At 59.7% G+C, this 56,613-nt stretch carries 55 protein-coding genes and 1 tRNA gene (2 of these 56 only partly in view); 31 read left to right on the top strand and 25 right to left on the bottom strand.

What is annotated here, in order from left to right; all coding sequences use genetic code 11:
• Positions 1–795, top strand: partial view of a 4-hydroxyphenylpyruvate dioxygenase gene (gene hppD, locus BLV09_RS23710; RefSeq protein WP_146689114.1) — the 3' portion only. It extends 324 nt beyond the left edge of the window; only the last 795 of its 1,119 coding nucleotides appear in the window; the start codon falls outside the window, past its left edge; the stop codon is at positions 793–795.
• Positions 796–929: 134 nt separating this feature from the next.
• Here the strand turns inward: hppD and BLV09_RS23705 are convergent, their stop codons facing one another.
• The 4 genes from BLV09_RS23705 to BLV09_RS23690 all read right to left on the bottom strand — a co-directional run bounded on the left by BLV09_RS23705 (position 930) and on the right by BLV09_RS23690 (position 5,997).
• Entirely contained in the window at positions 930–2,036 is a 1,107-nt protein-coding gene (locus tag BLV09_RS23705) for a CaiB/BaiF CoA transferase family protein (protein ID WP_146689113.1), read from the bottom strand.
• Positions 2,037–2,266: 230 nt separating this feature from the next.
• Positions 2,267–3,067 carry an FAD binding domain-containing protein gene (locus tag BLV09_RS23700; RefSeq protein WP_146689112.1) on the bottom strand — a complete coding sequence of 267 codons (801 nt, stop codon included), beginning with the start codon at positions 3,065–3,067 and terminating at the stop codon, positions 2,267–2,269.
• A gap of 15 nt (positions 3,068–3,082) precedes the next feature.
• Positions 3,083–5,428 carry a xanthine dehydrogenase family protein molybdopterin-binding subunit gene (locus tag BLV09_RS23695; RefSeq protein WP_146689111.1) on the bottom strand — a complete coding sequence of 782 codons (2,346 nt, stop codon included), beginning with the start codon at positions 5,426–5,428 and terminating at the stop codon, positions 3,083–3,085.
• An 83-nt stretch (positions 5,429–5,511) separates the two neighbouring features.
• Entirely contained in the window at positions 5,512–5,997 is a 486-nt protein-coding gene (locus tag BLV09_RS23690; RefSeq protein WP_146689110.1) for a (2Fe-2S)-binding protein, read from the bottom strand.
• A gap of 309 nt (positions 5,998–6,306) precedes the next feature.
• Here BLV09_RS23690 and BLV09_RS23685 point away from each other — a divergent pair, with 309 nt between their 5' ends.
• Positions 6,307–8,346: a methyl-accepting chemotaxis protein gene (locus BLV09_RS23685; protein ID WP_146689109.1), complete on the top strand. Its 2,040-nt coding sequence runs from the start codon at positions 6,307–6,309 to the stop codon at positions 8,344–8,346.
• Positions 8,347–8,399: 53 nt separating this feature from the next.
• Here the strand turns inward: BLV09_RS23685 and BLV09_RS23680 are convergent, their stop codons facing one another.
• On the bottom strand, positions 8,400–8,753 hold the full coding sequence (locus BLV09_RS23680; protein ID WP_146689108.1) for a DUF3175 domain-containing protein: 354 nt from the start codon (positions 8,751–8,753) through the stop codon (positions 8,400–8,402).
• A 183-nt stretch (positions 8,754–8,936) separates the two neighbouring features.
• Here BLV09_RS23680 and BLV09_RS23675 point away from each other — a divergent pair, with 183 nt between their 5' ends.
• From BLV09_RS23675 to BLV09_RS23665, 3 genes are all read left to right on the top strand, one after another.
• Positions 8,937–10,439 (top strand): MFS transporter, encoded by a 1,503-nt coding sequence (locus BLV09_RS23675; protein ID WP_146689107.1) that lies wholly within the window; start codon positions 8,937–8,939, stop codon positions 10,437–10,439.
• Between the two features lie 6 nt (positions 10,440–10,445).
• Entirely contained in the window at positions 10,446–11,270 is an 825-nt protein-coding gene (gene otsB, locus BLV09_RS23670) for a trehalose-phosphatase (protein WP_146689106.1), read from the top strand.
• Between the two features lie 151 nt (positions 11,271–11,421).
• Entirely contained in the window at positions 11,422–12,882 is a 1,461-nt protein-coding gene (locus tag BLV09_RS23665; RefSeq protein WP_167558864.1) for a trehalose-6-phosphate synthase, read from the top strand.
• A 101-nt stretch (positions 12,883–12,983) separates the two neighbouring features.
• Here BLV09_RS23665 and BLV09_RS23660 read toward each other — a convergent pair whose 3' ends face one another.
• Positions 12,984–13,319 (bottom strand): hypothetical protein, encoded by a 336-nt coding sequence (locus tag BLV09_RS23660; protein ID WP_146689105.1) that lies wholly within the window; start codon positions 13,317–13,319, stop codon positions 12,984–12,986.
• Between the two features lie 198 nt (positions 13,320–13,517).
• Here BLV09_RS23660 and BLV09_RS23655 point away from each other — a divergent pair.
• Positions 13,518–13,607, top strand: a tRNA-Ser gene (locus BLV09_RS23655).
• Between the two features lie 114 nt (positions 13,608–13,721).
• On the opposite strand, the gene BLV09_RS23650 is transcribed toward BLV09_RS23655, so the two are convergent.
• The 6 genes from BLV09_RS23650 to BLV09_RS37435 form a co-directional block, all read right to left on the bottom strand.
• On the bottom strand, positions 13,722–14,552 hold the full coding sequence (locus tag BLV09_RS23650; protein ID WP_146689104.1) for a hypothetical protein: 831 nt from the start codon (positions 14,550–14,552) through the stop codon (positions 13,722–13,724).
• Positions 14,553–14,596: 44 nt separating this feature from the next.
• The gene (locus BLV09_RS23645) at positions 14,597–15,361 is read right to left on the bottom strand and encodes a PP2C family protein-serine/threonine phosphatase (RefSeq protein ID WP_167558863.1); all 765 of its coding nucleotides are present in this window, start codon (positions 15,359–15,361) and stop codon (positions 14,597–14,599) included.
• An 85-nt stretch (positions 15,362–15,446) separates the two neighbouring features.
• Complete coding sequence (locus tag BLV09_RS23640; protein ID WP_146689102.1) at positions 15,447–16,034, bottom strand: hypothetical protein; 588 nt, start codon at positions 16,032–16,034, stop codon at positions 15,447–15,449.
• 9 nt (positions 16,035–16,043) lie between these two features.
• The gene (locus tag BLV09_RS23635; protein ID WP_146689101.1) at positions 16,044–16,478 is read right to left on the bottom strand and encodes a superinfection immunity protein; all 435 of its coding nucleotides are present in this window, start codon (positions 16,476–16,478) and stop codon (positions 16,044–16,046) included.
• 1 nt (position 16,479) lies between these two features.
• Positions 16,480–17,043 carry a DUF4339 domain-containing protein gene (locus BLV09_RS23630; RefSeq protein ID WP_146689100.1) on the bottom strand — a complete coding sequence of 188 codons (564 nt, stop codon included), beginning with the start codon at positions 17,041–17,043 and terminating at the stop codon, positions 16,480–16,482.
• 54 nt (positions 17,044–17,097) lie between these two features.
• Positions 17,098–17,274 (bottom strand): hypothetical protein, encoded by a 177-nt coding sequence (locus BLV09_RS37435; RefSeq protein ID WP_167558862.1) that lies wholly within the window; start codon positions 17,272–17,274, stop codon positions 17,098–17,100.
• Between the two features lie 67 nt (positions 17,275–17,341).
• On the opposite strand from BLV09_RS37435, the gene BLV09_RS23625 reads away from it, so the two are divergent.
• A complete protein-coding gene (locus BLV09_RS23625) occupies positions 17,342–17,569 on the top strand; it encodes a helix-turn-helix domain-containing protein (protein WP_244548809.1) in 228 nt (75 codons plus the stop codon).
• A 146-nt stretch (positions 17,570–17,715) separates the two neighbouring features.
• Here BLV09_RS23625 and BLV09_RS23620 read toward each other — a convergent pair whose 3' ends face one another.
• Both BLV09_RS23620 and BLV09_RS23615 read right to left on the bottom strand, forming a co-directional pair.
• Positions 17,716–18,057, bottom strand: a complete 342-nt coding sequence (locus BLV09_RS23620; protein WP_146689099.1) for a DUF2958 domain-containing protein — start codon at positions 18,055–18,057, stop codon at positions 17,716–17,718.
• On the bottom strand, positions 18,057–19,433 hold the full coding sequence (locus BLV09_RS23615; protein ID WP_167558861.1) for a PGN_0703 family putative restriction endonuclease: 1,377 nt from the start codon (positions 19,431–19,433) through the stop codon (positions 18,057–18,059). The genes BLV09_RS23620 and BLV09_RS23615 overlap by 1 nt, the downstream gene beginning before the upstream one ends.
• 518 nt (positions 19,434–19,951) lie before the next feature.
• On the opposite strand from BLV09_RS23615, the gene BLV09_RS23610 reads away from it, so the two are divergent.
• Positions 19,952–20,923: a hypothetical protein gene (locus tag BLV09_RS23610; protein ID WP_146689097.1), complete on the top strand. Its 972-nt coding sequence runs from the start codon at positions 19,952–19,954 to the stop codon at positions 20,921–20,923.
• Between the two features lie 480 nt (positions 20,924–21,403).
• On the opposite strand, the gene BLV09_RS23605 is transcribed toward BLV09_RS23610, so the two are convergent.
• From BLV09_RS23605 to BLV09_RS23585, 5 genes are all read right to left on the bottom strand, one after another.
• Positions 21,404–21,826: a hypothetical protein gene (locus tag BLV09_RS23605; RefSeq protein ID WP_146689096.1), complete on the bottom strand. Its 423-nt coding sequence runs from the start codon at positions 21,824–21,826 to the stop codon at positions 21,404–21,406.
• 26 nt (positions 21,827–21,852) lie between these two features.
• Positions 21,853–22,065, bottom strand: a complete 213-nt coding sequence (locus BLV09_RS23600; RefSeq protein WP_146689095.1) for a helix-turn-helix domain-containing protein — start codon at positions 22,063–22,065, stop codon at positions 21,853–21,855.
• Positions 22,066–22,186: 121 nt separating this feature from the next.
• On the bottom strand, positions 22,187–23,392 hold the full coding sequence (locus BLV09_RS23595; RefSeq protein ID WP_146689094.1) for a tyrosine-type recombinase/integrase: 1,206 nt from the start codon (positions 23,390–23,392) through the stop codon (positions 22,187–22,189).
• A 373-nt stretch (positions 23,393–23,765) separates the two neighbouring features.
• Positions 23,766–24,680 (bottom strand): ImmA/IrrE family metallo-endopeptidase, encoded by a 915-nt coding sequence (locus tag BLV09_RS23590; RefSeq protein WP_146689093.1) that lies wholly within the window; start codon positions 24,678–24,680, stop codon positions 23,766–23,768.
• Positions 24,680–25,063, bottom strand: coding sequence for a helix-turn-helix domain-containing protein (locus tag BLV09_RS23585; RefSeq protein ID WP_146689092.1), 384 nt, complete (start codon positions 25,061–25,063; stop codon positions 24,680–24,682). The genes BLV09_RS23590 and BLV09_RS23585 overlap by 1 nt, the downstream gene beginning before the upstream one ends.
• A gap of 155 nt (positions 25,064–25,218) precedes the next feature.
• Between BLV09_RS23585 and BLV09_RS23580 the strand changes: the two genes are divergently transcribed.
• Genes BLV09_RS23580 through BLV09_RS23555 form a run of 6 tightly spaced genes read left to right on the top strand, consistent with a single transcriptional unit; the run spans position 25,219 to position 31,204 of the window.
• Positions 25,219–25,935 (top strand): multiubiquitin domain-containing protein, encoded by a 717-nt coding sequence (locus BLV09_RS23580; protein ID WP_244548808.1) that lies wholly within the window; start codon positions 25,219–25,221, stop codon positions 25,933–25,935.
• Positions 25,932–26,267: a hypothetical protein gene (locus tag BLV09_RS23575; RefSeq protein WP_146689091.1), complete on the top strand. Its 336-nt coding sequence runs from the start codon at positions 25,932–25,934 to the stop codon at positions 26,265–26,267. Before BLV09_RS23580 ends, BLV09_RS23575 begins: the two co-directional genes overlap by 4 nt.
• Positions 26,264–26,767: a hypothetical protein gene (locus BLV09_RS23570; RefSeq protein WP_146689090.1), complete on the top strand. Its 504-nt coding sequence runs from the start codon at positions 26,264–26,266 to the stop codon at positions 26,765–26,767. The genes BLV09_RS23575 and BLV09_RS23570 overlap by 4 nt, the downstream gene beginning before the upstream one ends.
• Positions 26,764–27,660 (top strand): HesA/MoeB/ThiF family protein, encoded by an 897-nt coding sequence (locus BLV09_RS23565; RefSeq protein ID WP_146689089.1) that lies wholly within the window; start codon positions 26,764–26,766, stop codon positions 27,658–27,660. Before BLV09_RS23570 ends, BLV09_RS23565 begins: the two co-directional genes overlap by 4 nt.
• Positions 27,657–28,982: an AAA family ATPase gene (locus BLV09_RS23560; protein ID WP_244548807.1), complete on the top strand. Its 1,326-nt coding sequence runs from the start codon at positions 27,657–27,659 to the stop codon at positions 28,980–28,982. The genes BLV09_RS23565 and BLV09_RS23560 overlap by 4 nt, the downstream gene beginning before the upstream one ends.
• Entirely contained in the window at positions 28,979–31,204 is a 2,226-nt protein-coding gene (locus BLV09_RS23555) for a S8 family peptidase (protein ID WP_146689088.1), read from the top strand. The genes BLV09_RS23560 and BLV09_RS23555 overlap by 4 nt, the downstream gene beginning before the upstream one ends.
• A gap of 15 nt (positions 31,205–31,219) precedes the next feature.
• On the opposite strand, the gene BLV09_RS23550 is transcribed toward BLV09_RS23555, so the two are convergent.
• Together BLV09_RS23550 and BLV09_RS23545 are read right to left on the bottom strand one after the other, a co-directional pair.
• On the bottom strand, positions 31,220–35,347 hold the full coding sequence (locus tag BLV09_RS23550) for an Eco57I restriction-modification methylase domain-containing protein (RefSeq protein ID WP_146689087.1): 4,128 nt from the start codon (positions 35,345–35,347) through the stop codon (positions 31,220–31,222).
• 503 nt (positions 35,348–35,850) lie between these two features.
• Positions 35,851–36,681 (bottom strand): hypothetical protein, encoded by an 831-nt coding sequence (locus BLV09_RS23545; protein ID WP_146689086.1) that lies wholly within the window; start codon positions 36,679–36,681, stop codon positions 35,851–35,853.
• Between the two features lie 134 nt (positions 36,682–36,815).
• Between BLV09_RS23545 and BLV09_RS23540 the strand changes: the two genes are divergently transcribed.
• From BLV09_RS23540 to BLV09_RS23525, 4 genes are all read left to right on the top strand, one after another.
• Entirely contained in the window at positions 36,816–37,652 is an 837-nt protein-coding gene (locus tag BLV09_RS23540) for a hypothetical protein (protein WP_146689085.1), read from the top strand.
• 302 nt (positions 37,653–37,954) lie between these two features.
• Complete coding sequence (locus tag BLV09_RS23535; protein ID WP_244548806.1) at positions 37,955–39,082, top strand: hypothetical protein; 1,128 nt, start codon at positions 37,955–37,957, stop codon at positions 39,080–39,082.
• Positions 39,083–39,777: 695 nt separating this feature from the next.
• Complete coding sequence (locus tag BLV09_RS23530) at positions 39,778–40,881, top strand: IS5 family transposase (RefSeq protein ID WP_100385826.1); 1,104 nt, start codon at positions 39,778–39,780, stop codon at positions 40,879–40,881.
• Positions 40,878–41,192 (top strand): hypothetical protein, encoded by a 315-nt coding sequence (locus BLV09_RS23525; protein WP_100381136.1) that lies wholly within the window; start codon positions 40,878–40,880, stop codon positions 41,190–41,192. The genes BLV09_RS23530 and BLV09_RS23525 overlap by 4 nt, the downstream gene beginning before the upstream one ends.
• Before the next feature lie 50 nt (positions 41,193–41,242).
• Here BLV09_RS23525 and BLV09_RS23520 read toward each other — a convergent pair whose 3' ends face one another.
• Positions 41,243–41,470, bottom strand: coding sequence for a hypothetical protein (locus tag BLV09_RS23520; RefSeq protein WP_244548805.1), 228 nt, complete (start codon positions 41,468–41,470; stop codon positions 41,243–41,245).
• Between the two features lie 1,503 nt (positions 41,471–42,973).
• Here BLV09_RS23520 and BLV09_RS23510 point away from each other — a divergent pair.
• The gene (locus BLV09_RS23510) at positions 42,974–43,177 is read left to right on the top strand and encodes a cold-shock protein (RefSeq protein ID WP_100384677.1); all 204 of its coding nucleotides are present in this window, start codon (positions 42,974–42,976) and stop codon (positions 43,175–43,177) included.
• A 222-nt stretch (positions 43,178–43,399) separates the two neighbouring features.
• On the opposite strand, the gene BLV09_RS23505 is transcribed toward BLV09_RS23510, so the two are convergent.
• Both BLV09_RS23505 and gspD read right to left on the bottom strand, forming a co-directional pair.
• The gene (locus tag BLV09_RS23505) at positions 43,400–44,005 is read right to left on the bottom strand and encodes a tetratricopeptide repeat protein (RefSeq protein WP_349536624.1); all 606 of its coding nucleotides are present in this window, start codon (positions 44,003–44,005) and stop codon (positions 43,400–43,402) included.
• A 7-nt stretch (positions 44,006–44,012) separates the two neighbouring features.
• Complete coding sequence (gene gspD, locus BLV09_RS23500) at positions 44,013–46,367, bottom strand: type II secretion system secretin GspD (RefSeq protein ID WP_433994442.1); 2,355 nt, start codon at positions 46,365–46,367, stop codon at positions 44,013–44,015.
• A gap of 330 nt (positions 46,368–46,697) precedes the next feature.
• On the opposite strand from gspD, the gene BLV09_RS23495 reads away from it, so the two are divergent.
• The 10 genes from BLV09_RS23495 to BLV09_RS23450 are packed head-to-tail and all read left to right on the top strand — an operon-like array spanning position 46,698 to position 54,947.
• Complete coding sequence (locus tag BLV09_RS23495; protein WP_146689083.1) at positions 46,698–48,377, top strand: GspE/PulE family protein; 1,680 nt, start codon at positions 46,698–46,700, stop codon at positions 48,375–48,377.
• A 4-nt stretch (positions 48,378–48,381) separates the two neighbouring features.
• On the top strand, positions 48,382–49,593 hold the full coding sequence (locus tag BLV09_RS23490; RefSeq protein WP_146689082.1) for a type II secretion system F family protein: 1,212 nt from the start codon (positions 48,382–48,384) through the stop codon (positions 49,591–49,593).
• Positions 49,594–49,631: 38 nt separating this feature from the next.
• On the top strand, positions 49,632–50,138 hold the full coding sequence (gene gspG, locus BLV09_RS23485) for a type II secretion system major pseudopilin GspG (protein ID WP_433994441.1): 507 nt from the start codon (positions 49,632–49,634) through the stop codon (positions 50,136–50,138).
• A complete protein-coding gene (locus BLV09_RS23480) occupies positions 50,131–50,595 on the top strand; it encodes a type II secretion system protein (RefSeq protein ID WP_146689081.1) in 465 nt (154 codons plus the stop codon). The genes gspG and BLV09_RS23480 overlap by 8 nt, the downstream gene beginning before the upstream one ends.
• On the top strand, positions 50,567–50,980 hold the full coding sequence (locus BLV09_RS23475) for a prepilin-type N-terminal cleavage/methylation domain-containing protein (protein ID WP_244548802.1): 414 nt from the start codon (positions 50,567–50,569) through the stop codon (positions 50,978–50,980). Before BLV09_RS23480 ends, BLV09_RS23475 begins: the two co-directional genes overlap by 29 nt.
• Positions 50,977–51,720, top strand: a complete 744-nt coding sequence (locus BLV09_RS23470) for a PulJ/GspJ family protein (protein ID WP_244548801.1) — start codon at positions 50,977–50,979, stop codon at positions 51,718–51,720. Before BLV09_RS23475 ends, BLV09_RS23470 begins: the two co-directional genes overlap by 4 nt.
• Positions 51,717–52,643 carry a general secretion pathway protein GspK gene (locus tag BLV09_RS23465; RefSeq protein ID WP_146689080.1) on the top strand — a complete coding sequence of 309 codons (927 nt, stop codon included), beginning with the start codon at positions 51,717–51,719 and terminating at the stop codon, positions 52,641–52,643. The genes BLV09_RS23470 and BLV09_RS23465 overlap by 4 nt, the downstream gene beginning before the upstream one ends.
• The gene (locus BLV09_RS23460) at positions 52,643–53,752 is read left to right on the top strand and encodes a PilN domain-containing protein (RefSeq protein WP_146689079.1); all 1,110 of its coding nucleotides are present in this window, start codon (positions 52,643–52,645) and stop codon (positions 53,750–53,752) included. The genes BLV09_RS23465 and BLV09_RS23460 overlap by 1 nt, the downstream gene beginning before the upstream one ends.
• Positions 53,749–54,312, top strand: a complete 564-nt coding sequence (gene gspM, locus BLV09_RS23455) for a type II secretion system protein GspM (protein ID WP_244548800.1) — start codon at positions 53,749–53,751, stop codon at positions 54,310–54,312. Before BLV09_RS23460 ends, gspM begins: the two co-directional genes overlap by 4 nt.
• Positions 54,309–54,947: a hypothetical protein gene (locus BLV09_RS23450; protein WP_146689078.1), complete on the top strand. Its 639-nt coding sequence runs from the start codon at positions 54,309–54,311 to the stop codon at positions 54,945–54,947. The genes gspM and BLV09_RS23450 overlap by 4 nt, the downstream gene beginning before the upstream one ends.
• Before the next feature lie 28 nt (positions 54,948–54,975).
• Here the strand turns inward: BLV09_RS23450 and BLV09_RS23445 are convergent, their stop codons facing one another.
• Positions 54,976–55,467: a prepilin peptidase gene (locus tag BLV09_RS23445; RefSeq protein WP_146689077.1), complete on the bottom strand. Its 492-nt coding sequence runs from the start codon at positions 55,465–55,467 to the stop codon at positions 54,976–54,978.
• A 310-nt stretch (positions 55,468–55,777) separates the two neighbouring features.
• Between BLV09_RS23445 and BLV09_RS23440 the strand changes: the two genes are divergently transcribed.
• Both BLV09_RS23440 and BLV09_RS23435 read left to right on the top strand, forming a co-directional pair.
• Complete coding sequence (locus BLV09_RS23440; RefSeq protein ID WP_146689076.1) at positions 55,778–56,557, top strand: EfeM/EfeO family lipoprotein; 780 nt, start codon at positions 55,778–55,780, stop codon at positions 56,555–56,557.
• On the top strand, positions 56,554–56,613 hold the 5' end (the start) of the coding sequence (locus tag BLV09_RS23435; RefSeq protein ID WP_146689075.1) for a cytochrome c peroxidase. It continues 1,317 nt past the right edge of the window; 60 of the gene's 1,377 nt are visible here — the first part of the coding sequence; it begins with the start codon at positions 56,554–56,556; its stop codon lies off the right edge, out of view. Before BLV09_RS23440 ends, BLV09_RS23435 begins: the two co-directional genes overlap by 4 nt.

Raw genomic sequence — 56,613 nt, 5'->3', positions numbered from 1 at the left:
GGTGCGGAACCTGCCGATATCCCTTCAGCGCAAAAGACGCTCGATGTTCCCGCCATCAAGGGCATCGGCGGTAGTCTGCTTTATTTCGTCGATCGCTACGGCGCCAAGGGTTCGGCCTATGACCTCGAGTTCGAATGGCTCGGCGCGAAAAATCCGCAGCCCGCGGGCGCAGGGCTGTTCTATCTCGATCACCTCACCCACAACGTCCATCGCGGCCGCATGGACGTCTGGACCGGTTTCTACGAAAGACTGTTCAACTTCCGGCAGATTCGATTCTTCGATATCGAAGGCCGCGCATCCGGCCTGTTCTCGCGCGCGCTGACCAGCCCCGACGGCAAGATCCGGATTCCGATCAACGAGGATGCCGGCGATTCCGGCCAGATCGAGGAATATCTCAATGTTTATCGCGGCGAGGGCATCCAGCACATCGCCTGCGGCGCCAAGGATATCTATCGCACGGTGGAGACGCTACGCGCCGACGGCCTGCCGTTCATGCCGTCACCGCCGGTTACTTATTTCGAAAAGATCGATGCGCGGCTGCCCAAGCATGGCGAGGATGTTGCGCGGCTCCGGCGCGATGGCATCCTGATCGACGGTGAGGGTGTGGTCGATGGCGGCCACACCAAGGTGCTGCTGCAGATTTTTTCCGCCAACGCCATCGGGCCGATTTTCTTCGAATTCATCCAGCGCAAGGGTGACGATGGGTTCGGCGAAGGTAATTTCAAGGCGCTGTTCGAATCGATCGAGGAGGATCAGATTCGCCGTGGGGTGCTGACGTTGAAGGGCGCGGCGTAGCCGCAATCCCAAATACAATTGTAAGATTTCAACGTTATGCCCGGCCTTGTGCCGGGCATCCACGTTTTTGAGCGCTGAGCAAAGGAAGACGTAGATGGCCGGGACAGGCCCGGTCATGACAGCGAGGTGCTATCTCACCGCTTCCACTCGCTCGTCAGTTCGCCAATATCCGCCTTTGCCGCATCTCTTATCACCGATGGCGTGCGTGAAAAGCGTGGCGCCGGAGCGGGCTGTGTCACGCCGTGGCGGGTGACGAAAATCTCGCGTGCCGCCATGTGCGGATGGTTGGGCGCCTCGTTCATGGTCAGGACCGGCGCGAAGCAGATGTCGGTGCCTTCCATGATGGAGCACCACTCGTCGCGGCTCTTGGTCTTGAACACCTCGACCAGCTTTTGCTTCAGTGCCGGCCAGGCGTTGCGGTCCATCTGGGCATCGAAGTCGGCCTCCGAAAGGCCGGCACGCTCACGCAGCAGCGCGTAGAATTGCGGCTCGATCGAGCCGATCGAGACGAAGTGGCCGCACGAACATTCATAGACACCATAGAAATGCGCGCCACCGTCGAGGAAATTGCTTTCGCGCTCTTCGGTCCAGCGTCCCGCGGCCGCCATGTCGAAGAACATCGACATCAGCGATGCGGCGCCATCGCACATCGCGGCGTCGACCACCTGCCCCTTGCCGGATTTTTTCGCTTCCAGCAGCGCGGCGAGCACGCCGACCACGAGATAGAGCGCGCCGCCGCCGAAATCGCCGACCAGATTGAGCGGCGGCACCGGCTTGTCCTTGCCGCCAATCGCAGCGAGCGCGCCGGTCACCGAGATGTAGTTGATGTCGTGGCCGGCCGCCTGCGCCAAGGGACCTTCCTGGCCCCAGCCGGTCATGCGGCCATAGACCATGCGCGGATTGCGCGCCAGCACCGCGTCAGGCCCGAAACCGAGACGTTCCATCACCCCCGGACGAAAACCTTCGATCAGCGCGTCGGCGTTGGCCAGGAGATCAAGCACCTGTGCGACCGCGGCATCGTCTTTCAAATCGAGCTCGACGACCTTGCGCCCGCGCCCTGCGACGGATTTGAGGTTCTTTTTGGCGCCGACGCGATCGAGCGTGACCACTTCCGCGCCCATGTCGGCCAGCATCATGCAGGCGAAGGGACCGGGCCCGATGCCGGCGAATTCGACGATGCGATATCCGGCGAGCGGGCCGGAGGTGCGGGTGGCGGATTGAGACGCTGGTTTATCGAGCACGTTGTTTTTCCATGGCGCGTTCCTCGAGTCCGATCCGCTGAATCAGACTCATTGCTTATTTATTTGGGCATGATCTTTGCCAAAACCGGTTGCGCTTTTGGGATCATGCGCTCGGAGAAATTGTCTCGCCTTGCGCCAGCCGTGGCAAGCGTCTTTTGACGAGAATATGACCAAAAGCAAAGCGGCGCGCATCACTGCGCGCCGCTCGCATGGATTGGAGAAGATAAAGATCAGCCGGCAGCGGTCACCGCACGCTGCGCCATCACCTTGATAAGATTGGCGCGATAGTCCGAAGAGCCATGGATATCGCTCAGCATTCCGTCCGCGGCAATCTTGACGCTATCGAGTGCGCCTGCCGACCAATTCGCCTTCAGCGCCGTCTCGATCGCCGGTACCCGGATGACGCCGCTTTGCGAAGCACCGGTCGCGGCGACGCGAACGTCACCCGCTTTGGTCTTGGCGACGAATACGCCGGTCAGCGCGAAGCGCGAGGCAGGATGGCGCATCTTGGCGTAGGCCGCCTTGGCCGGGATCGGGAAGGCGATCTGCGTGATGATTTCACCATCCTCAAGCGCGGTTGAGAACAGGCCCTTGAAGAAGTCGTCAGCCGCAATGCTGCGCTTGTTGGTCTTCACGGTTGCGCCGAGCGCGAGCAGGGCGGCGGGATAATCGGCTGCCGGATCATTGTTGGCGATCGAGCCACCAATGGTACCGCGATGACGCACCGCGGGATCGCCGAGCACCGAGGTCAGGTACACGATCGCGGGGATCGCTTTCTTGGCATCCGCACTTTGCAGGATGTCGTAATAGGTCGTCGCGGCCTTGATCGTCAGCGTGTCGCCGGACACTTCAATGCCCACCAGTTCCCTGATCCGCGCGAGATCGATCACGTCGGACGGCCCGGCCAGCCGCTGCTTCATGACTGGAATCAGCGTGTGGCCGCCGGCGAGGTATTTCGACTCCGCACCCTCAGCGAAAAGCGCGGCGGCTTCGTCGATGGAAGAGGGGCGATGATAGGTTGTCTCGTACATGATACGTCCTCCCTCTTACGCGTTGCCGTGGATGGCGTGCCACACCCGGTCGGGCGTCGCCGGCATCTCGAGCTTGTTATTGCCGATTGCATCCGTGATCGCATTGATGACGGCGGCGGACGAGCCGATCGCGCCGGCTTCGCCGCAGCCTTTGACGCCAAGCGGATTACCCGGGCACAGCGTCGTGGTGTGCGACAGCTTGAACGACGGCAGATCGTCGGCGCGCGGCATGGCGTAGTCCATGAACGAGGCGGTCACGGGCTGGCCGTTGTCGTCATAGACGGCACCTTCCAGCAGCGCCTGACCGATGCCCTGGGCGAGACCGCCATGAACCTGGCCCTCGACGATCATCGGGTTGATCAGCCGGCCGAAATCATCGGCCGCGACGAAATTGACGAAGGAGGTCTTGCCGGTGCCGGAATCCACTTCGAGTTCGCAGACATAGGCGCCGGCCGGGAAGGTGAAGTTGGTCGGATCGTAGAATGCACCTTCTTTCAAGCCGGGCTCCATGCCGTCGGGCAGATTGTGCGCGGTGTAGGCGGCGAGCGCCACCATCGGCAGCGCGATCGACTTGTCGGTGCCGGTGACTTTGAACTCGCCGTTCTCGATGACGATGTCGTCCTCGGAAGCTTCAAGCTGGTGGGCCGCGATCTTCTTGGCCTTGGCCTCGACCTTCTCCATCGCCTTGAAGATCGCGGACATGCCGACAGCCGCCGAGCGCGAACCGTAGGTGCCCATGCCGAACTGCACCTTGTCGGTGTCGCCGTGGACGATCTGGACCTGGCTGATCGGAATTCCCAATCGCCCGGCGACCAGTTGCGCAAACGTCGTTTCGTGGCCCTGGCCGTGGCTGTGCGACCCCGTCAGGATCTCGATGGTGCCGACTGGATTGACGCGGACTTCAGCGGATTCCCATAGGCCGACGCCGGCGCCCAAGCTGCCGACCGCCTTCGAGGGCGCGATGCCGCAGGCTTCGATGTAGCAGGAGAAGCCGATGCCGCGGAGCTTGCCTTCCTTTTTGGCCTTCTCCTTGCGCGCCGGGAAGTCGGCATAGTCGATCGCCTTCAGCGCAGCGTCGAGCGAGGCGCCGAAATCGCCGATATCATAGGCCATGATCACAGGCGTCTGATGCGGGAATTGCGTGATGAAGTTCTTGCGGCGCAACTCCGCTGGATCGACCTTGAGCTGCCGCGCCGCGGTCTCCATCAGTCGTTCGAGCAGATAGCTGGCTTCTGGACGGCCCGCGCCGCGATAGGCATCGACCGGCGTGGTGTTGGTGTAGACGCCCATCACCTCGGCATAGATCGCGGGGATATTGTACTGGCCCGACAGCAGCGTCGCATAGAGATAGGTCGGCACCGACGACGAGAACAGCGACATGTAGGCGCCGAAATTGGCGTGGGTTTTGACCCGCAGTCCCAGGATCTTGTTGTCCTTGTCGAACGCCATCTCTGCCTTGGAGATATGATCGCGGCCGTGCGCGTCGGTGAGGAAGGCCTCGGAACGATCGCCGGTCCACTTTACCGGGCGTCCGACCTTCTTGGAGGCCCACAGTGCGACCATCTCTTCCGGATAGATGAAGATCTTGGAGCCGAAACCGCCGCCGACATCCGGTGCGACCACGCGCAGCTTGTGCTCCGGCGCGATGTTGTAGAACGCCGACAACACAAGGCGGGCGACGTGCGGATTCTGCGAGGTCGTATAGAGCGTGAAATGCTCTTCAGCCTCGTCATATTCCGCGACTGCCGCGCGCGGCTCCATGGCATTCGGGACCAGACGATTGTTGGTGAGTTCGAGCGTCACGACGTTGGCTGCCTTGCTGAAGGCATCCTTCACGGCGGCGGCATCGCCGAGCTCCCAGTCATAGACGACATTGCCAGGGGCTTCCGGGTGTAGTTGCGCCGCGCCTGGCTTGATCGCCGCACGGATATCCGGCACCGCTGGAAGCTCCTCGTAATTGACGACGACAGCTTCCGCCGCGTCCTTGGCCTGGTTCTTGGTCTCGGCGATCACGACCGCGACCGCCTGTCCGACGAAGCGCACGGTTTCCGGCGCCATCGCCGGCCATGCGCCCATCTTCATCGCCGAACCGTCCTTGGAGGTGATGGCCCAGCCGCAAATCAGATTGCCGACCTTGTCATCGACGATCTGCTGTCCGGTCAAGACGTCGACCACGCCGGGCATTTTCATGGCCGCGGACGAGTCGATGCTTGTTACCTTGGCGTGAGCGTGCGGGCTGCGGATGAAATGTGCGTGGGTCATGCCCAGCAATTTGATGTCGTCGACGTAGCGGCCCTTGCCGGTGATGAACCTTCGGTCTTCCTTGCGCACGACGCTTGCGCCAATGCCTTCAACGCCCATGATCTATCCTCCCTGCCGGAGTTTTTGATGTCCGCCATTTCCATCGAAATTCGGCGGTCTTGTAGCTGTTCGCCTGCGTTCGGCTATTCCGCCGCTTGCGAAACCTTCATGCGGCCTGCCGCATCGAGTACCGATTTGACGATGTTGTGATAGCCGGTGCAGCGGCAGATGTTTCCTTCCAGCTCCTGCCGGACCGTCTCCTCATCGAGGTTGCCGCTGTATCGATGCACGATGTCGATCGCCGACATGATCATGCCCGGCGTGCAATACCCGCACTGCAAACCGTGATTGTCACGGAACGCGGCCTGCATCGGATGCAGTTCCTCGCCCTTCGAGATACCCTCGATGGTGGTGATGTTGGCGCCGTTGGCCTGTCCGACCAGCACGGTGCAGGATTTGACGGCGCGGCCATCGATGTGGACGACACAGGCGCCGCACTGGCTGGTGTCGCAGCCGACATGGGTGCCGGTCAGATTCAGATGATCGCGCAGGAGATTGACAAGGAGAGTCCGGTCCTCGACGTCAGCCGAGACCGCCTTGCCGTTCACCGTCAATTTGACATTGGACACGTCGATTCCTCCCGATACTTTTTAATTAGTCCAATTAGAGACAGCGGGAGGGGACTTTGCAACTAGGATTTTCGTCGCGGAGGCCGCGGAGGTGAGGCATTAGAGGTGTCATTTCTCTCCCTGCTCGCGCGCGCGGGAGAGGGAAAGGTGCCATTCGAGGGCCGCGCCCTTGACCAGCCTTCCAGACAGAGAGTTCAACCTCCCCGGGCATTTACGGCCTTTTATCATTTTTGGCGTAATTTACGGCAATGGATCGGGCGCCTTGGCGTCCCGATTCCTGCTGGAAAACAGGGGAGCTCAGGGGTGGGAATGTCGAAGCGTATCGGGCTCCAGTCGCTATCCATGAAGCTTCCGACCTTGCGATTTCGCGGCAAGATCATGCTCGGCTTTGCCGTCGTGCTTGCGATCTCGGCGGTCAGCATGGGCATCGCCTATCTCGGATTTGAGCGTGTTTCTGCCGGCGTGGCATCCTACCGGAACAGCGTCTCGGAAGTTAATCTGGCCCGAAATATCGACCACGGCGTGATCCTGTACCGGGGATTGGCCCAATATTACGTGGTCACCGGCAGGGAAGACGACAGCAAGGCGGCGTTGGCGGCCGAGGCGAGTTTGAAAGACGCCATCGATCAGGCGATGAAGGGCACCACCAATCCGGCCGGACTCGATCAAGTCACCCGCCTCGCCAGGGAATTTCGCGCCTTCACCAAGATTTTTGCCGATATCTTGAAGGTCAAGGGTGACAGCGCCCTTGTGGCGCAAAATCAGCTCGCCCGCGGCGGCAACATGCTGCGTTACAAGCTCGATGAACTCTCCGGCGACGCCGGCGAAGCCGAGCTTCCGGCCGTTGAGCTCGGCGTCAAGCAAGTGACCGCGCAATACCAGGCGATGACGGCGCTCGCCAACATGTTCGTCGTCAATTCGGATCAGACCGTTGCCACCAGCGCGCTGGCGCGGCTGAAGTTCGTCGAGAACTCGATGCATGCGATATCGACCACCGATGAGAAGATCGTGCAAGGCCTCAAGGAGGCGTCTGCGCTGCTGGACGAATACCGGCAAGCCCTGAGCAAGCTCATCGAAAATGCGAAATCGATCGAGGAGCTGACGGACGAAATGAAGGAGTCGGCGACCGCGATCATGCAGGGATCGAGCGCGATGAAGGCGGACCTGATCTCCGATCAGCAAAGGCTTGAGGCCGAGTCCGATGCAGCCATCGGAGAGACCGAGCGCCTGATCCTGATGCTCGCGGCCGGCGGCTTCCTGCTGGGCGGACTGCTGGCGATGTTGCTGGGCAGAGGAATTTCCCGGCCGATGATCGTGATGTGCAAGGCCATGCGCGAGCTCGCCGGCGGCAATTTCGATGTCGTGCTGCCGGGCCTCGGCCGCAAGGACGAGCTTGGCGAGATGGCCGGCGCGGTGGAGGAATTCAAGCTGCAGGCGATCACCAAAGCCGAACGCGATGCCGCCGCGCAGGATGCCCAGAACAAGGCAAGCAGCGCCGCACGCCGCACCGAGCTCATTCGCTTCGCTGACGAATTCGAGACGGCGGTAGGCGCGATCGTCTCCAATGTCTCAGCGTCGGCCGTTCAGCTCGAGTCGGCCGCCGGAACGTTGACGCGAACCGCGGAAACCACGCAGAGCCTGTCCAGCAAGGTCGCGGGCTCATCCGGAGAAGCATCCAGCAACATGCAATCGGTGGCTTCGGCAACGGAGGAGCTTTCGGCGTCGGTCGACGAAATCGGAAAGCGGGTGCGCGAATCCAACCGGATTGCGGAGGCGGCCGTCCTTCAGGCGCAGCAAACCGATGAACGGATCGGCAAATTGTCGCGTGCCGCGCAGCAGATTGGCGACGTCGTCAAACTGATCACGGCAATCGCCGAGCAAACCAATTTGCTGGCGCTGAATGCCACCATCGAAGCCGCCCGCGCCGGCGAGGCCGGCCGGGGTTTTGCCGTCGTCGCCTCCGAGGTCAAGTCGCTGGCCAGCCAGACCGCGAAGGCGACCGATGAGATCTCGTCGCATATCGCCGGCATGCAAGGGGCAACGCAGGAGTCAGTCGCGGCGATCAAGGAGATCGGCGGCACCATTTCCCGGATTTCGGATATCGCATCGTCGATCTCAACCGCCGTGGAACAACAAAGCTCGGCCACGCAGGAAATCGCGCGCAGCGTTCAGAACGTCGCGAAGGGCACCGACGAGGCTGCCGCCGATGTCATGGAAGTCAATCGCGGCGCGACCGAAACCGGATCGGCGTCAGAAGATGTGCTGAATTCGGCGCGAACGCTGTCGAGCGAAAGCACGCGGCTGCGTGCGGAACTCGATCGCTTCATGGCCAATATCCGCGCGGCCTAGAGATTTCCGTTCTGCTTGATGGGTTGCGACGCAAAGCCGGGACGACGACACCGTCAATCTCTTCCGAACTGATGCTTCAGCTCGGTCTTGGCCCGCTGTAGCCGATCACGTTGCGTCTTCGGCAAGGTCTTGCCGGCACGATTGATATAGAACGTCAGCATTGAAAGCGCGGAGCGATACGCACCGGCCTTGCGGCGCGAACTGCGCTCGGCTGAACGCTTCAGCGATGCCGCGATCTTCTTCGGATCAGTGAGCGTGAAGACGCCGTGTTTCAGATCGAGCGCGTCGCTTTCGCGCGTCACCTGCTGCGACCAGCGTTTTGGTGACGCTTTCGCGGAAGTTTTCCGCCGTACTGAGCCTGTTTTGCGGGCTGTCGTCTTTTGCGCAGGTTTGCGGCGTTCAGTCATCGTCAACTCCATGCAGTAACAGCAAAAAAACGATGGCTAACCGGATTGGTTCCTAAAGTCGCCGATGTGGGAACTGTGTTGCCGCCAGAGCGTTATTTCGGGTGGCAGGCATATGGCTGTCGCGATGCGGGTAGAACCTTGGAATCCAGCGTTCCAGGGTTTTTGTCATTGGCCTTATATCCGATGGATTTCCAGCTGATACAGCTCCATTCAGCCTCAAAAGCGGGCGCGTCCGTCGCCAAGCCGGCGCCGGCGAACCGCGACCGCGTTGTCGAGACCGACATTGCTTCCCGCCTCGATAGCCTGCGCTGGAGCGGCTTCCATACCCGCGTTGTGTTCGCGCTCGGCATCACCTGGATTCTGGATGGGCTGGAGGTGACGCTGGCGGGCGCGCTTTCAGGCGCGTTGAAAGCAAGTCCGTCGCTTCAGTTCACCAACTTCGAGGTCGGATTTTCCAATAGCGCCTATCTCGCCGGCGCCGTGCTCGGCGCGCTGGGGTTTGGCTGGCTCACCGATCGAATTGGCCGAAAAAAGCTATTTTTCATCACGCTGGCGCTCTATCTCACCGCGACCGCTGCGACCGCGTTATCCTGGGGACTCACCAGTTACGCATTGTTCCGGTTTCTCACCGGCGCCGGGATCGGCGGCGAATATACCGCGATCAATTCGACGATTCAGGAATTGGTGCCCGCGCGGTATCGCGGATGGACCGACCTTGTGATCAACGGGAGCTTCTGGATCGGCGCCGCGATGGGCGCGGTCAGCGCCATCGTTCTGCTCGATCCGCATTTGATCGGTCCCGACCTCGGCTGGCGGCTTGCCTATCTCACCGGCGCCTGTCTCGGACTCCTGGTATTCGCCATGCGGATGTGGATTCCGGAAAGCCCGCGCTGGCTGATTATCCATGGTCATCCCAAACGCGCCGCTGAAATCGTCAGTGATATCGAACGATCCGCAACCGGAGAGGTGCAGGATTCGCGTCAGCACAACTGGCCCAAAATCAAGCTCAGGATGCGCGACCACACGCCGCTGCGCGAGGTGGCCCATACGCTGTTCTCGGTCTATCGGCAGCGTTCGCTGGTGGGGCTGGCGTTGATGATCGCGCAGGCATTTTTCTACAACGCCATCTTCTTCACCTTTGCCCTGGTGCTGAGCGAGTTCTACGGCATCGCGCCGGACCAGATCGGATGGTACATTCTGCCGTTCGCCGCGGGCAATTTCCTCGGACCGCTGCTGCTCGGCCGTCTGTTCGATACGCTGGGACGCCGGGTGATGATCACGTTCACTTACGGCGTTTCCGGCGTCCTGCTGGCGCTTTCCGGCTATCTGTTCGCACAGGGCCTGTTGAGCGCGCAAAGCCAGACCATCGCCTGGATGGTGATCTTCTTTTTTGCCTCGCCGGCCGCAAGCGCTGCCTATCTTACGGTCAGCGAGACTTTCCCGCTGGAAGTTCGCGCGCTGGCGATTGCACTGTTCTATGCGGTGGGAACCGGCATTGGCGGCGTCGCAGGTCCCGCTCTGTTCGGCGCGCTGATCGATACGGGATCCCGTGGCAGTGTTTTTGCCGGCTATCTGTTCGGGGCGGCCTTGATGCTCGCGGCGGCCGCGATCGCGTGGCGGTACTGCATCGCAGCCGAGCGGAAGTCGCTGGAATCTGTCGCACGCCCGCTGGCCTTTGTGGAGTAGCATGAGATGAATCAGGAATTGGCGGAGATGACGTTGCGAGAAGATGGATCATCGGGCGAGCCGTTGCCGGACGCGGTTCCGGTGCCGCGTTCGATGCTGCCGCATTTGAGCGAGACGGCGATCCTGCTCGACATTGACGGCACGCTGCTGGATTTGGCGCCGACGCCGCGCGAAGTGTGGGTGCCGCCGGGTCTCGCCGAAACGCTCAAAGGCCTGCTGATGCGGACCTCGGGCGCGCTTGCACTCGTCAGCGGTCGCTCGTTGAACGACATCGATCTGATCTTTGCGCCCGAGCAGTTTCCGGCGGTGGGGGGGCACGGCGCGGAAATGCGGCTTTCGATCGATAGCGAGGCCGTCGCCAGTCATGCACCGCCGATGGACAAGGAGTTGAAGCGGCGGCTGGCGGCCATCGCCAAGCTCAGTCCGGGAATTCTACTGGAAGACAAGGGTTATTCGCTGGCACTGCACTACCGGCTGGCGCCGCATGCGGAAAAGGCGATCTACGAGGCGGTCTCGCTGATCCGGGCTGATCTGCCGAATGCACCGATCGAGGTGCTGCCGGGGAAATGCGTTTGCGAGATCAAGCACGCCGGATTCAACAAGGCGTCGGGCGTTCTCGAACTGATGAAGCACGAGCCTTTCAAAGGCCGTCGTCCGTTTTTCATCGGCGACGACGTCACCGACGAAACAGTGTTCGCCATCATGCCAGATCTCAATGGACTTGCCTTTTCCGTCGGCAGGCGTGCGCAAGGCGTCGCCGGTCATTTCGATGAACCGCGCGACGTGCGCTCCTGGCTCGCGCATTTGCTCGATGACGAGCAAGGACGGTAATCGCTTTCAGGCAACATTTCGCTTTTTTAGTGAAATGATTAAGTTCCCTCCGCCGCGCCCGAATTTGGTTTCATTTCGTTGAAAGGGTGACCAGGAACCATATTGATGAATGGTTGTTAATACGCGAGTGAATTTGTCAGGAGGGGACCCTGTGAACCTCGTCGTTGTTTCCAATCGCGTCGCGCGCGGTAAGACCCATGAACCCATGACGGGGGGTCTTGCAGCCGCTTTATTGCCGGTGGTGGAAAAATCCGGTGCGATTTGGGTGGGTTCCAGTGGTCGTGTTCGCGATGGCGCCCAAAAAGAACCTTTTGCCGAGATCGAAGCGCTCGGCGCCGGAGCGCTCGCGATGCTCGATCTGCCGGCGGCGCATTACGGCGGTTACTATGAAGGTTTCGCGAATTCGGCGTTATGGCCGGCGCTGCACTCCCGCAGCGACCTGATCCGCGCATCCCATGAAGATTATTTTTCGTACCGCGAAGTGAACAGCTTCATGGCGAAGGCGCTTCTGCGATTTCAAAAACCGGATACCGCCTTCTGGATCCAGGATTATCACTTCCTGGCGCTCGGCGCGGAACTCCGTGACCTCGGTGTGACGCAGCCGATCGGTTTCTTCCTGCATACCCCGTGGCCCGATCGGGCTGTTATCGGCGGCGTCCCCCATCATCGTGAGCTGGTCGAGGCCATGCTGGCCTACGATCTGATTGGGTTCCAGACCCAGGACGATTGCGATAATTTCCTCGGCTACCTCGCAGCAGATCTTGGCTTGGCGATCGAGAATCATGTCGTGACGTCGCGCTACGGCAAATCGCATGTCCAGGTATTTCCGATCGGCATCGACCCGCAGAAATTTGCCGAGCAGTCCGCCAAGGCGGTTTCCCACCCCGATGTGTCGCGGCTGCGTCGAAGCCTGCACGGCGAGAAGCTCGCGATCGGAGTCGACCGGCTGGATTATTCCAAGGGGCTGATCAACCGCATCAAGGCCTTCGACCGCATGTGGACCTTGCAGCCGGCGCTGGCGCGAACGGTGTCGTTGTTGCAGATCGCGACGCCGTCGCGGGGCGCGATCGAAGCCTATGGCAATCTCCAGAGCGAACTCGCCAAGCTGGTCAGCGACGTCAATGGCCAGCATGGCGAGGTGGACTGGACTCCGATCCGCTATCTCAACAAGGGCTTTAGCCAGACGGTGCTGGCGGGGCTCTATCGTACCGCGCAGGTCGGCGTGGTGACGCCGCTGCATGACGGGATGAATCTGGTCGCCAAGGAATATGTCGCGGCCCAAAACCCGGCTGATCCTGGCGTACTGGTGCTGTCGAAATTCGCAGGTGCGGCGAATGAGCTGGATACGGCGCTCCTGGTCAATCCGAACGATATCGATGGCATGGCGCGGACGATCGCGACCGCGGTTTCGATGCCGTTGACCGAGCGGCGCATGCGCTGGGAAGCGATGATGGAGAAGCTTCGGGCCGGCACCATCCAGCAGTGGTTCGCTGACTTCGTCGATGCGCTGCAGGAGACCCAGGCCGACAAGGCGCCGCCAGAACCCGTGATCGTCGAAACACCGACCGTGTGGCCGCTGCGCTCGGCCGGTTCCGGCGCACGGTATCACTAGATCCCGGTTGCGGCTGAGCCAGAGCTGGGACTTTGGATCTCTGGTTTGACGTGTTTTCCTTGAGCGAACCGGTACCCGGTTCGCTCGAAAACGCTATGCAGCTAGTAGCAATAGGATGCGCCATCAAGAATGGCGCAGCGCGACTTGTTCGGCGCGTTCGGATTATCCAGCGGCACAACGCCTTTGCCTTGGCCGACGAACACGCCCTGTCCCACCACGACAGAAGATCTGTTGCCGATGATCACGCTCGGGTGCGGCGATAAGCTGGATCGTGTGCCGTCGGGCCAGATGATCGCATCGCCCGACAGCACACCCCGGCGGCCGTCATCGCAGGTGACGACCGGGCCGTCATGGGTACAGGCTTGCGCCATCGCTGGCCCGGCGCAGCCCAGGGTGATCGCAGCCACGCCAATCGCCAGCGTCCGATCGATGGTCATGCCGTCTCCACGCGTTGTTGCCGCTCCATTCAATCGTCTCCGCTGACCGGTTTTCGGTTCAGGGCCTTTTGACCGCGCTTGCGGCACGCCGGCGGAATTGCCAAATTATCTATAATATTCAATTGGTTGGGGAAATAGCGACGAACCCCGTCGCAGTCACTTGCAAAAGTTCTCCCGCCCCTTCAAGAGAAGGCATCCGGAGAGATGGCCGAGTGGCTTAAGGCGCACGCTTGGAAAGCGTGTGTGCGGGAAACCGTACCGTGGGTTCGAATCCCACTCTCTCCGCCATACTCACCGAAAAGTCCTTATTATTCAGGGTTATCTGAAATTGGCTGTTCTGCGGCCCATATCCCGGCCCATACTTCCGATTGGACGGAAACGAACCTTCTGACAGCGCTTTCCTTACCAATCTGTGGGTGCCGTTCGTGGGCACAATGCTGAAAAGAGCGCACTATTCGTAAAATAGCCAGTCGAATTGTCCCCGGTAGAAATATCTCCAGATCCCAAATCTTTCAGAAGATAGCGGGCGTGTGATTCTCCATCGTCTTTTTCTCGCTCAGGGTTAGCGCCAAGAAATGCGTATCGGTTGCCAAAAAAGTCGGTGAATTCTTTAGTCGTGCAATTTGCTTGTATCTCAGATTTCAGGGTCCGCGAATATCGAGCCATCTCTGACAAGCAGCCCTTCGTTGCCTTGCCGTCGTGGGCGTCACAGTACCCGCGCGCGTCGTCCCGAGTGATAGCCCCTCTAACGACGGCGTGTTCGGTATCCAAGCCAGCCTTTGAGAGAATCGTCAGATCCGTTCCACCCTGCGATCCATAAGGCAGCTTCTCTCCAGCGCTGGCAACCTGCGCCTTCCCCTTCTTGACCCAGACGATCTTGTCGCCTTCGAAGATGCACAAATCATCACATTCACCCGCTGCGGCCGATTTCCGAAGGCGCTGAGCATCGACATCGACTTTCAACGAGCAGTCGGCGTTCAAATTGCAGACCGACAGTATCCTCTTTGCGTTCTCACTCGACGCATTTCTGATCGAGCACTGATGAATCCCATGCCCAATTTCGAGCCATGAAATGCTGGTTGGATCGGTCTGGACGTTCCAAAGTTCACCTGCGCAGGTAAGGGTCGTTAGTCGAGCGTCGCCCGCGACCGCCTCGATCCCTCCAGCTACGGGAGGAAAGCCAAAGGCTATCAAGAGTCCGAGAATGGCTGGCTGAAATCCCTTAAGGTTCATTTCTACTGTCCAATTTGATGTTGATGGGCTCTTGTCATCTGCCTTTATGAGGAACCGCGCGCGTTGCAATGGCGTGCGACTACTAAGGAGACGTTGTCTCGTGCCCCGGCGGCAAAGGCTTTGCCAGCGAGGTGGCGCACCGCTCGGATTGGATCGTTGGCGGCGTTCAGAGCGTGCGCGATGCTGTCGTCGGCGACCATGTCGGTGAGCCCGTCGGTGCACAGCAACAGGGTCTCTTCGGGCTTTAGAGGCGCATCGACGTTGATGTGCGGCTCGATGGCAATGGGAAACGAAGAGCCGCCCAGTGCCTGGGTGATGGCATGCGACCTGCGATGGCCTGAGCGGTTGCTCCCCTCGTCGGCAACGTCGTCGTGACTCAGTTGGATAAGCCGGCCTGCACTGAAGAGGTAGCAGCGGCTGTCGCCGACGTTAAATGTGAGCAGCGCGGTAGGGCTCAAGAACGCCCCGACCAATGTGCTCCCCATGCCAAGGGCAGCTTCGTGCTGCTGCATCAGCGCATACAGATGTTGATTGGCCTCCTCAATCGCCGCCGCGCACGATTCCGGATTTGAGATCCGGTCGGCGGCTGCAACCAGATAGTCGAGCACCGCACGACTGGCCATCGCGCCTTGCGCGTGGCCGCCCATGCCGTCCGCGACCATCAGGAGGCAGCCATTGCCCGGTGTTGTCATGACGACGGGCGTGCTCATGTCGCCGGTCAGGATACGGGTGTCGATGGCGATGGTGTCCTCATTCGCCGGACGTACGCGACCGCGATGGGTGAAGGTGGCTATGGTCCAGCCCATCATGCTCATATAATCATTTGATCTACGTAAGTCGCTCGGACGCGCCATTACAGATTGATCCGCTTCCAGGCATAGCCGCGCATGCGGTTTAGAGCTGTTCCTTCACCGCGTCCGGGACTTTCTCCAGGGAAGGCTTGAAGTTCTTATATTTCTTCTCGTTCTGTTTGACGCACTCTGCCAGCGAGGTAAGCATCGAGCCTCCCTTGCTCTCAAAGCTAAGCGATAGATTGGGCACGTTCCCCGGCATCACAAGCGTAAAGTAACGTGCATTCCATAGTGCTTCTGAAAACTGCTTAGGTTCGATTTGCAGGATCAAGATCGTGTTCTTATCCTTGATGTCGTAATCGAAAGTTGCACCGGCGATGAGCCCGCTTTTGACGCCGTTGAAGAAGTTCCAGCGAAGCGACCCTCGGTCGGGTCCCTGAATTTCCCATTCGGTGTCGTGGACGATGGCCCACACCTCTCCATTAACTAGGGAGCGATGGATTTGAATAAATGATCCATCCTTCTTGTTCGCGCGACCGTAGCAGGTGGCTTGCCCAGTCTCCGTGTCAGCTCCGCCGAAAACCGTCCACCAATTATCCGTCTCCTTTTCGTAGAAGGAGAGTTCCTCTGCGTTGAGGTCCCCGATACAAAAGGCCGAGAGTAGAAGCGCAATAACCAGTCGCATTTTCATTGTTCTGTCTCAACGTAAGGGGGCGGTGCCGAGTAACTTGGCTTTCAAGCCATCGAACTCGATCTGGGATATCGCGCCTCTGACAAGGAGGTCGTGAAGGCGCTCCAATTCATGCGAAAGGGATGTTTGAGGTAGAGGCGGAGGTTCGATGACCTGAATCTTCTTCACATCGTTGATGAAGAGATTGAGGCCGGATTCTCCGCCGCTACCGGTAGAGCCAACCCGGTGAGCCGCCCGCATCGCCCAGACCAGTGCGATCCCCCAGCCGATGATCGTGCCGCCGAAGGCAACGTTGATGACGAGGATGATCCAACGGTTCGGGTGGTCGCGCCGGAATGCGACGATGCTCGGCATGATGTAGATGATGCCGACAATGAGGAAGCCGATGCCTAGGAAGATGATGAAAGCGGTGTCGTCCGCAGGAGGTTGAGAACCCGGATGCATGTCACATTGCTCGCAGAATTATCGAAGCGATGAACGATCCGATCCAGACGAAGCCATAGGTCGGCGTCTGCCGCAGGCGTTGCGCGCGCACGAAGAGGTAAACGGGAGCTAACAGCAGAGCAAAGAACGTCATCCATCCGGAGCTGTAGCCGGCGCGCTTGAGTTGCTGTTCGTCAAGAAGGCACAGCCCGCCATTTACCAGAAGGGGAATGAGCCACGAGAGCGAGGACAAGAATGCGTAGTCTTCGTACGGGTGGTTAAACTGGTAGCCGAGGATTGCGATATCGACGAGCACATATGCAATTGGTGCGACGGCGAGCGTCCACACTAAACCGTTGTTCACTTGGTTGGCCGCAATGGCTGGCGGGGTGTCCTTGAGCTCCGCGCCGATTTCTGTGGTGTGCAGCGGCTGCCAGTCTGCCAAGCCTTTACGCCAGATCGGAGTGTCACCGTCGATCGTCTGGGCTGCTAAGAGTTCGCGTAACTTGTCGCTAGGTATAGGTCCTTTACGTTGGCCGCCTTGCGCATAAAACCATGCTTCGTCGCTCGTCGTCGAGTCGGTCAAATTGTCCCCCAGTCTTGATGCTGTGTTGTGCGGCTTGGATTCAGCCGGGCATTCTTAATATTTCTGCCGGCACTTCTGTCGCTCAATCGCGACGACGTAGTCGCTGGCACTGAAGAGCGCCATGAAGGTAATCGAACCCGAGTCCCTCCAACTGTAACCCGGCCCCCAGAGCAGGACAGCGCCTCCGATCAGCAGGCCGAACGGCCACCATTTATCCCCCGACCCGTTCATTTTGCTTTCCCAGCTCATGACCTTAATTTTGAAATAGGGATTATAGTCCCTAGAGACTATATGCCTTGTGACGCTCAATCCTGCAATGCGGGATTGGCCTGTTGTCTTCGGTAAAAATGTCCGGAAATTTCGTCAGCAGCGAGGACTGACGCAGGAACAGCTCGCTTTTGAGGCCGAAATTGACCTCACATACGTTGGCGGAATTGAGCGCGGAAAACGCAATCCGAGCCTAGTGGTGATGGCCAGGATTGCCGACGCGCTATCGGTCGCGTTGACAAAGTTGTTGCAGGATTAGGCAGCTTGCGGCTTCGGTCTGGGCTTTCCACCCGCCGCTGCACGGCGCAGCTTGGTGTAGGAGTAATAGAAAATGCTGGAGTAATAGGGAAAAAGAGCCCCGACTTAGGGGCTCTTTGGCTTTCGAAAGCTTTTCCTTGTTGCTCGTCAGGCGACGATGCGCCCTTTTGTGCGAGCCTCCTCGGCATAGGCCGATAGCGGCTTGTTCGCGACGAAGTGGAGATCGCGTTCGACCGGCAGGCCGAGCCGCCCCTTCACGGAAGCGATCTCGGCGAGGCTGACATAGCCGAGTTCGGCGAAACCCAAGCCGAGGTCGCACAATCCGAACAACCGATCCGGATCATTCGGATCGGCTTCTGAGATCAGCCAAGTAGCTCCGGCGTCCGGTGTGAACAGCTTGAGCACCGGGAAATGATCGCAGTCGTCAGCCAGCGCATTGGCGAAGAGACGAATACGATGTTCGTCGGTCAGAAGGTCATTCTCGGCCATCAGATCGCCTCCTGTGTAGAGGTTGCCTTGGCCGCGACCTTACAGGCCGATGAACTTGCCTTCGTGCGGTGCCGGTTCGAGGATGGGGACCGGCGGCGGACTGGCGGCAGGGCTCGTTTGATCGATGCCGAACTGTCCGCGTGCGGTGGTGCGTCCGGTGGGACTTCGGTACCGGCAATCTCCTGCATCGACAGGCGATAAACCCGGTCGAGATCGCAATAGCGTCCCCAGAGCGCATGAGCCAGTTCCGAGGCTCCCGCGGTCGCGACCGCCTCGATCACGGTCTCCAGCGTCAGGGGCGCAAATGCGACTCGACCGGGTTCACGTTGATCGGCATCGAGCAACTCGGCTTCATAGACCCGGAAGGCCGCTTGGACACGGCGATTGAGGTGCGGGCCGATGGCCATGAAGACGGCGCGGGGCGTGACGCCGTGATCGACGGCAAGCTGGGCCGTCATATGCTCGCGCCAGATTTGCTCCAACGCCAGGGATCGAAGGATTGCGCTGTCCGGGTCGCGGTAGAGACGAACCTGCCGGGAGGCTTCGTTGTAGCGGTCGCGCATTCGAGCTGCGGGGCCTTCCATGCTCTCCGAATATTTGACTTCGATGAACACGGTGGCGGGCTCACCGTCCGGTGTGATGACGCGGACGGCGAGGTCGAAGGCGGTGCGGTCTTTGAGGAAGCGGTCTTCGCGTCGGCCAGGGCTGTGTTCGAAAATGATCTGTTCAACGGTGTGGACGAAGTCCGGCAGCAGGCGGCGGAATACGGCGGTGGCAAGATCGCAATCGACCGCGAGCGGCCCGAACAGGGAGAAGGTCAGCGGCATCGAGGAGAGCGCGTTGCCGAACAGCCGCTCCTCGTCAATGGCGGCGTCGTCCTCGCGCAGGAGCAACTCCTGAAGGGCGAGGCGATGAATGGCCGGGCTGAGGAAGTTTCGGCCGGCGCGGGCGGCCCCGGCTTCGAGGATCGAACCGAAAGACGAGCCGGTATTGATGCCGCCGCGTCGGGCCGATGAGGCGGTGGGAATGTCGTGATCCTTCAACCACAGGCATTGCAATAACCGTGCGGCACTGCGGAACCGCGTGTCGATCGCGCAGTAAGCACCGTGACGTTTCAGGACCGCTTCAGGGACGAGGGGTGTCCGGGTCAGTTGCCTGAAGGCAGGCGCAGTTGGAAAGGTGGGCGACGTTTCTCGGGCGAGGGCGGCGTCGTCCGTGCCGGAGTGAACGGTGGTCGAGTGCGTTGTCATTTGAACTTCCGTGTTGATGAAGCACGGAAGATTCAGGGACGGGTGAGCGATGTTGCGGGCGACTGTTGCGTTGAACTTTGTTCGCGCCCATGTCTGGACGGTCAGCGGTGGTGTCGAGTCACCCATTTTGGAAGTTTAACCTGGAAGAATTTGAGACCTTGATTGGACGATTGCTCAGATCGGCAAAATGGTTGTTGTTTGAACTCAAGGACTTGAGCCCCTGCCGATGTACCCTTCAGGTACTGGCCTTTACCTCGGCCGGTCTGATGTAGGAAACCGTCAGTCTCAAGTCAGCTTCCAGGGGTGGCGCACGGGTATCGGCGGTTACCGAAAGGGCATGCTGCGTGCTTTCATGCCGATCGCTTTCCGCTGGGCTGGATGAAGGCTTTCGCCCGTCAGTAGTTTCAAGTTGATGACGTGGCTGAAGAGCCACATGGCCAATTTTAGTTTCGAGACCATTCTATATTTAGCGAGTCTATCCACGAAGGACACTCCCTTTAGGCGGCGCCGTAAACGCATGCGGCCAATGCATTATGATGAGAGCTCTCCCCAATATATAGATAGGTGAGAGTGCTCTCGTCCGCATAGCGGCAGGCTTCCCACACTGAAGGGGAGCCGCGGTGGTTCCCCATGGAGCCACATCTATGAACCTATCTTCGTCTCTCTCCTGCGTCCCTGCCCCGATATTGCCAGGCCAAGAGCGCCTGCCTTCGCCGGTAAATCGACGCCAGCAGATGCGGGCCAATCCGTTTATGCGGCCCAAGGCCGTCGCATGGTCCGCTTCGCCTATGAAGCAGCCTCGGCTGCGCTCCGCCGTGCTGACCGATGAGGCCGCCCGGCTTTACCGGTGTATCGCCTATACCATGCAGGCATACGGCGTGGTCATGAACGGGCACATGACGATCGCGTGGCAGGAGTTTCGGATTCGGGACCACGAGCAGGCTACGAAAGTATTGACAGAGTTCAATGCACGCATGGGGAAGTGGCTGAGCGTTGATGGGACGGGCCGCAAGCGTAAAGGCGTTTCATTGTCGACGTACGGCGTGGGCGAGAAGTATTTCTACACGTTCATTCATGAACACGCCTTAGATCATGGTTTTCATACCCATCAATTGATCGGTGTCACAGATGGTAAAGCACGTGCATATGCGGAACGGGCAGTGCGGGTCCTCGAGCGCTTAACGGGAGTGACGAAGGCTCCGACTTCTGCGGTGGTCTTTACACCGGGCACGGTGCGTGACGGATTTGCGCCCTACCTGCCTCGTTTCAGGCAAAATGAAGTAAAGCGGTGCTGGATTTGGTTCCGGTACTTGGCAAAAAACTTGAGCCCGCATGAATTCAAGCACATTGGCGATCAGTGCGAGTTGCAGCGAAATATCTTCCGAATTCATCGGGTCTTCCTTCCGCCGCAGCCGGTAACGTGCTCAGATTTGTTCGGGTGCTCTCAAAACATTGGTATCGGCGCTCAAACCAAGGATGGGTTTGTGTCAAAGTTCGACAGCGGCGATTGGACTAAGCTGTATTCGGGCTCGGAACTCGATGAATATCGGCAACACGTGCAGCAACATGAGCGAGACACAGAGCTCGCGGCGATCTTTGACCGGGTGAAGATCTAACCATGCAGAAGGAGGGGCGAGTCCAGTTCGTCCCTCCTTCTATTCTTCCAAGTTAGAGCGGCTGGGCGAATGCGGGGGGAGGCTTGGAAGATGAGCGGTGCCGACCGTTGATGAATTCAGAAAAAATGTTCGCCTGTTCAAGCAATCAGCCGTGCTTGAGCGGGCTTGCGGGGTACTGGGGCTTTTCGGGGAATGAAGACCAAATCCCGTTCACCTAACCGGCCAATCGACAAGACCGATAAGAACGACGACATGGCAACGGCAAATGACGATCCCGGAAAATGAAAGGTCACCCGTTTCCGGGTGACCTTCAAAACATTCGGCACCTTCAAAGGCCTCAGCCGGAAAGCCGCGGGGAAATGTATGACGGGTTCTTTGTGAGGCGGGGAGGGCTGAGGTTTGTATAAACCCGTGTCAAGGCCTCTGCAATTCCATCAAGCAGCCAGGCTCCCAGCGATGCGCGTGACTTTTCGGGCTGCATCATGGTGCAAGATCGTCTTCACTATCCTCGCCGTGACGACCGGCGCAGGCATTGAAGACGCCCTCGCTGTCCAGACTGATATCCAATACTAGCGATGATGGTGGTGCGTCCTGATCCCGTTGAGATAGTGGATCAGGCTTACGCCCTCGCCGAGGGTACAACTGCTCCAGCAATTCCAAAAATGCATCTTCGCCTGTTTCGGGATGGCGCCCCTTACCGTCGATGGTTATGACCCGGGTCGTGTAAAAGTAGTTCACTTCACGGTGTTTGAGATGAAATTTCGACTCACGTCGGACATAACGTCGTCGTTCAATGAGCTCGCTAATTAGCTCGCGAACGTAGCCATCGTCATCTGGGTAGAAGAGCGGCTTGTCTCCACAGCGATCGAATTTCGATCGAGTGTTGTCAGAAATTTTGGTCATGATAGTTGATCCTATTCGGTCGTGAGTTATAGCTGCGCGCTTGGCACGGAAAGCTGGGGCCGTGTGGCAAGCCAGTTCTCGGCGTCTGCGAAACGAATGATGGTTCGGGCGCTGACTTTGACCGCGCGGAGATGACCCTCGCGGATTTCCTTCCATGCGGTGGTGCGTCCGATACCGGCCCAGATTGCGAAGTCGTTGACCGACATCGCGCCTTTGGGTTTTTCGAGTTGTGATGACATGTGTTTCTCCAAATTCGGAAGCATCTTCACTTCCGGTTGGATATAGATTTGATGCGGATAGCAGCGGACGCCTGCGCACTGTCTTGAACTGCCAAAGGGCGAGCGTTTGGGCAGCAGGCGATCAGGGCTTCGAAGGAGCCGTCCCGGCGCAGAACGCGGCCCATGCCTCGGCGAGCTGCCGGCGTTTGTCGAACAGGTCGCCACGCCGATAGGCGGCCTCGACCTTGTTGCTGATGGTGTGAGCTAGCGCCATTTCGACGACTTCGTTCGAGAAGTCGGTTCGTTCAGCCGCCCAGTCGCGGAAGGTCGAGCGGAAGCCGTGGGCGGTGATGTCTTTGCGCTCAAGGCGGCGCAACAGCATCAGGAAGGCCATAGAGCTGAGCGGCCGCTCCTGGACGCCTCCGGGAAAGACGAATTGACCCGTGCGGATTTCCTGCATCTGGGCAAGAATGCGCTGAGATCGCTGGGCCAGCGGAACGCGGTGATCGCGACCAGCCTTCATGCGGACGCCGGGCACCGTCCAGAGCTGAGCCTGTTCGTCATACTCGTCCCAGCGCATGCCCATAGCTTCGTTGGTGCGCGTGGCGTTGAGAATGCAGAACTCGAACGCACGCGCAACGACCGTCGCTTCCTGTCGCAAAATCTGGAAGAAGCCCGGCGTCTCGTCGATCGGCAGGGCGGGGTGATGGACGATGGCCGCGACTTTCGAACGCTTCGGCAGAAGATGATCGAGGTGCCCCTTCCACCGTGCCGGGTTTTCGCCCGCGCGGTATTTCATGACACGAGCCCAATCGAGAATGCGTTCGATCCTGCCACGAAGCCGTGACGCCGTCTCGGTCTTGTCCCTCCAGATCGGCTGCAACACCTTCAGGACCAGTGTGTCGTCGATGGCGGCAACCGGCTTGTCCTTGAAGACGGGATAAACATAGGTCTGAAGCGTCGCCGTCCATTGGTCGGCATGTTTGCCGTTCTTCCAGCCGGCCTTGTGGGCGGCGATGTAGCCCTCGGCGCACTTCTCGAAGGTGATGGTCTCAATCGCTTCGATTGTCTTGGCTTGCTGCTCCTTGAGGCGCTCATTCAGCGGATCGAGGCCCTTGAGGCGCATGACCCGGCAGACCTCCGCCTTCTCGCGGGCCTCGGCGAGCGACACGGTATGAAACGGGCCAAGACCCATATCCCGCAGCTTGCCGCCAGTGCGATACCGGAAAATCCAGCTCTTGGAATTGCCGGGGCGGACCTTCAGGTAAAGCCCAAGCCCATCGGCATACATTCCCGGTTTGAGATTCCGTTTGATCTTGAGCGCGGTGAGCACCCGTATGCGAGCCATTCCAAAACTTCCGCGTCGTGTCCGAGCCCATATAGAGGGAGGGGTTCAGTTGACGGGCGCAGGAGTTGCGGACGTGCTAGGGGAGAGCCTTGCGCTCAACTTCAGTCGATCGTTGCAGGCTCAGCAGCTGGCTCAAAGCGGTCTCACCCCGAGGGACAACGAAGGGTCCCAACGATGCAAATTCCGGAAACTCTTTCGGAGCCAGTGAGCAGCGGTAAAATACCGCTTCGTTCGTCTCACGATGTCCGGCCAGGGTAAGGTAGATGTTTCGATAGTCCGTATTGGACAAGAATCCACTCGCCGGTTAACCGAGACCGCGTGCACCCGACGTTTCCGGCCGATGAGATAACGCACCATTGAGCATAGCGTGTGCTTAGTTGAGTATGAAACGAGACGCGGTAAGCGCTTTAACGGGATAAACCAAGATCAAAACATTGTAAGTAGTGTCGAAGGCTTCCGCGACACACTCATGGGCTTGACCGTTTCGGTCCGTGATTGAGATGGTGGTCGGTCGGGTCATCCGTCGGCCCACTGGCAACACACGTCCGAGTGAATGATCAAGTGTAATTACCTGCTCCGCAGGTTGTCCGAACTGATGTCGAAACGATTCTGAGGTTTCGATCCTGCGGACATCAGCGCGCGCGCCTGTGCGTTCGCAGTACTTAATCGGCTCAAGTACATACACGGCGCAGGCCCGGTGATGGGTCCGAGCAAACTCACGGCACGACGCGTAGACCGACGCACCGAATTTGCTGGCGAGCTTCATCGGCGTCTTGATTTCGAATTTATGGTCGGCAGCCATATCGCGGTAGCCGTCGCCTTGAAAGAGAACGAAGCGAGCAAAGTTATTGGCCTCGCGCTCGAAAAGGTCGGCGATATCCGGAGCGAGGTTCTTTTCACAATCCTGGAAAATGCGGAATAGCTTGCGGTGCGTAGGAAGCTCGTGGTGGCCGGCTTCGTGTAACTTGAGAAAGTTCTGCTTCGATGCATGCACCGTGTGATCGATGTGGATGAGGCTTTCGTCGGCGTCATAAATACCAAACACCTTGGAGATCGCGGACTTCAATACCTCTGCCGCATGCTCTGCTTTGCCCATCAGGTATTCGACGATCCGCCGCGGGTCGAACGCGCTCGCGGGCGCAATTTTCAGTTTCGCTGCTTCAAGGATATCCGGGATAGGCGTAGGAAAGACGCCCCATCCAGTGGCTCGGTCTAAAGCGCGCCGTGCAGCCAACTGCACGGCGCCTAACTGCTCGGGGTCGAGACTGCTGTCGTCGGCTTTGGCCACTAGGGCTTTTTCCTGCTGCGTAGATAACCTAGAAACTTTACAAGCTCGGCCTCTTCCTCACCCGTCAAATTATGCTCGGCGAATGTTGCAACGCGCCCATGCCGCTGTTCGGCGGTGCTGCGGGATCGTGTAGGCGCAACAAAGCCTGCGCGTTCCATTAAGTTCTCGTAGCTAACGGCGTATAGCTCGGCGAGTGCGTGCAGGATATTGGGACTTGGTCTTTTGATTTGATCGTTTTCGATCTGGCTTAGGTAAGCGTTCGAAACAATTTTGTTGGTCGCTTTCTCGACATCGCGCTGAGAGAGCTGGCGATCTTCACGGATTGAGGCGAGAAATTGTCCAAGCGTGAGCTTGATCTCCGCCCCCACGCTCTTCTTGGCCATGACATTACTCCTCCAAAGTCATTGATTCACCTCATATATTTAGCTCATTTGATAAGAATGTCAAGCGTGCCCAGTAGATGCTTGACAAACCTAGCATGCCACTATATCTTATCACCATCACTTCGGCATGGGGCCGGGGGGCAGACGAAAAGGTAATGAAGATGGAAAATGTGGTTACAGGCGGCCAAGGCCGCGATGACGGTGTCAAAGGCCAACGCGGGCGCGGTCCCGACGCGCAGGGGCATTTCTCCACCACGGTCAACGGCGTGACCGTGAAGTTCTCGGAAGCCATGCCGAAGGGGGAACACGTTCTCGACAAGGCGGATTTGGAGCCGGCCAGCGACTATGTGCTGATCCAGCTTCTGACCCACAGCAGCCGCTCGGTGGGCCTCGACGAGACGGTGGACTTGCGGGCCGAAGGAACCGAAGTGTTTCGCGCCTTCAAGAGCGACCGTATCTTCCGCTTCACTAATAACGGACACGGCTTCGAGTGGGGCGTGGAGAAGATCCCCGAGCCTGAACTGCGCGTCATCTGCCAGGTCCGCGAGGACGAGGTTCTGGTCCTAGAGCGCGATGGTAACGACATCGATCTGAAGCTGAATGACGTTCTCGACCTGGGTCAGGCCGGAACCGAGCACTTGCACACCGAGAAGCGGCTGATCACGGTCTTCTACGAGAATGAGCCGCGCGAAATCGCGCGCGGCACCTACACGACCGAGCAGCTCAAGCAGAAGTTCGGCGTGCAGGAGGGCTACGTCCTCGAATTCATTAACGACGAGGGGCAGCTCACGCCGCTCAAGCCCGGCGCCAAGCTCAAGGTAAAGGAGGGAATGAAGTTCTTTGAACAGGTTCCCTGCGGAGGCTCTTCGTGAGCGACGTCGCCAGCAAAGAGTTCGCCAATCTCAAAGTCATGCACGCTGACGCCGTCCTCCTCAAGGAGGGCGGCCAGCCCGTGGCCTTGCTGCCGGGCTTCGGGTTCACCGCTGGCGATAAGCCGTTCAAGATGGACCTGTTACTGGTGCCCTTCGCGCATTCCGGCTACGTCACGCGCCTTTTCTTCGAGCGCCAAATTCAAGGCCGCGCGGGCAACTGGAATCAGCACCGCGTGGTCGAGCGCAATTGGTGGGCGCCGTCATGGAACCACGTGCCGGCCTCGATGCGCTGGACCCAAATGCTATCCGCTCACCTGCGAGCCGTCGCATGAAAATTCGCTTCAAAGTCACGAGTGCCCTGCTCACCACGATCCGCATTGATTTGCGGCGCCCGCACCCGTTCGCACATGAGCGCGTTGGCTTTATTGCCGCAGGATTGGCCGCCGCGCACGACGAACTTCTCATCTTGGCCCGGGAATACCGTCCCGTACGTGAAGACGAATACCTTCCGGATCCAAGCGTCGGCGCGATGATGAGCGCGGGAGCTATTCGCCGCGCACGCCAATGGGGAATGGATGACCGCGTCGCCATCTTCCACGTGCACACGCATGGCGGCCAGGGCATCCCGGGCTTCAGCGGCATCGATATTCGTGAAAACGGCAAGTTCGTGCCGAATTTCGTTTCGGTTGCCCCGCATAGCGTGCACGGCGCCATCGTACTCAGCGACAAGTCTGCGTTCGGCCAAGTGTGGATCGACCGTACGTCTCCCCAGCCCTTTATCGCCAAATTCAGTGAGGTTGGCATGCCACTTCGCAGTTGGAGCACGATATGAGCCGTCTTGACCGCCAAAGCTTCCTTGGTCCCCAAAGCGACGCCGTTCTGGATGCCGCCGTGATCGGGATCGTCGGGCTCGGCGGCGGCGGCTCGCACATCGCGCAACAGACCGCCCATATGGGCGTTGGCGGTTATGTGAATGCTGATCCGGACGTTATCGAAGATACCAATACCAACCGATTGATCGGCGGTACACTGGCAGACGTCGCTGTGAGCCTTACAAAGGTCACCATTGCCGAGCGGCTAATCCGCGGCCTTCAGCCACACGCCCGCATCCTCTCGATTCAGAAGGATTGGCACGCTGCGGTCGACGATCTCAAGCTGTGCGATGTCATCTTGGGAGCGGTCGATGGCTTCAAGGAGCGCGAGCAACTTGAACGCTTCGCCCGCAAGCACCTGATCCCCTACATCGACATCGGCATGGATGTCCATGATCTCGGCAAAAAGGGCTTTCTGGTCAGCGGTCAGGTAATCCTGTCCATCCCGGGCGCACCCTGCATGCGCTGCAGCGGATTCATTACCGATGAAAGACTAGAGCAGGAAGCCAAACGGTACGGCGCAGCAGGCTCGCGCCCGCAAGTGGTATGGTCTAACGGCGTGCTTGCATCCACGGCGGTTGGCCTGCTCACGCAGGTATTAACGCCCTGGTATCCTAATCCGCCGACCTTTGTCTTCCTCGACTATGACGGCAACAAGGGAACCGTCACCCGCAATCAGCGTATGGAACTGCTGAAGAACCATGTGTGCCCGCATCACCCGCCCGACGAGACCGGCGACCCGCTCTTCGACATCCGCACCCAGAATTTTGCTCCAAGGCCCACAATCCTGCCGCCTCGGATTGCGCCGTGGTACCGCCGTATGTGGAATCGCCTCCGTAAGAGGCCCAATTGACCACGGGGCAGGAGAAAGAACAGTTTCAGTTTAAGTGGCCAATCTCGTCCATATCTAAACGTATGAATATACGTTACAATTCACATCTGTGGACGACTTCGAAATCGGCCTTTGTAAAATCGTCCGCCCACCCTTACGGTGGCTCGCCCGGTATTTTCTTCTGCCACGCGAGTCACATGACCCCAGAGAACAACAAAAAGACTGACATCGAAGCCGATTTTCTCCAACTCGCGCGCATCGCGTTGTCCGGCCGTCCTCAAGACGTGCAGGTTATCTTACGCCGCGCTGCCAAGCGTTATCACGCCGTCGTACCGCAATTCGCGGATGCCTTGACCGCGCTCTTGCATGAACTGCCTTCGCACGCATCGCCCCTGCGGCAGCAAGCCGAAGTGCCACTCCCCGTCGATATCGACTCGCGGCTACATCTTATGCGCGTCGAGGCAGAGCCGTTCCTCGAACATGAGCCGGTGTTCGCGCCGGCCCTTGCAACTTCATTGCAGCAAATTGTCCAGGAACGCCGGAATCCGCAGGCGCTTGTCCGTGCCGGGCTTGATCCCATGCGGGCCGCGCTCTTTGTCGGCCCTCCCGGCGTTGGCAAAACGATGGCCGCGCGATGGTTAGCAAGGGAGCTGAAACGTCCACTCCTCATTCTCGACCTTGCCGCCGTCATGAGCAGCTTGCTTGGCCGAACCGGCAGCAACCTCCGTCATGTCCTTGAATATGCCAAGACCATTGATTGCATCTTGTTGCTGGACGAACTCGACGCCATCGCCAAGCGCCGCGACGATTACGGCGAGATCGGCGAACTGAAACGGCTTGTAACCGTGCTCATCCAGCAAATTGATGACTGGCCATCTTCCGGCGTTCTGCTTGCAGCTACTAACCACCCCGACCTTCTTGACCCCGCGATATGGCGCCGGTTTGAACTGCACATTGAATTTCCGCTTCCCGATCAGGATGCCATTCACAGCTTTATCGAAGGACGCCTCGGGCCGTATTTTCCTGCGACCAAGGAGTGGAGCGGACTGCTCGCCCTCGCATTCACCGGGCGGTCCTTCAGCGACATCGAACGTGATTTGTCGACTGCACGTCGCGGGGCAGCTTTAGGCCATACGCCGCTTGAGGAACATCTCGCCGGTCTGTTGACGAACAAATCGCTTCCGAAGACGAGGCGCATTCATCTTGCGGCGGCCATTGTGAACCAAGGGCTGTTGTCACAACGTAAAGCCCGTGAGCTGACAGGTATTGCCCGCGACACCATCCGTGTTCGCGCCGCGCGGAAGCGCGTGCCGACGCGCTCTGAAAAGAGAGATTCGTCATGACGAAACGCAATTTCCTTTTAGGCAAAGGCGAACGGCTTGTTGAAGATGTTGCCGGCGTGCGTGGCGGCGGCCCGAAAAGCCACCCTTATACGTTCAGGGAAGCAAGAGAGCGCATCGCGCCGATGCTCGCGCGCGTTGTGAGGGGTATCGACCAGTTGCCGGATGCCGCCTGCCCAAACGACCGTGCCGTTGCGACGATCACGCTCAATCCCGAGTATATTGCCAAGTCGTATTTCCCTGAAAAGCTGTTTGAATCGGTTGGCTTGGAACCGGTCGGCAGCCGCCCGCGCCGGATCACACCGGAAAAGCGCTCCAAAGGCCGCGAACCCGAAGAAACAATCACAACAGAGTTGTTCGTAATGGGTCCGCGGTCAGCTTTCCGCGCCTGGCGCTCTTCGCTGCCAAATTTGCGCGAGGACACTGCCGCCGCCAGCGACCTGCCCACGATTGAGGAGGTCGCGGCACCGACGGCCCGGGACAAGATCAAAGGCCGGCTTCCGAAAAAAGGAAATGTCGTCCTTGAAGCTGTTCTTCACAGCGATGGCGGAAGCGGTGCGAATAGCGTCGTTACGCAATTCAAACACTACCTTGGTGAAATCGGGATTGATCAACCGCTGGACCGCCGCTTTGCCGCAGGCGGACTTTGCTTCGTGGAACTGGAAGCTCCTGTCGAACTTGCCGACCGCATCGCGACATTCACACCCGTGCGGGCCTTGCGGCAAATGCCAACCCTGCGAATCTTGCGTCCAAGCTTCCGATCCTCACGCGTACCCATGGAAGCTATCCAATTACCCGATACCGGCCCGATTGATCCCAAGATTCGCGTAGCGATTTTTGACGGGGGATTTCCGAAAGGGCATCCGATCAGCAAGTGGGTAAGAGCTATCGAACCACCGGGCATCGGAAGCCCCCTGGATGACTTTCAGAAGCACGGTGTTGGCGTGTCATCCGCCTTCCTGTTCGGCCACATCGATCCGACCAAGCCGCTCCAGCGCCCCTATGCATCGGCCGATCATTACCGGGTTCTCGACAGGGCAGCGTTGGGCCAAAATCCTCACGAACTTTACGAAGTGCTTGGCCGTATCGATCAGGTTTTGGTCGAGAAGGATTATCAGTTTGTCAATTTAAGTATCGGCCCGCTTCTCCCGGTGGAGGATGATGATGTGCATGCGTGGACGGCCGTTATCGATGATCGTCTTTCGCGCGGTACGACACTTGCGACTATCGCCGTCGGCAATGGGGGCGACGGATCTGCCAAGGATGGCTTGAACCGCATCCAGGTGCCAGCCGACTGCGTGAACGCCCTAGCGGTGGGAGCCTGCGATAGCCACGAGACACCCTGGCAGCGGTGCACGTATAGCTCGGTTGGGCCCGGTCGCAGTCCCGGCGTCGTCAAACCGGACTTTGTTGAGTTCGGCGGCTGTCTCCAGCGGCCTTTCATCGTTCTCAACGAAGGAAAAGCGTTTGGGCTCGAAGCGACCGAAGGGACCTCTTTCTCCGCGCCGTCCGTGCTGCGCCTCGGCGCTGGGCTGCGCGCGCATTTCGGTGACACGTTAAGCATACTGGCGATAAGGTCGCTCCTAATCCACACGACAGAAGCGTCTGCCTTTCCCTGCGAAGAAATAGGGCGTGGTCGCGTCGCCCGTTCGGTGCAGGACATTGTTCTTTGCGACGATGACACCGTGCGGGTTGTCTACCAAGGCACCATCGCACCGACGCGCTATATTCGAGCGCCCATTCCGATTCCGTCGGGCACCATTCCCGGCAAGGTCACCATCACCGCAACGCTGTGCTATCCGACCGGCGTTGATCCGCACCACCCCGGCAACTATACGCGCGCCGGCCTTGAGCCAACTTTTAGGCCGCATGATCAGAAGCGCAAAGACCCCAAACAGGTGCATGCTGATAGCAAGAGTTTCTTTGGCAAGACACAAAGCGGCTTGATGGAAGACGAACTACGCCGTGACGCGTGGAAATGGGAAAACTGCCTACACACGCGCGTTTCATTTCTCGGAAAGACCCTTCGTAATCCCGTACTCGATATTCACTACAACGCGCGCCAGGACGGCCGTAATTTTGCGCCGAAAGAAGAGTTGCCTTACGCCCTTGTTATCAGTGTCCACGCGAAGCATCTTGGCGATCTCTACGACAAGGTGGTGCGGAAATACGCTCGGCAACTCGAAGCCCTGCGTCCTGTTGTTGAGATTCCGATTGATGTGTAGGCCGTGTGTGATCCCTTATTCGCCAAGTTCAATGCCTTTAGCGAGGCCGGTATCTGGCGCACTGTAACCCTGCGGCGTAAATGGCATGCGCGGTGGTGCCGTACGCCACATCAGCTCAACTTCATCGGCAGTCAGGCCATAGGCCTGATTTACCAAATCGGACAAGCGGCGCTCCGAAGCGAGCACCTTCAAACGCATGTTTCTCGCCGGTTCAACCGTAGTGGCATATTCGCGCTTCAGTTCCGCAAGCTGAGCAACAGACAGCTTCCGCTTTTTCGGTATGAAGTCCCGAACGGCGCTTAAAAAGCGATCCGCATCGAGCAACGAAGCCGACAGCAGCGCTGGCTTCAATCCTTTCAGCTCAAACTCGAGCCTGAGCCACTCAGCCAAATTGTGGTCCGCGACCTGGTACTGCTCCACCAGAGTGGATGAACGTGCGACAAGGGTGCCGACCTCTTCCCGCGCAGCTTCATCCAGTGGCGCGACAGGATAGGATTCCATGAAGGACGTAAAGAACCGCAAGGCTTCGTCTTTGCCATGCTGGGCTTTCCTCCAAGCGTACCACCAGCCGATCGGCGCATTGAGCGATGCTGCGACATCGGGTGCAGCGGATGGCAGAAAATAGCAGGTGTTGTTCGTAAAGCGTCCACGTGTGTCTACGAGGAACGACGGCGTCCACGCTATATCAACGTATAGCGTCTTCGGAGCATCAAACAACGCGTAGTAGGCACAGGGCCGCAATTCCCACCAATACCGGCCTTGATCTTCACGGTGGCGCAGCCCTTTTGGGCGACCGCCTCGGGGGTCGGGAATCTCTTCGAAAACCTTGAAATGGCGGTACAGCGCGGGATATGTCGCCTCAAAAATCCGTTCCGCTGATGGTTCGTCGGGCGCGCTCGCCCAGGGCCAGGGATGATCGCTGCTCGATTTCATCACGATCATGAAGAGACCGGTATCCGGGCAAGACCAACGCGAGATGTCTTGGCCGCGTAAGTACGGCCGGAACAGGCTGGCGGACTCTGGGGCTGCGCTGATAAGTCGGTCACGCGTGGGCGCATCAACGATAAAGGCTTCGTTGTAACCGGTCTTGATACCGTAGAGAGGATCGGCGCCTATGACTGCCTTCAGTGGCTGCCCGCGCTCCCGGACTTTGTTCAGCAGCGCAATGCCTTCGGGCCGGTCGAGGACCCACGTGTCGCGCGTGAAGTGAAGCCGCGGCAGAAGGAAATTGTACGCAGGGTTTGCGACGGCTTGCTCAAGGTTTTTGTCCGGGACGTCGTCACGCGGCATCGAACACACCACGGTGTTCTCCGGTGGCAAGGCTTCAGTCGGCTTTTGGAGGACGAGTACCGAAGGGAATACGTCGGCATCGGGAAAGAATTTCTTGGCGTGGCCAAAATCTGCAACGAATTCGACCCAAGCCTTTGTTTCAAACATTGTGCGCAGCCGTTCCGCATAATCGGCACGCATCCATTTGTTCGTCACGACATACGACAGCCGCCCGCCGGGCTTAAGAAGCTTCAGGCCTTGTTCGTAGAAGTAAACGTACAGGTCAGCTTGGCCGGCAAAGGTCTCGTAAAATTTTTCGAGAGCGGCCTTATATGGGCGGATTAGCTCTTGCCTTACATACGGTGGGTTGCCGATCACCGCGTGAAAGCCACCCCGGAGATCCAGGCTCTCCCATTGTGTCCAGACACCAGGAAACGCGACTTGCCAGTTGTGAAAGGCTTCCTTGAGCACCAGGGCCCGCGCGCGCAACAAAATGCCCGCAAACCGGCTTGCATTGGCCTTCCCCGAGCCGGGAATCTGATCAAGCACGTCTCTTGATTGAGCAGTTCCGCCATTTTCCAGCGGCGGACCAAGCGTGAGACGCCCGCGCGCAATGTCGAAGGGGTCTCCATACTGGCCATCAAGCCAGCTCTTTACGGATGTTTCGTCGGCCTTGTCGAGCTTCAGCCAGTCGAGCGCATAAAGCAGCTTCACGAAGCTGTTGAACGGGCGCGTCTCGCTTTCGATGCCATCAAACAGCGTCTTGGATTGATGCACTTCCGCAATATCAATGTCGTTCACGCGCTCCAGCTTCTGCATCGCGAGCGCTTGAGCCATGGCCTTTTGGATGGGCTCATTTATCAGAAGCTGACCACCCCAACCCGTAAGGTGATCCATCGCCTCCCTTATCCAAAAACCGAACAAGGAGTTGCCGCAACGAAGATGATGGTCCAGAAATGAAAGCGGTGCGCCTACTGTGAAGGTATGAAGCCACAGAGCAACTTTCGCCAACTCTACGGCCATCGGATTCTTATCGACACCATAAATGCAGCGCTTGAGGATCGTTCGCCTCACAATGTGCCGGTCGTCGAGATGCTCAACCACGAAGGGCCACTTATGAAGAGTTGCTTGACGGATGATATCGACGCGTGTCTGTTCGATGCTCGCGACGACCGGTGACCGATAAGGCTTGTCGCTCCAATCAACAATTAATTCGGCTTCTGCAATGGCAGCGAGAGCCTTGTCGGCGAGGTAGTCCACGAGGTTGACGAGGAAGTGGCCCGAACCCATCGCGGGATCGCAAATACGCAGTTCAAGAATTTGAAGGGCGGGATCAAAGCCCTGGAGAAGTGCAAGTCGGCTATCGACGGGCCGTTTGTCCTTTGCAAGCTTGGCCGCCTCCACCCTAAACGTCGCGAGACGCTCCTCAACAAACGGGCCGACTGTTTTTTCGATGATTAGTGAAACGAGGCTATCGGGCGTGTAGTAGCTGCCGGATTCATGGCGGGCCGTGTCGTCAGCGTCAACGACGACGGTGTTACTGGTCGGATCGTATCGAAGCCCGTATTCGAGGGTGCGTTCGTAGATTGTGCCGAGCTGCTGAACACCGAGATCACGGTAGTTGATATAGCGAAATACTCCGGGCGCTTCTTCCCGGTGCGAAAGCTTGAAGATCAGATGCGCGATAACGGCGTCAGGAAGTTCAATCTGGGCAAGGAGCGAAGCACTGTCGCGGGCAAACAGTCCGCCGTTATAGGGCGGTATACCTAGTGCATCGTCGCCTTCCGAGATTGCCCTGAATACGGCTGTCAGTTTAGGCCAGAACGTGGCAATGGTGGAAGAAAAGACCAGCCCCTTGGCCAAGCGGTCGGCAATCTCCCCGCGCATGGTCGTAAGCGAATAGGACTTATAAGGTTCTTGCCTGTCCGGGAGAAGTTCACGGTCTTCCGCGTACACGACGAAAAGAAGCCGATAGAGAAGTATGAGAGAACTCTGGCGTACGCTTTCAAGATAGGGCGCGTCGACTTCCGCCGGGCGATTAGGGTCGTGACGATGGATGGCAGCGACGAGGCCCGGATACAGGTCGTGAAAGACGAGATGGGAAAGATCACGAGTGACTCTGGCTTCCCAATTCTTGCCTTCGTCCCGCGCCAGGTCATGGAAGGTGCGCGCGCCGTCAACCGGGAGAAATGCTTGCTTGCGAAACATCAACGCAAACAGCCGCAGACAATGAAGAGGTGTCAGGAGCGGATTAGCGCGTTCGACGAGGTCAAGCTCGTGGCCGGGTAGCTCGAGCGCTTTGCCTAGATCGATCTCGAAAAAATCCTCGGAGACCGAAAGCGCTCCTTGAAAATAGAGACGCCATTTGACGCCGTTGGTCAGAATTCCGAGACGCACCTTGCCGGAGGTCTGAATATCTACTCGGCTCAGGTATTGCAGCATTTGGTTGGAAGGCACGCCTTCTTCGTGCGCTTCGCTTTTGTCGGATCGGTCAAGAGCACGCGCCCAGCGCTTTGCCTCTACAACGGCCAATCCATGCTGATATCGTTTCCAATGATCTTTCTCCGCAACCGCGCCATTCCGGGCTTGCTGGTTTGCAAACAGCAGAGCGTCCGGGACCTGCTTGCGGCCTTTAGATGAAAGGATCTGTTGAACCTCGATATCATTCCAGCCAAGAAGCTCAAGGACGGGATAGATCAACGTCTTTTCAGTTTGTGCCTCGTTCGGGCGGTGAATCGCCAGCAAGTTTTGCACGCTTTTGAGCAGCTTCTCCTTCAAGTCGGTGACGGCGGCGTCAGGAAGCGCCAGCCATTCCTGGCAACGCGTGATGCCTTCGACGAGGTAATCGCGTGTGAAGAGGTTGCCGGCGATCAAGGATGAAGCCTTCGTGTCGATTATTGCCGCGTGCGAACCTGAAAAGTTGACAGTGGCTGCTTCAAGGGCATCGATACGATGATCCTGCGGCGCTTCGACACTAAGGCCGCCTGCTTCAGGCTAACGTAACGCTACCCCCTGAATCGACACTTCGGCGACCGGCGGGAAAGTGAATTCATAGTGCCGCCACCGCATTGATTTCTCAAGTGATTTCTATTGTTAGAAGCAGCGTTCCCCAAGAAATCAATCGACATGATGGCGACTGACCGGCAAATCCTCCCTAGGCTGGTATCGGCGGAAAAAAATCCCGCCAAAACCTCACGACGACCTTGATCATATGGGGGGCAGGCAGCCAACGAGATCGCCCGCAGACTTACCAAGATCAAAGACGAGATAGCCTTGGCCGTTCGAGCCGTCTGGCAACGAGCCGCTACCAGATCGGCCCGTTCCAAGCTCCCCTGTCGACCCCCGCCTTCGGTTGATCGACGCAAAGGGCAGCGCGACTATCCTTCCTCACCGTGCCAAGCGCTGGTATCCACCTTCATTTGGGTTTCGTCCTGGAGGAGCTTCAGCGGGGCCGAGACGGAAGCCTCTGCCGTGCAAGTGAAGGGGAAGTTCTCGTCAATGGCGGCCGCGTCCGACCTCGACCCATAGTGGAGCGTCACATCGACGCTTCCCGTGATCTCATAGCGAATCGCTTCGGCGTCGATACCTAACACGTGCATTTCGTCGGTCAAAACGCCGCCAGTCTCGTAGCGTCCCGCAATCAAATCGAGGCTGTCGATGGTTTCATTGATGAATGCGCCGATCGCTTCGTCGTGTAGATGCGTCTCGATGCGGCTGATGATCTCAGATCGGACATCCTGTGTCACATCGAAAATCTCGAGCAGGGCGTCGATCGTTTCGTTCGCGAAGCTCTCGATCTCAGCCGGATCGATAATAACCGTGTCGGGACGTAAATGGGTGCGTTTGTTCAATGCCTTGAACGCCGGACCGATGTCCGCGTGGAATTCCTTCGGATCGAGGTTCAGTTCGCTCTTCAAGAAGGAATCCGTCAGGCCGCCCCGGCTCGCGTAAAGCGCCCGTTGGCGCCGGGTGGGACCGTCCACGTCCGGGTTTTGCTTGTACCAGGCGCATCTCTTGATCGCCTCGTTATCCGGCGCTAGTCGCTCCAGCAAGTACTGGCTTAGCTCGCGCATGCTCACCGAGAAATGCTGAACCCGTGTGGCTATGTTCTCCTGAGTCAGCGCCGCAAGCGCGCCCCGCAGGAGATATCTAGAAAAATCATCGGGGAGGCTAGCTTCGAGCCGTCCCACCGATCCATCGTCCGGCATGCATACCCCTCGCGCTAACTGAGACGATTCACTATACGGGGCACGAGCCGCTGCGCCACGAGAGAAAATCGATTCGATGCGGGTGCGAAGGCGGTTGAACCGGACCTGCGCGTGACGCGGTGGGAGGCCTTTCGATGGACTGGTACTGGCGCATGCGAATGGGGTTTCCTCCACGCTCGGAAGATCGCGAGGCATTGCGCCGCATCGCACCGGAGCTATTTGGCCGGGATTGGGAAATCACTGTAGAGCCAACCAGCGATCAGCATCCGATTTGGGGAAGGCCATTTCAGAGGGAGATCAGGCTGTGGCTGGGGACGTTGGACGATCGACCGACCGTCACCGTCCATGAGGGGGCATGCCCGCAATATGACTGCCCTTTGAGACTTGGGAGAAGGTCCGGGCAGATTATGGGTGGCCAAACTTCCGGGGACGACGCTCATCCCGGCGGCGAGGTCGTCCTTGAACTCATGACCGTAGCGGGCGGTTGGAGCGCCAAAGCGAAGACATTCTTCGACATGGCTCGCAAGGTTCACGGTGGGAAGGGGCCAGTTAAGAATCTGCTCGTGACAGATCCCTACATCTATAGCGACAAGAGCGAGGAAAACACGACCGGCGGTATCGACAACTTTCTGCAGTACCTCGACTGTCTCGACATTTCGCAATCGGAGATCGCGATCTACCAACCGCCATACGCCAAGGGCAAAAAGGGGACGTCAGGCGCTTTGTGGCGAAGGGCCGTCGAGCAGCACGGCAAGACGCAAGGCTATGGCGTGCGCTTTGGATTTTTTCGGACGATTACAGAGACGCGTTTTCATGATCGGTTCTATCTGGCACGCCATCGGGATGGTTCTGTCTCTGGCTTGTTTGGGCCGTCGATGAACGGCTTGAACGACAAGAGCTTCGTTTTAGTCGGAGAGCTTGAAGAGCTGACGTTGAAGCGCCTGCGCCATTGCCTGGATGGCTGGGCGTGAGTCAGCGCGCAGTGTCTGCTGACGGGCGTCGACACAAGGGGTGTTCATCAGGTTCGCCCCGACCGCGAGCGGGCTAGGCGGATCTGATTGCTACAAGTGCTTGGGATCGGCGGTTGAAGATGGTGGACGCGGAGCTGATAAGCGTACTTGAGACTCTGTGGCGTGTCCCGCCTCCCGGGCCGGAAAATCTGTTCTCCGCACCGGGGTTCGTTTCGTTGGCTGATATATGTGAGGCCCGGTACGGTAGCGGGAAGGCAAAGTTCGCGCTGAGCACAGCGTTGCGGTCTTTGGGACTTCCTTGCTTGTTTCCGGCCGAAATGCTCGGACAGGCGGTTGAACCGAGGATAGCAGCGGAAGCGATTGATCGTGCGTTTGCGCGGAGAACTACTTTGCGTCGGCATATGTGTCCGCTCGACCTTGCAGATAAGTTGCCGCAGTTAATGTTCGGTCGTGCACGTGTAGGCTCATTCAGCGCGGCGGAACTTGAAGCGATGTTCGATGCGCCGAGGTTGGCACGCAACTTTCCGGACAAGCCGCTGGAGACGAGGCGCTTCGCACAGTTTCAATGGTTGGTCGTCGAAGAGGAGGTCAATGTTGACCCGCGACCGGAGGCTCGCTCGATACCGGCGCTCTTCATGGACATGAGCCGAGATATCGGCGAGATCGAGCCGCACCTCGGCCGGTTTCCGCCGGCCGTCGAGGCGGCTCTATTTTTTCTGCTGCTGGCGCCATGGGAGCAGTGGTCGACTATGCCGGAGGTCGATTGGCGAGGGTTCAGGGTGCCATGGATTTACACGGTGGATGATGACCTCTTGGTCCGTCCTGATCCCACGCCGAGCGTGGATAGCCTCACGCTTGAGCCGTGGATCGTTGAAGATGGATCTGGTCAGGAGATCGAGCTGGAGCGCCCGACGACGCTACCGCTCGGCGGTGCGGCTGAGGTGGGGCTGGTGCGTTTTACGGACATCGCCTGGAACGAGCTACAAGCGGCTCAGGCTACTACTCTTTTTGAAACTCCAATCGTACACTTCCTCGTCCGTGCCTTTCTCGCAGACGGCATGGATGAGGTAATGGCGCACATGACTGCCATCGAAGCTGCGCTCGGGTTAGAGATGGACCATAAGAAGTGGATGAGACAGAAGCCCGACCCGCATAGAAAGGTGTCGCCGAGAGATCGAGTTGCCGCGCGGATAGCTGCTTTGCTGAACGATACCGCCAGGGCGCGGTGCTATATAGACCTGTTCGAGCTGCGAAGCGGCTTCGTTCATGGCCGCGCGGGTTTGCAGAGGGTGTCGACACCCTCGCGCGTGAGCGCGCGCAGCCTCGCGAGTGACGTCGCACGTGCTTTGGTGAATATGGCGGTGCAGCCTGTCGGTACCCGCGCCGTGGTTCTGAACAATCTCCTAGACAAGGGTGTTAGGTCCCTTTGACTGCCTTCGAAGAACTATCGCGAATGATGATTTGGTATTTGGAGCGACAGGTCGAAAGAATAATGGTGCTTGTGCGCTAGGAATATTTCCAACCATCCCCAACCTTCCGTCGAACGTTTGCGCCCATACTCCAGCCCATATTTGCGTGAAGATTGCTCGCGAATTGGAGCGAACGCGCGAGAGGTCCGGCGCACAGTTCGTGCCTTTGGTATAAGTGTTTCTTGAACATCGGCGAACGTGTGCAACCGACGGTGATATATACTGCTTTGGACACTCTCTCCGCCAGTAGGATGTTCTCCCTTGTTCGCCACTGTTCGATCGTCACCGATCGCGCGCCAGCTTTCACTTTCCCGGTTCGCTCGATCAGCAGGACTGCCCTCGTTGAGGATTCGGGGATTTGTGGACAATGGGGCGGGGATGCGGCTCACAAACCGAGCTGCACCCCCTAATCGCGCGTTCTGGGTTGTGGGATGGCCTGGGGTGGCCTCGCGCGACCTGCGTTGAGGATAGAACCGCAACGAGCCGCCGCAATCGCGATCGCGTATTAAGCTTGATGTCGCTGTCGCAGGTTAATTCTGGAACCGGGTTCATCTCACGGCGTGTTCACGCGTCCCTCTAACAGGCTGTTGAAGAAGTCTCTGGCGAAGCGTTTTGGATCGTGATTCCCTAGGACAGGATTTTGCTGAGGTGACGCGATGCGGGGAAGTGACGAAGGGTCTGGCTCGCTTTTCAGTTATGTGGACCTGGAGGCTCGGGTTCGCGCCGACCACCCGCTCCGGGTGATTAGGGACTTGGCGAATGCGGCGCTGGGCGATCTTTCTGGGGAGTTCGGCAAGCTCTACACGGACTTCGGCCGCCCCTCGATTGCACCGGAGAAGTTGCTTCGGGCGATGCTCCTGCAGGCGTTCTATGGGGTTCGCTCGGAACGGCACCTGATGGAGCGGATGGAGTTCGATCTTCTGTTCCGCTGGTTCGTTGGGCTTGGGGTGGACGATGCGGTCTGGGACCATTCGACCTTCTCGAAGAACCGCGATCGGCTGCTTGAGGGCGAGATTGCGGCCAAGTTCCTGAGCGCGCTTTTGGCGCAGCCGAAGGTCAAGCGTCTGCTATCGAGCGATCACTTCTCGGTGGACGGTACTCTGATTGAAGCTTGGGCTTCGATCAAGAGCTTCCGACGGAAGGATGGCAGCGACAAAGATCAGGACGGTCCGGGACGCAATGCCGAGCGTAGCTTCCACAAGGAAAAGCGATCCAACGAGACCCATGCGAGCACGACCGATCCTGAAGCGCGGCTTTACAAGAAGGGAGACGGCCAGCCGGCCAAGCTGAGCTATATGGGCCATGCGCTGATGGAGAACCGCAATGGTTTAGCGGTTTTGGGTGAAGTGAGCCAAGCGACAGGCACCGCCGAACGGGAGATTGCGCTTGCCATGATCGACAAGCGCGGTGGCGCCAAGCGGATCACGGTGGGGGCGGATAAGGCCTATGACGTCACGCCGTTCGTGCACGACCTGAGATATAGATCGGTTACGCCGCATATCGCGATCGACGGACATCTGAGTAAGACCGGCAAGCGGCGCAAGACGGCGATCGACGCGCGTACCACACGTCACAGCGGCTATGACATCAGCCAGCGTTGCCGCAAACGCATCGAAGAAGTCTTCGGCTGGATCAAGAGTTCCGCTGGTCTGGCCAAGGTCAAGCTACGAGGCCGCGACCGGGTGGATGCCGTCTTCGTCCTGGCGCTTGCGGCCTATAATCTGATCCGGCTGCCCAAGCTTCTGGCGGCACCGGCATGAGCATCCGGGGCAGATGGCGGGTCGTCGAGACACCAGGCTACGACATGGCCGTGGCCGGCGCCTACATCCTGTTCGATGAGGACGGCGGCGAGTTCGCCTTCGATTGCCTCACGGGCTCCATTCATGGACCCTGTGACGGCGATGCCGTCCAGTTCGGCTGGCAGGGAAACGACGAAATGGAGCCTGCCAATGGTGACGGTTGGGCCGAACTGCGGGATGACGGCTCACTCGAAGGTGAAATCTGCCTCCTCAATGGCGACGACATCCCGTTCATCGCACGTCGTTCAAAGACTTCTTCAACGGCCTGCTAAGCTTCCGCTTTCCCCAATGATGGTCTTTGCGATCCGGATTGAACACCCGCTTAACGCGGTGGGTTCGGCGCCCGCATCACGCCTATCCGCGCGAACACGGTGGGGCCACCGCGATCCGCAACGAGCATCAGCGCCTCGATCGCAGCTTGCCGCTCGGGGAGCGCGGCCTCTTTCTTCGGAAGGCCAGTGGCGTATGTCGCCGCATCGCGCAGTGTACGAAGTTGCCTGCGATCCGGCAGGGCGATCGGATCATCGAATTCGCGCGACCCGCCCTTCATGTCGATATTTCAACAGAGGCTGAGCTCGATGCCGCCCTGCGAGGTCGGCCGGGTTAGCAAAGAAACGCCCCGTCCGGTACGGACGCCGGACGGGGCAAAGTACAAGAGGAACCGCAACGCCACGCGAGTAGCGCTGGGTCGGGCGAACGATAAGACCGTTTCCTTACATGGAGCTTACGGCTAGCCGATCGGAGCGCCGCGTGACCACCTAATGACGTGTGCCCCGCTTGATGGCCGGTCCAGGTGGTTCCCGCAGAGGCGGCCGGAGTCCTCGCAGAGGCGCATGTCATCGTGTCGCAGGAACTTCCCGATATGAGTAAAGTTTAATCAGCCACGTTTGGGCGAAGGCCGCACATAGCGCTTTTTCAGACACTTGGTGGTATGCGATGACCTATTCTGACCTCGACGATTGTCCCAGTTGTCGTCAACCGTTCGTAATACTAGCAGTGAAATTCAAGTGGTCGGGCGTTCAGATGATTACCGCCTGTCCGAATTGCGCGCTTATTCCTGAAGACCTTGAGTCTCAGTGGTGGTTTGAAAGCTGGATCGATTATCCCATTCACACCCCGGCTTCCGCGTCGGCGTAGGGGAAGCGACCAGCGTTGCATTTCATCAATGGCGAATCCTGATGATCGGGATCTCGGCGGCGGGTGAGGGCGGACATCCCGAGATCAAAGCGTGGGTCAACGACCGCGCAAATCACTCCACCGGTTCCGGTTCGGAACAGCTCCGGCTCGCTCCTCATTGGGGATGTTAAAAAGTATCAGTAATAGCCGCGGCGAGGGCGATCGTAATAATAATTCTGTGGTCGGTTCTGATACCGGAGGGGCACCGTGCCAGTCGGATAGCAACGACCATCTCGGATATCGACGTCCGCGCCATCGCCGCACGGCACTGGCCGTCTACCGTAGTAGTAACCTCGACGCGCAGCCTGATATTGGGGTGGTATTACTCCGTTTGGGAAGCAGCGTCCGTAAATGTCGACATCGTATCCGTCTCCGCACTGCTGAACCTGGATAAGTGGGGCTGTGTTGCTCGGTAAAGGCGCGGCAAGTTGCAGGGCTATTACGGCAGCAGATACGAGCATTGCGGTCTCCTTCAGCCGGCCAACGGTTTTGCAGGTCTGAAAGTTCCTGCCCCTCGCACGGAGGATGGATTTTCACGTCCCCGGCGGTCGCTGACCCTGACACCGGATCCCGCAATTGTTGGCGATCGAGGCCTGCTCGACAGCGACCATCTGACCTTTCATCTGAGCAACTCGGCTGCCATCTGCTTGTCCCCGCCGACCAGGAACGCGGCCGGCCAGAAGATGATCACGGCCGCGGTGGTCGCGACGGCGTTCCGGGGCTCACGCTAGGCGGCGGAAGCGGTAACTATTCGTTAACCTTCTGGGCAAACAGGCGTCGCTGCATCCTAACAGCGACGGCTTTTTGCCACCGAGTTGCCACCAGTTTGTCTGACGAATCACGTTCACTTGATCAGTTTTCTGGAGGAGATACCGAAGTGGCGACAGGTACTGTGAAGTGGTTCAACGCGACCAAGGGTTATGGATTTATTCAACCTGACAAAGGCGGCAAAGATGTCTTCGTGCACATCTCGGCCGTGGAAAGAGCCGGCCTGAGCAGCCTTAACGAGGGTGCCAAGGTGAGCTTCGAAGAGATGGAGAATCGCGGAAAAACATCCGCGGAAAATCTAAGAGTTGGCTGAGAGCGATAGTTCTGCGTTGGCCCGCCGGTCCAAGCCGGCGGGCTTTCACAGGCGGTCTTACTTCGCAGTCTTCGGCACCATCCGCCCGTCTTTTACGACGTGGGTGACCGTATAGGCGCGCCGCTTTTCTGCGCTCAGTCGCGTGACAAAGCGTTCGCCGCTCCACCCGAATGCGGCGGTCGACAATCGATCCTTTTGCCAGCCCAAAACAGCCGGCTAAAGCTATTCGGGATGGTGGCGGGACTTCCACGAACCACGCTCCGCCCGCAGCGACGGGTCGAAGCTGATCGCAGTCCAGTTCAGCGCGAGCCGCTGCCCTTCGGCGATTTCATCCTTCGACATTTTCGACGCGACGGCATCGCGAAACCGCGCAAAGGTTTCCTGCTCGTGGCCTTGCGTTCGCGCGGCGGCGAGGTTGAGCCATTTGTAGGCGAGGACGAAATCCACCGGCACCCCGTGTCCCTTGTCGTACATCAATCCGAGCATGGCCTGCGCGAAGGGATTTCCCTGAACGGCGCCCCGGGCGTAGAAATCGGCGGCGGCATCATTGTCCTGCGGTTCGCCAAAACCGTGCTCGTAGAGGAAGCCAAGCAAGCCGAGTGCCTTGGCGTTTCCGTGCTGCGCCAAGGGTGACAGTTCCTGGGCCGCGCGAACGTAGTCGCCGCGGGAATAGGCCGCGGTGCCCCGCGCCAGCGCGTCGGCATGCGCGATCGGCGCCGCACCGATGGCGATCAGGACAATGACGGGTACGGACGAGAGGCATCGACGCACGGCCTTGGCGATAACAGCGCCGCGAACGCGCATAACCACGTGGAATGGAATCGGCATTCGTGCGTCAGTGGACACTGGTGGTCTTTGCCTGATTTGTCGCCGTCGTCGCGATATCACCGCGCAGCTTGGATCTGAGTTCCTCGGCGACAATATGCGCGTCGGAGCCGTTGCGGATGATTTGCGGACGGATGAAGATGATCAATTCGGTGCGGGTCGTCGCGTTGTCCTGGTGCCCGAACGCGTCGCCGAGAGCGGGAATCTGATCGAGTACCGGAATCCCGCTGCGGGTGCCGTTCTGCTGCTCGCTGATCAATCCAGCCAGCAGCACCGTCTGGCCGGTCGCTACCAGGATCGAGCTCTTGACCTTTCGTTCCGACACGGTCGGCGTCAGGCTGTTGGAGCTGGTCGTCGGCACGCTGCTGATTTCCTGCTCGACGTCGAGTCGGACATCGCCGTTGACGCTGATGCGCGGAGACACCCGAAGGATAACGCCGGTGTTGCGATAATCGATGGTGTTCACGACGGTGTTGCTTGTCGTCAGCACTGTGGCGCTGCCGGTGGAAACCGGCACGGAGTCGCCGACCTGCAGCGTCGCCACCTGGTTGTTGATAACGACGAGAGATGGATTGGACAGCACCTTGACGCTGGTGACAGAGTGCAGCGCGTCGAGAATGGCGCTCGGCTGCGTTGCGGAGCCGACCATAAAATTAAATCCGGGAAACGCTTGATTGATGAAGGCGTTGGTAACCGATCCCGCGACCGAAACCGCTCCCGTGGTCGGATCGGTGGTGGTGGCCGGCGCCGTCGTCGCCTGGGTATTGAGGATGGAGCCCGTGTTCGGTTTCAGTCCGATATTCTGGCTGGTGAGGTAGCTCTGGACGCCATAGCTCAGCTCGTTGGTCAGCGTCACCTCGGCGATCGTCGCATCGATCGCGACCTGAAGCTGCGGTTTGTCGACCTGCAACAGGGTGGCCTCGATAATGCGATAATTGGCTTGATCGGCGTAGATCAGCAGCGAATTGTTGACGGTGTCGGGCGTGATCCGCACATCCCCCTGCAGCACCGGCTGGCCGCTGCCGGAGCCCGAGCCGTGGCCGCTGTCGAGTGCGCCGGCTCCGCCTCCATTCCCGCTCCCGCCTCTATTCGCGCCACCGGCTTGCGGGCCAAAGCCTGTCGTGGTTCCAGTTCCGCCGGAAGCCCCGAAGCCGTTCGTCGTCGATGAAGCATTGCCATTCATCGACAGGCGGTCGCCGCTCGATGACGAGGAGGTGCCGGATCCCGGTGCGACCTGGTTGTCGGGGCTGTCCAGCAGGCTGGTGGACGAGCCGCCGATGAACATGTCGGTCAGCACCCGCGCGATCTGGCGCGCATCGCCATATTTCACCTGGTAGACGTGAACGCTGGTTCGTTCGGTGTCGGCTTGATCGAGCCGCTTGATCCAGGTTGCCGCCGTGCGCAGCATCTCCGGTTTTTTGCTCACGACCATGATGGCGTTGAGACGGGCGATTGGCTGAAACTTGATGATGTTCTGGCTGAGACCGTTTTCGCCGGAATCCACGATCTTTTCCAATTCCGTGATGATCGGAGCCGGCGGTCCGCTCGAAACCGGGAAAATGCCGACCGATTGACCACGCATCCAGTCGACGTCGAAGCTCAGCGCGGTGTCCACGGCGGAGCGGCGTTCCGCGCCGCTGCCTTGAATCAGCAGGAGGTTTCGCGTCACATCGGCGCGAACCGTGCCAGCCTTGGTGGCAAAGCTGTCCATCAGCTTCAGTAGCGTTTGTGCCGACACATATTGCAGCGGCACCACGGACACGCCGAACCCGGGTTCGGGGCTGGCGCCGGCGGCATCGACGTGCCCGGCACCGACGGCATCGCCGAGCGGTGTCAGGCGATAGCCTGCGGTATCGCGGATCAGCACAACGCCGCTCAACCGCAAGGCATTTTCCAGCACGAAGACGATGTCTGATTTCGCGACAGGCCGAACCGAGACCAGGCTGACGGTCCCCTGCACGCGCGGATCGATCGTGTAGCCGACACCGAGGATGTCGCCAAGCACCACTTTGGCGACGGTCGCGACCGGGGTGTTCTCAAAATTGAGATCGAAGCCGTTGCCGCTCGAAGTCGGTTGCGGCCGCTCGTCGGAGACGGCGGTCACTTCCGTGCCTTCGTACATCACCGGACGGCTGCTGCCGCCGTTTTGTCCGGATGTCGCGGTGCCCGCATTCACCGGCTGCGGCTGATGCGGCAGCAGGTCCAGCGAACGCACCTTGTCCATAACGTCAAGTTGGGATCCGTCATTGGACCCGACAGTTGCCGAATTGCACGAGGCCAACAGACCCATCGACAGTAAAATAAAGACAGCGCGAGCGCTGCGACCGATCGTTCGGTACCGGCCCAGCTTGCCGACGCGTACCATAATCCCCGCCATTCCGACTGTATGTACTGTATGTTCGGCCTCATAGATCGCGTGACGATCCATTCTTGCCGGCGGGCATACTTAGCGATGGATCATGACAGAAATAATTGTTGGCGCCGGTCGCGGTCCAATCATTTCACGGCGTTGATTTCAGAGCACACCGCGCTGCAATTTTCGGTGAATGCCGGCGTTCAAAATTGTTTTGAGCGGTGCGCAAGTCGTGCGCTTCGTACAGGTGTCACACTTCAGATCAATAACTGAGGCGACGGCCGGACGACGATCCGTGGTCCGCCGACCGACCCCACGAAAACGGCGCGAACGGAAAGACGAATGGCCAGTGACGTGTCCTTGCAGTTCGTGGAATATCTGCGTCAAAGCAAACATTTGACGATGGTTGAGGGACTTGACGATGCTGTCGGGCCGGGCGTCTCCGATCGCCGTCGAGCCAAGCTTTGGGAGCTCACAGATTTATCGGCCGGCGAGTTCGCGGATGAAGCCGCACGCTTCTATGCACTCGAGCGCGTCACGCTGCAGGACATGATATCGGCGCCGTCGCTGGCGGCTTTGTTCTCGCAACGTTTCTTGCGCGAGATGATGGTTTTTCCGTATCGATCTTCTGACGGCAGCGCCACGCTCGCAGTCGCGGACCCGACCGATGTCGCGGCGCAGCGCGCAACGCAGATCGTGCTTGGCGCCGGTGTCGTGATCAGGATCGCAACATCAGAAGACCTCGCGGTCGTTCTCAACCAGCGCCTGGGCGAAGACGATGTCGATCCGGCCGGAGGCTCGGCATCGCAACCGCGGGAAGACGACATCGAAAGCCTGCGGGACCTCGCCAGCGGCGCACCTGTCGTGCGTGCCGTCAACGATCTGCTCGAAAAAGCGGTTGAGCTGCGCGCCAGCGACATTCACATCGAACCATTTCCCAGCGGGCTGGTGGTGCGTATGCGTATCGATGGTCTGCTGCGGCCGGTGACGGCGCCGGCCGGCGTGCTGCCGCAAGCCGTGATTTCCCGCATCAAGATCGTCGCCAACCTCAACATAGCAGAGCGCCGTTTGCCGCAGGATGGCGCCGCGCGGTTGCGGACGGGGCGCGCCGACGTTGATATCCGTGTCGCGATCATGCCGACCCAGCACGGGGAATCCGCTGTTATCCGCATCCTGCCAAAGGACCGCGGGCTGCTCGTCGTCGAAAAACTCGGATTTTCGTCATCCGACGATGCCACGCTGCGACGGCTGATGAAGCTGCCTCACGGCATGATCGTCATCACCGGCCCGACCGGCAGCGGCAAGACCACGACGCTCGCGACCATCCTGTCGATCCTCAATGAACCGGTCCGTAAAATCCTGACCATCGAGGATCCGGTCGAATATGAAATCCCCGGGGTCAACCAATCGCAGGTCAAGCCGGCGATCGGGCTGACGTTTGCTGCGGCGCTGCGCTCGTTCGTCCGTCAGGACCCCGACGTCATCATGATCGGCGAGGTGCGCGATTCCGAGACCGCACATGTCGCCGTCCACGCCGCGCTCACCGGGCATCTGGTGCTGACGACATTACACACCGAAACCGCGGCTGCGGCGGTGCCCCGTCTGCTCGATCTCGGTGTCGAAGGTTATCTGCTGCGGTCGGTATTGCGCGCCGTGATCGCGCAGCGGCTAGTTCGCCAGCTCTGCGAGCGCTGCAAATCCCCGCGGGCGCTGACCAATGCCGATTTCGCCGAGGATCCGCGGCTCGCGACGCTCGGATTCCGGGCCGGGGAAGTGATTCAGGAACCGTGCGGCTGTGAACGTTGCGGCGGCACCGGCTATCGCGGCCGGCTCGGCGTCTTCGAACTCCTGGAACTGACCAGCGATATCCGCGAACTGATCTCGGAAAAGACCGACGGGCTGAAGATCGACGAGATGGCCATCCGCGCCGGAATGACGACGATGCTTGCCGATGGCATCGCGAAATGCCGCGCCGGCCTCACTTCGCCCGCCGAAATCCTCCGTGTCACAACCGTGCGGTGAACGCGTGCCGAATTTTCGCTACCGGGCCCTGACGCAGAACGGCGAGATCGTGAACGGCACGCTCTCGGCGCCGACATTGGCGGAGGTTGCCCGCCGGATCGAATATTTGCGGCTGTTGCCGATCGAAACCGTCGAGGACAAGCGCGCCGATTCCGGCTCCGGCGGTTTCGGCCTGTTCGGCCGGCCGAGCGCCGCCGAGGTCACGACCTTCACGCGCGATCTGGCGCTGCTGCTGAAGGCGGGCGCGCGTCTCGATGATGCCCTTGAATTGCTGGCCGGCGACGCCGATGTCGGGCGGATGCGCCCGGTGGTCGGCAAGCTTCGCGCGGCGCTTCTCAGCGGCGAGAGCCTGGCGGATGCAGTGACGGATCATCCGTCGCTGTTTCCCCCGATGTATGGCGCGCTGGTGCGTGTCGGCGAAGTCTCCGGCACGCTCGATCAGGTGCTCGACATGTTGGGGACGGAGCGGGCGCGATCCGAATTGATGCGCCGCAAGCTCACGGACGCCATGCAATACCCGGCCTTCGTGCTGGTCGCGGCCGCCGGCGTCATGCTTTTCTTCATTCTGTTCGTGCTGCCGCAGTTTTCGACCGTGTTGCAGGATTTCGGCGCGAAGCAGGATACGACGCTCGGCAGCTTCATCAAGCTGTCGGACTTTCTGCGGGCCAATGCCACCGTCGCGCTGCTCACTACCGCGGTGGCGGTCGCGGGAATTTGGTGGCTGCTGCGCCGGCCGGGAACGGGCGCCGCCGTCATGACCGCGATCTCGCGCGTGCCCGGGATCGCGAGCATTTTTCAATTCTATCGCACCAGTCTGTTCTGCCGCAATCTCGGCGTCCTGCTCGGCAGCGGCGTCAACCTCACGGCCACCTTGCGCATCCTGGTCGACATCATGTCGGTGACCGGAAGCGAGCAAACCTGGACCGCGGCGGCGGATCGCGTCCGTCACGGCGGCAAGCTGTCCGATGCGCTGTCGGTAACGACGAGCCTGCCGCCGATGGCGGTCCGGATGCTGCGACTGGGCGAGGAAACTGGACAATTACCGGCGCTGGCAGGCCGGGTCGCCGAATTCTATGAAGCGAAATTGCAGCGCAGCCTCGACCGCGTCGTCGGCATCGTCGGGCCGCTCGCCATTGTCACCATCAGCACGGTCGTCGGCGGGCTGATCGTGTCGATCATGACCGCGCTGCTGTCGGTCACGCAACTCGTTGGCTAAATCAAAGGCTTGGCTAAATCAAAGGTTGGTTCGTCATGATATCGCTCAAAGGCATCGGTGGAATTTTCGTCACGCGCACAGAAGACAGGCCCGCATGGGACAGGCTCGAGCCCGATGCCAGCCAGCAGGGCTTCACACTGGTCGAGATGCTGGTGGTGATCACGATCATCGGCCTCATCATGGGCCTGATCGGTCCGCGCGTTCTCAACTATCTCAGCGAATCCAAGGTCAAGACGGCAAAGATCCAGCTGCAAAGCTTCGCCAGCGCGCTCGATCTGTTCTATCTCGATGCCGGCCGCTTTCCCTCCACCGCGGAAGGATTGACAGCGCTGGTCCGGCAGACGCCGGGCGTTGCGGCCTGGAATGGGCCGTATCTGAAGGGCGGCAGCGTCCCCAACGATCCGTGGAACAATGGTTACATCTATCGTTCGCCCGGAGAGCATGGCCCGTATGACATCGTTTCCTACGGATCCGACGGTCAGGAAGGTGGCAGCGGGGTCGCCGCCGACATTTCGCTCGAAAACACCACCGCGAAAAATGAGTGACGTGACGGAACGCGGCTTTACCCTGCTTGAGATGGTGTGCGTGCTGGCCATCATCGCACTGCTGGCCGCCGTGTTGTTGCCCTTCATCCCGCGTGAGACGTCACGGTCGCGCCTGCAAGCGTATGCGCTGCAGGCAGCGACGCTGCTGAAAGCGGATCGCAACGCGGCGATCCGCAATCAAACCAGCGTTGCCACCGTGGTCGATGCGCAAGCGCGCGCGATTCGTTCCGGCGCATCGCGGGATGCGATCCGCATTCCCAACGACGTGCGCTTCGATGCGCTGCTGCCGCAGACCTGCCGGCAGCAGGCGGCGCTGTCGACCATCAGCTTCTTCGCCAATGGCACCTCATGCGGCGGCACCATCGCGCTGACCCGCTTCGACACCGGCTATGAGATTCGCGTCAACTGGCTGACCGGAAGGATCGAGATTGTTCCCCACGATACCAGCGCCAACTGATCGCCGCGATGCCGGCTTCACGATCATCGAAGTGCTGATTGCGCTTGCGATCGTTGCTGTCTCCATCGTCGCGATCGGTTCGCTGATGGCGACCAATGTGCGTGGCGTGAGGTCGCTGGAGCAGCATGTCGCGCTGATGCAGACGGTGCGCACGGTCATGACCGTCGGGCTGCCGCCGCGCGCCGAGCTTCATCCCGGCACTTCGTCGGGACAGATTGAGGATTACCGCTGGACGGTTGACGTCACGCCGCTTGGTGGCGATTGGACGGTGCCGGACGCCGACATCCCCTGGGTTCCCGAACTTGTCAGGGTGCGGGTCAGATCTCCTACCGGCGCGGTGTCTGATATTCGCACCGTGCGCTTGATGCAGAAGCCCTCCGAATGACCGCCGCGATGACCCAGCAGCGCGACGGCGAACGTGGTTTCACGCTGATCGAAACCATTGTGGCGCTGGCCTTGATGGGGCTGGTGCTTTCGGCGCTCGCCAGCATCACCGCGCAATGGCTGCCGAGCTGGAATCGCGGCCTCGGCCGTATTCAGCGCAGCGAAGTGATCGGTATCGCGCTGCAACGGATCGGGGCCGATCTCGCCGCGGCTGAATATGTTCCACCCAATCGCGATACGCGCCATCCGCTGTTCGAGGGATCGGAGCTGTCGGTAACCTTCGTGCGCACGTCGCTGGGACCGAATGCGGGACCGGGACTGGATGTCGTGCGCGTGGGCGAGACGAGCGATCACGGTGAGTTCGTGACCGTACGGTCGCGGACGCGGTTCACGCCGCTGCCGCCGACTTCGTCGCTGGCGGAGCAAATGCACTTCGGCGATCCAGTGGTGCTGCTGCGCGCGCCGTTCCGGCTGTCGTTCGCCTATGCCGGTCCGGATCGAATCTGGAAAAGCGCGTGGCGCGGGGCCGCCAAGCTGCCGGCCATGATCAAGCTGACAATCCGCGATGCGAGTTCCGGACGCGTCTTGTCGGTCTCGACGATAACACCGGTTCATGTCCAGGCGCCGAGCGACTGCCTGCAGTCGGACGGCAGTTGTGACGACAAGGACAAGCAGGACGTTCCTCCGAATGCACCGCCAGATACCCGAGCCGGGATTGCGGGACAGGGAGGAACGCTATGACGCGGGATCGCGCGGAGGCGTCATCTTCGGAGCAGGGCTTCATCATCGTTGCGGTGCTCTGGATTCTCATGGCGCTGTCGGCGCTGGCGGCGATCTTCGCGGTCTATCTGTCGGCCTCGGCGCAGGCGCTGGCGCTCAACGATGCCGCGCTACAGACCGAAGCGCTGGTATCTGCCAGTCTTGAACTCACCACCTATCAGTTGACGGTCGCGGGCGACAAGGCGCGGCCCCCGCGCGGATCGTTTCACTTCCGGATGGATGACGCGGACGTTCTCGTCACCTTCACTTCTGAGGCTGCCCGCATCGATCTCAATTTCGCACCCAAGGAAGTGCTGGCCGGTCTGTTCGCAGGGCTCGGCGCGAGCAAAGCGGCCGCCACGCAAGACGCAGACCGGATCGTTGGATGGCGAACCCGCCCCGTGCCCGGTGGTGCCAACGATGAAGAAGCGCTCTATGCCACCGCAGGGTTGGGCTATACGCCACGGCAGTCGCTGTTTACGCATGTGAACGAACTCGCGCTCGTGGTCGGCCTGCCGCCGGCACTGGTAGACCGCGCATTGCCGTTCGTGACGGTGTTCAACGGATCGCCTGGCGTCGATGCCGCGATTGCGGCTCCCGAGGTAATCGCCGCGCTGCCAGGAAAGGGGGCGGACAAACCCGGCGACGCGTTTGGCGCGCAATCAACGCTGTCGACCGGCCCGCTCGCGACGGCGGATACGCCCGCTCCAGCGAATAACGACGCGATGACGGCCAAAAGCACGTGCTACCGAATAGAGGCGACCATCCGCCTTAGCAACGGCCGCCGCGCCGCGTCCGAAGTCGTTATCGCGCTTGGCGACAAGGTGGAACCCTATCGCGTGCTGTCCTGGCAGGATGATCTGGAGCCCCGCGGCGGCGGTGCACGAAAACGCAGGGGCGTGTGATGGCTGTTATCCCCGAATTCAAAGCGCTGTTCGGTGAGTGGATCGTGGCCGTAACCGGCGCCGTCGACGAGGTGGCAAGTCATTTCGTGAGCGCGCGCCGGATCCTGCTCGATGAAGGCGACGACGGCACGTTCAGAGCCAGCACGATCCCGGCCAAGACGATCTCGATCAAGACGATCCCAACGAAAAGTGTTCGGGCGCTGCCAGACCTGTCGTTTCGTCTCGAAAATGGCAGGCCTCATCCGCCGTTACCGGTGGACTGGCAGGCGGCCTTTCGCGGCAGTCGCGTTGAGCTGCAATTGCAATCAGATCATGTCATGACCTGTCTGCTCGACTTTCCGAGCAAGGCCGGCGATTTTCTGGACGGCATGGTCCGGGCGCAGATCGATCGTTTGACGCCCTGGGCTGCCAATGACGCGGTGTTCGGCTGGAGCCCGCCCACGACTGCGGCGAACGACCGGATCGACGTGATCTTTGCCGCGACGTCGAAGCTGAAGGTCCAGCCTCTGCTCCAGTTTGTCCATACGCTGGATGCGGCTTCCGTCGTCATCTATGCGACAGCTTCGGTTGGTGCCCGCCCGCCGGCCCGGATCAAACTGCTCGACCAGCCATGGCGTAGCGCGATCGGGTCCATGGCGAGGGTGCCGCGCCTGCTGCGGGCCGTTCTGCTGTCCGCCGGCGTGACCGCAGCGGCTTCGTTGTTGATGGCGACTTACCTTGGCGGCCATCTGCAATCGGAGCAGGATGAGTTGCAGCGACAGATTTCGCAACGCCGCGCCGCGCTGCGCCTCGATCCGAATTCAGCCGGATCCGGTCTGGGGCTGCTGGCGAAGCGCAAGCAGACGACGCCGTCAAGCGTCATGGTTCTGGAAGCCATCTCGCGCGCGCTGCCCGATACCACCTATGTAACGGAGCTGCGGATCGAGGGTGACAAGGTCCAGGTCGTGGGCATGACGCAGGATGCGCCGTCCCTGATCCGCTTGATGGAGCAGTCGCCGCAGTTCACCCGCGCGACCTTCTTCGCGCCGACCACGCACGCGGCGAACGAAACCGGCGAGCGTTTCCATATCGAAGCCCATATCACAGCCTATTTTGGATCCGGCACGTGAGCGCATACGCTGCAGCGAGAAAAGCCATCACCACGTCGCCCATCGTGTCGACGGCGATCTATGTCGGTCTCCTGGCCGCGCTGTTGTTCATCATCGTCACTTCGACCGTCGATGTGCTCGACCAGCGCAGCCAGGTGGCGTCGGCGTCAGCCATGCTGGAGCAACTCGAAGGACGCAGACCTGCTGCCGCCCACGGCGCGTCCAGTGACGTGACGATTCCATCGGGTTCGGCCTATCTCGAGGGCGCGACGGTCACGATCGCGGGCGCAACCCTGCTGCAGCGGGTAGCCGGAGCCGTGGTGAAATTCGGCGGCAATGTGCTGTCGACCCAGCTCGACCTGCAGGGCGCGCCGTCGCGCACCGGGTTTCTCAGCATGATCGCGAGCTGCGAAATCGAACAACCCCAATTGCAGCAACTGCTCTACGATCTTGAAGCAGGCATGCCTTTCCTGTTCATCGACCAGCTCGAGGTTCAGACTCCGCTCACGGCGTCGGGCTCCGGAAGTGGCAAGTTGCGAATCCTGCTTGCAGTATCCGGGCAATGGCGAGGTGCCAAATGAGGCGCGGCTTCACCATTGGTCTTACTGTGCTGGCGTTGTTGGTTCATGACGCAACCGCGTCAGCCACCGCGGTGTCTGACGATGCGCTGGATTCAGGCCTCGACGACAGCACCCGGCCCTCGGGATTGCCCGCGATATCCTCTGTTCCGGCCGAGCCCGCCACGACCGTGCGCGTTGTCGCGGCGCCGACCGCGCTGGCGCGGACCCCAAGCGCCAATCCGCTATGGGGCGTGCCACTCAATCAATTGTCGGGGACGCGCGACCGTCCGATCTTCTCGCCTTCCCGCCGTCCGCCGCCGGCAGCGGCCACTGCCGAAGCAGCGCCCATCAAGCCGCCGCCACGAAAGAAGGAGATCGAGCCTCCCCAGCTTTCCTTGGTCGGCACCATCGCCAGTGGTGACGAAGGCTTCGGGATTTTCCTCGACCAGTCAACGAAAACAGCGCTGCGGCTGAAAGTCGGCGAGGATTATCAAGGCTGGAAATTGCGCGCGATCCAGGGCCGCGAAGTGACGATGGAAAAGGATCAGCGCGCAGCCGTGTTGACATTGCCGCAGCCGGGCGGCACCCAGTCGAGCGGCGAGGTCCGTCTGCTCCCGGTGAATGCGATCGAGAGTCCGGTGGCGACACGACGATGATTATGCGCACTTCAGCAGGGATCATGTCCTAGATCACGCCGAGGAATTGCTGCGAGACAAATGTCAGTAGCAGGCCGATCGCCAGAAACGGTCCGAACGGCAGCGATGTCTGGCGTGTCAGGTCGCGCCCGGCCAGTTGCAGGCCGCCGGCTGCGGCGAGCGCCGTCAGCGTGGCAATCAACAACAGCATGGGAATCCCGGCGATGCCGATCCATGGTGTTGCAGCGGCAAGAAATTTCACATCTCCGAGGCCAAGCCCCTGGATTTTTCGCAACGCGAAATACAGCCGCCGCAACAGCCAGAAGATCAGGCCGATGACGGCGCCCTCAGACGCGGCCCCGATGCCGGCCATTGCGCCGCCGGTAACGACGGCTTTCACCAGCCCGAGGCCGGCAATGGACAGGTTCAACCCGTCTGGAATGATGCCGCGACGAATATCGATCAGCGCCAGTGCACCGCAAAGCAGGACAAGCGCTGCGGAGAATCCCAGAAGTTGCAGGACCTCGGTGTCGACGAGCATGCGAGCCTTGCCGAAAAACGACGGACGGTTCGGTGCGGGATGGCGGGAGCGATAACCACATATCGATCTTATGACGGGAATACGCAGGTTTTTTGAAAAGATTATTTTCGTGGCGAGCGAACGGCGAATTGCCGCGCAGCTTTGTGTTCAATCGGGTTATTCCCACAGCAATATTTTTTTATTCGAAGAAAAATCGTGCCGTGAAACGATCTCGTCACAAAACAGCATACTGAGTTGACAATATTGCGCGCGGGTAGCTGCCACCTTTTGTGGCGGTCGCGGGCTTGCCGCGACCGGGAGTCTTGAGACGATGATCGACGTGAGAGTAGGGGCGTGTCTAGCGCTGCTGGGGCTTGGCATATGTGCAGCGAGCGCCGCACCGCTCGACGACGGGGCCGAGAATTATCGTCCCTATATGATTGAAGGCATCGGCCAGGCGTTGGCGGGCGCGCGCGATTTGCGCGAGCGCGCCGCGGCCGGAGATTTGAAGGGAGCAAAGAAGGCGTGGATTTCGGCCCGCGCCGGATGGGAACGATCGGAAGTGTTCACGGCGGGCTTTGTTCCCGAACTCGACGCCCAGATCGACGCCTGGCCCAACGCCGATAGCGGCTTTCATGCCATCGAGGCCACGCTGTTTGGCGCCGGTCGCACCGATGTCGGGAACGACGCCGGCGCGCTGGTCGAGCATCTTGACAGTCTTCACGGCAAGCTTCGCGACATGCCGCTGACGCCACAAGGCCTGTTGGACGGGACCGTGCGGCTGGCCTACGAGGTCGGCGAGAGCAAGGCCGATGGTGGCGAATCGCGAATCAGCGGAACGTCACTCGACGATATGCGTAACAATGTCAGCGGCATCGAGTTCGCTTATCACACGATTTTCGCAGCTGCGCTCCGGGCCGCCGACCCCAGGCTCGCCGATTCCGTGGATGTAAGGATCGAGCAGCTCAAGAAGATCGTTGCCGCGCCGGATTTGCAGCACGTCGATATTCCAGCATTGCGACGCGCCAGTGAAGAACTGGTGGTCACGCTGCAGGACGCCTCGAACAAACTGGGGTTGCGGCGTTCCACGCTGGAGGCCGCTTCAAGATGAAGATCCGCCGCTTAGGGATCCCGGCCGTTGCGCTTGGCCTGCTGCTCGTTGGTGCT

Origin of the sequence: Bradyrhizobium canariense (genome assembly GCF_900105125.1) — a bacterium.
In the GTDB taxonomy this organism is placed as follows: domain Bacteria; phylum Pseudomonadota; class Alphaproteobacteria; order Rhizobiales; family Xanthobacteraceae; genus Bradyrhizobium; species Bradyrhizobium canariense_A.
The sequence above is the reverse complement of the archived record's forward strand: the minus strand, read 5'-3'. Positions and strand labels throughout refer to the sequence as shown.

Coding starts and splice junctions, on each gene's coding strand:
- BLV09_RS23700 (WP_146689112.1), bottom strand. CDS start 3,067: ATGTACGAGACAACCTATCATCGCCCCTCTTCCATCGACGAAGCCGCC.
- BLV09_RS23695 (WP_146689111.1), bottom strand. CDS start 5,428: ATGGGCGTTGAAGGCATTGGCGCAAGCGTCGTGCGCAAGGAAGACCGA.
- BLV09_RS23685 (WP_146689109.1), top strand. CDS start 6,307: ATGTCGAAGCGTATCGGGCTCCAGTCGCTATCCATGAAGCTTCCGACC.
- BLV09_RS23680 (WP_146689108.1), bottom strand. CDS start 8,753: ATGACTGAACGCCGCAAACCTGCGCAAAAGACGACAGCCCGCAAAACA.
- BLV09_RS23675 (WP_146689107.1), top strand. CDS start 8,937: ATGGATTTCCAGCTGATACAGCTCCATTCAGCCTCAAAAGCGGGCGCG.
- otsB (WP_146689106.1), top strand. CDS start 10,446: ATGAATCAGGAATTGGCGGAGATGACGTTGCGAGAAGATGGATCATCG.
- BLV09_RS23660 (WP_146689105.1), bottom strand. CDS start 13,319: ATGACCATCGATCGGACGCTGGCGATTGGCGTGGCTGCGATCACCCTG.
- BLV09_RS23650 (WP_146689104.1), bottom strand. CDS start 14,552: ATGAACCTTAAGGGATTTCAGCCAGCCATTCTCGGACTCTTGATAGCC.
- BLV09_RS23645 (WP_167558863.1), bottom strand. CDS start 15,361: ATGATGGGCTGGACCATAGCCACCTTCACCCATCGCGGTCGCGTACGT.
- BLV09_RS23640 (WP_146689102.1), bottom strand. CDS start 16,034: ATGAAAATGCGACTGGTTATTGCGCTTCTACTCTCGGCCTTTTGTATC.
- BLV09_RS23635 (WP_146689101.1), bottom strand. CDS start 16,478: ATGCATCCGGGTTCTCAACCTCCTGCGGACGACACCGCTTTCATCATC.
- BLV09_RS37435 (WP_167558862.1), bottom strand. CDS start 17,274: ATGAACGGGTCGGGGGATAAATGGTGGCCGTTCGGCCTGCTGATCGGA.
- BLV09_RS23620 (WP_146689099.1), bottom strand. CDS start 18,057: ATGGCCGAGAATGACCTTCTGACCGACGAACATCGTATTCGTCTCTTC.
- BLV09_RS23615 (WP_167558861.1), bottom strand. CDS start 19,433: ATGGGTGACTCGACACCACCGCTGACCGTCCAGACATGGGCGCGAACA.
- BLV09_RS23610 (WP_146689097.1), top strand. CDS start 19,952: ATGAACCTATCTTCGTCTCTCTCCTGCGTCCCTGCCCCGATATTGCCA.
- BLV09_RS23605 (WP_146689096.1), bottom strand. CDS start 21,826: ATGACCAAAATTTCTGACAACACTCGATCGAAATTCGATCGCTGTGGA.
- BLV09_RS23600 (WP_146689095.1), bottom strand. CDS start 22,065: ATGTCATCACAACTCGAAAAACCCAAAGGCGCGATGTCGGTCAACGAC.
- BLV09_RS23595 (WP_146689094.1), bottom strand. CDS start 23,392: ATGGCTCGCATACGGGTGCTCACCGCGCTCAAGATCAAACGGAATCTC.
- BLV09_RS23585 (WP_146689092.1), bottom strand. CDS start 25,063: ATGGCCAAGAAGAGCGTGGGGGCGGAGATCAAGCTCACGCTTGGACAA.
- BLV09_RS23580 (WP_244548808.1), top strand. CDS start 25,219: ATGAAGATGGAAAATGTGGTTACAGGCGGCCAAGGCCGCGATGACGGT.
- BLV09_RS23570 (WP_146689090.1), top strand. CDS start 26,264: ATGAAAATTCGCTTCAAAGTCACGAGTGCCCTGCTCACCACGATCCGC.
- BLV09_RS23565 (WP_146689089.1), top strand. CDS start 26,764: ATGAGCCGTCTTGACCGCCAAAGCTTCCTTGGTCCCCAAAGCGACGCC.
- BLV09_RS23555 (WP_146689088.1), top strand. CDS start 28,979: ATGACGAAACGCAATTTCCTTTTAGGCAAAGGCGAACGGCTTGTTGAA.
- BLV09_RS23545 (WP_146689086.1), bottom strand. CDS start 36,681: ATGCCGGACGATGGATCGGTGGGACGGCTCGAAGCTAGCCTCCCCGAT.
- BLV09_RS23540 (WP_146689085.1), top strand. CDS start 36,816: ATGGACTGGTACTGGCGCATGCGAATGGGGTTTCCTCCACGCTCGGAA.
- BLV09_RS23530 (WP_100385826.1), top strand. CDS start 39,778: ATGCGGGGAAGTGACGAAGGGTCTGGCTCGCTTTTCAGTTATGTGGAC.
- BLV09_RS23525 (WP_100381136.1), top strand. CDS start 40,878: ATGAGCATCCGGGGCAGATGGCGGGTCGTCGAGACACCAGGCTACGAC.
- BLV09_RS23520 (WP_244548805.1), bottom strand. CDS start 41,470: ATGAAGGGCGGGTCGCGCGAATTCGATGATCCGATCGCCCTGCCGGAT.
- BLV09_RS23505 (WP_349536624.1), bottom strand. CDS start 44,005: ATGCCGATTCCATTCCACGTGGTTATGCGCGTTCGCGGCGCTGTTATC.
- gspD (WP_433994442.1), bottom strand. CDS start 46,367: ATGGTACGCGTCGGCAAGCTGGGCCGGTACCGAACGATCGGTCGCAGC.
- BLV09_RS23495 (WP_146689083.1), top strand. CDS start 46,698: ATGGCCAGTGACGTGTCCTTGCAGTTCGTGGAATATCTGCGTCAAAGC.
- BLV09_RS23480 (WP_146689081.1), top strand. CDS start 50,131: ATGAGTGACGTGACGGAACGCGGCTTTACCCTGCTTGAGATGGTGTGC.
- BLV09_RS23470 (WP_244548801.1), top strand. CDS start 50,977: ATGACCGCCGCGATGACCCAGCAGCGCGACGGCGAACGTGGTTTCACG.
- BLV09_RS23465 (WP_146689080.1), top strand. CDS start 51,717: ATGACGCGGGATCGCGCGGAGGCGTCATCTTCGGAGCAGGGCTTCATC.
- BLV09_RS23460 (WP_146689079.1), top strand. CDS start 52,643: ATGGCTGTTATCCCCGAATTCAAAGCGCTGTTCGGTGAGTGGATCGTG.
- BLV09_RS23450 (WP_146689078.1), top strand. CDS start 54,309: ATGAGGCGCGGCTTCACCATTGGTCTTACTGTGCTGGCGTTGTTGGTT.
- BLV09_RS23445 (WP_146689077.1), bottom strand. CDS start 55,467: ATGCTCGTCGACACCGAGGTCCTGCAACTTCTGGGATTCTCCGCAGCG.
- BLV09_RS23440 (WP_146689076.1), top strand. CDS start 55,778: ATGATCGACGTGAGAGTAGGGGCGTGTCTAGCGCTGCTGGGGCTTGGC.